The 57,671-nt window shown below is 50.1% G+C and carries 47 protein-coding genes and 6 pseudogenes (1 of these 53 only partly in view); 10 read left to right on the top strand and 43 right to left on the bottom strand.

Annotated features, from left to right (window positions below; all coding sequences use genetic code 11):
- Positions 1-17: 17 nt before the first annotated feature.
- The 3 genes and pseudogenes from NYE74_RS33435 to NYE74_RS29080 form a co-directional block, all read left to right on the top strand.
- Positions 18-705: pseudogene (locus NYE74_RS33435) on the top strand (IS110 family transposase); the annotation flags it as partial.
- Position 706: 1 nt separating this feature from the next.
- Positions 707-943, top strand: a pseudogene (locus NYE74_RS29085) (winged helix-turn-helix domain-containing protein); the annotation flags it as partial.
- Positions 940-2,319, top strand: coding sequence for a sensor histidine kinase (locus NYE74_RS29080; RefSeq protein ID WP_341005396.1), 1,380 nt, complete (start codon positions 940-942; stop codon positions 2,317-2,319). The pseudogene NYE74_RS29085 and the gene NYE74_RS29080, both read left to right, overlap by 4 nt.
- Before the next feature lie 606 nt (positions 2,320-2,925).
- Here NYE74_RS29080 and NYE74_RS29075 read toward each other — a convergent pair.
- A complete protein-coding gene (locus NYE74_RS29075) occupies positions 2,926-3,846 on the bottom strand; it encodes a transposase (protein WP_341005395.1) in 921 nt (306 codons plus the stop codon).
- Positions 3,847-3,910: 64 nt separating this feature from the next.
- Positions 3,911-8,242, bottom strand: coding sequence for an RCC1 domain-containing protein (locus NYE74_RS29070; protein ID WP_341005394.1), 4,332 nt, complete (start codon positions 8,240-8,242; stop codon positions 3,911-3,913).
- Positions 8,243-8,526: 284 nt separating this feature from the next.
- On the opposite strand from NYE74_RS29070, the gene NYE74_RS29065 reads away from it, so the two are divergent.
- Positions 8,527-9,153, top strand: a complete 627-nt coding sequence (locus NYE74_RS29065) for a TetR/AcrR family transcriptional regulator (protein ID WP_051985475.1) — start codon at positions 8,527-8,529, stop codon at positions 9,151-9,153.
- A 331-nt stretch (positions 9,154-9,484) separates the two neighbouring features.
- Here NYE74_RS29065 and NYE74_RS29060 read toward each other — a convergent pair whose 3' ends face one another.
- The 18 genes from NYE74_RS29060 to NYE74_RS28975 form a co-directional block, all read right to left on the bottom strand.
- Complete coding sequence (locus NYE74_RS29060; protein WP_341005393.1) at positions 9,485-12,733, bottom strand: S-layer homology domain-containing protein; 3,249 nt, start codon at positions 12,731-12,733, stop codon at positions 9,485-9,487.
- Entirely contained in the window at positions 12,734-17,509 is a 4,776-nt protein-coding gene (locus NYE74_RS29055; RefSeq protein WP_341005392.1) for an RCC1 domain-containing protein, read from the bottom strand. It abuts the gene before it with no gap.
- Between the two features lie 212 nt (positions 17,510-17,721).
- The gene (locus NYE74_RS29050; protein WP_341005391.1) at positions 17,722-20,283 is read right to left on the bottom strand and encodes a LuxR C-terminal-related transcriptional regulator; all 2,562 of its coding nucleotides are present in this window, start codon (positions 20,281-20,283) and stop codon (positions 17,722-17,724) included.
- Positions 20,284-20,478: 195 nt separating this feature from the next.
- Positions 20,479-20,697 (bottom strand): hypothetical protein, encoded by a 219-nt coding sequence (locus NYE74_RS29045; protein WP_341005390.1) that lies wholly within the window; start codon positions 20,695-20,697, stop codon positions 20,479-20,481.
- 7 nt (positions 20,698-20,704) lie between these two features.
- Positions 20,705-21,796 carry a GerAB/ArcD/ProY family transporter gene (locus tag NYE74_RS29040; protein ID WP_341005389.1) on the bottom strand — a complete coding sequence of 364 codons (1,092 nt, stop codon included), beginning with the start codon at positions 21,794-21,796 and terminating at the stop codon, positions 20,705-20,707.
- A complete protein-coding gene (locus NYE74_RS29035) occupies positions 21,793-22,977 on the bottom strand; it encodes a Ger(x)C family spore germination protein (protein ID WP_124331894.1) in 1,185 nt (394 codons plus the stop codon). Before NYE74_RS29035 ends, NYE74_RS29040 begins: the two co-directional genes overlap by 4 nt.
- A gap of 15 nt (positions 22,978-22,992) precedes the next feature.
- Positions 22,993-24,459, bottom strand: a complete 1,467-nt coding sequence (locus tag NYE74_RS29030; protein WP_124331895.1) for a spore germination protein — start codon at positions 24,457-24,459, stop codon at positions 22,993-22,995.
- A 320-nt stretch (positions 24,460-24,779) separates the two neighbouring features.
- Positions 24,780-25,064, bottom strand: coding sequence for a type II toxin-antitoxin system HicB family antitoxin (locus NYE74_RS29025; protein ID WP_213509925.1), 285 nt, complete (start codon positions 25,062-25,064; stop codon positions 24,780-24,782).
- 39 nt (positions 25,065-25,103) lie between these two features.
- A complete protein-coding gene (locus NYE74_RS29020; RefSeq protein WP_227872737.1) occupies positions 25,104-25,253 on the bottom strand; it encodes a type II toxin-antitoxin system HicA family toxin in 150 nt (49 codons plus the stop codon).
- A 432-nt stretch (positions 25,254-25,685) separates the two neighbouring features.
- Entirely contained in the window at positions 25,686-26,087 is a 402-nt protein-coding gene (locus NYE74_RS29015) for an Rrf2 family transcriptional regulator (RefSeq protein WP_036623450.1), read from the bottom strand.
- A gap of 122 nt (positions 26,088-26,209) precedes the next feature.
- Complete coding sequence (locus NYE74_RS29010; RefSeq protein ID WP_036628256.1) at positions 26,210-27,595, bottom strand: DHA2 family efflux MFS transporter permease subunit; 1,386 nt, start codon at positions 27,593-27,595, stop codon at positions 26,210-26,212.
- Positions 27,596-27,673: 78 nt separating this feature from the next.
- Complete coding sequence (locus NYE74_RS29005; protein ID WP_036628257.1) at positions 27,674-28,582, bottom strand: class I SAM-dependent methyltransferase; 909 nt, start codon at positions 28,580-28,582, stop codon at positions 27,674-27,676.
- A 110-nt stretch (positions 28,583-28,692) separates the two neighbouring features.
- Positions 28,693-29,595 carry an NAD(P)/FAD-dependent oxidoreductase gene (locus tag NYE74_RS29000; RefSeq protein WP_036623451.1) on the bottom strand — a complete coding sequence of 301 codons (903 nt, stop codon included), beginning with the start codon at positions 29,593-29,595 and terminating at the stop codon, positions 28,693-28,695.
- A 24-nt stretch (positions 29,596-29,619) separates the two neighbouring features.
- Complete coding sequence (trxA, locus tag NYE74_RS28995; protein WP_036623452.1) at positions 29,620-29,934, bottom strand: thioredoxin; 315 nt, start codon at positions 29,932-29,934, stop codon at positions 29,620-29,622.
- A gap of 345 nt (positions 29,935-30,279) precedes the next feature.
- Complete coding sequence (locus tag NYE74_RS28990; protein ID WP_051985478.1) at positions 30,280-31,050, bottom strand: DJ-1/PfpI family protein; 771 nt, start codon at positions 31,048-31,050, stop codon at positions 30,280-30,282.
- On the bottom strand, positions 31,047-31,691 hold the full coding sequence (locus NYE74_RS28985; RefSeq protein WP_036623456.1) for a DUF2306 domain-containing protein: 645 nt from the start codon (positions 31,689-31,691) through the stop codon (positions 31,047-31,049). Before NYE74_RS28985 ends, NYE74_RS28990 begins: the two co-directional genes overlap by 4 nt.
- 43 nt (positions 31,692-31,734) lie before the next feature.
- Positions 31,735-32,766 carry a DJ-1/PfpI family protein gene (locus tag NYE74_RS28980; protein WP_124331896.1) on the bottom strand — a complete coding sequence of 344 codons (1,032 nt, stop codon included), beginning with the start codon at positions 32,764-32,766 and terminating at the stop codon, positions 31,735-31,737.
- A gap of 68 nt (positions 32,767-32,834) precedes the next feature.
- Positions 32,835-33,050, bottom strand: a complete 216-nt coding sequence (locus tag NYE74_RS28975) for a hypothetical protein (RefSeq protein ID WP_115311194.1) — start codon at positions 33,048-33,050, stop codon at positions 32,835-32,837.
- Between the two features lie 211 nt (positions 33,051-33,261).
- Here NYE74_RS28975 and NYE74_RS28970 point away from each other — a divergent pair, with 211 nt between their 5' ends.
- The 4 genes from NYE74_RS28970 (at position 33,262) to NYE74_RS28955 (ending at position 37,536) form a co-directional block, all read left to right on the top strand.
- Complete coding sequence (locus NYE74_RS28970) at positions 33,262-33,948, top strand: response regulator transcription factor (protein ID WP_036628261.1); 687 nt, start codon at positions 33,262-33,264, stop codon at positions 33,946-33,948.
- A 1-nt stretch (position 33,949) separates the two neighbouring features.
- Positions 33,950-35,284, top strand: coding sequence for a sensor histidine kinase (locus NYE74_RS28965; protein WP_036623462.1), 1,335 nt, complete (start codon positions 33,950-33,952; stop codon positions 35,282-35,284).
- 330 nt (positions 35,285-35,614) lie between these two features.
- Positions 35,615-36,427, top strand: a complete 813-nt coding sequence (locus NYE74_RS28960) for a CPBP family intramembrane glutamic endopeptidase (protein WP_036623465.1) — start codon at positions 35,615-35,617, stop codon at positions 36,425-36,427.
- 707 nt (positions 36,428-37,134) lie between these two features.
- A complete protein-coding gene (locus NYE74_RS28955; protein ID WP_036623467.1) occupies positions 37,135-37,536 on the top strand; it encodes a hypothetical protein in 402 nt (133 codons plus the stop codon).
- A gap of 64 nt (positions 37,537-37,600) precedes the next feature.
- Here NYE74_RS28955 and NYE74_RS28950 read toward each other — a convergent pair whose 3' ends face one another.
- The 5 genes and pseudogenes from NYE74_RS28950 to NYE74_RS28935 form a co-directional block, all read right to left on the bottom strand.
- Positions 37,601-37,777, bottom strand: coding sequence for a WYL domain-containing protein (locus tag NYE74_RS28950; protein WP_240534143.1), 177 nt, complete (start codon positions 37,775-37,777; stop codon positions 37,601-37,603).
- Positions 37,778-37,829: 52 nt separating this feature from the next.
- A complete protein-coding gene (gene map / locus NYE74_RS28945; RefSeq protein WP_036623469.1) occupies positions 37,830-38,576 on the bottom strand; it encodes a type I methionyl aminopeptidase in 747 nt (248 codons plus the stop codon).
- 7 nt (positions 38,577-38,583) lie between these two features.
- Positions 38,584-39,168: a TetR/AcrR family transcriptional regulator gene (locus NYE74_RS28940; protein WP_036623471.1), complete on the bottom strand. Its 585-nt coding sequence runs from the start codon at positions 39,166-39,168 to the stop codon at positions 38,584-38,586.
- 248 nt (positions 39,169-39,416) lie between these two features.
- Positions 39,417-39,539, bottom strand: a pseudogene (locus tag NYE74_RS33430) (DJ-1/PfpI family protein); the annotation flags it as partial.
- Positions 39,540-39,752: 213 nt separating this feature from the next.
- Positions 39,753-40,175: pseudogene (locus NYE74_RS28935) on the bottom strand (transposase); the annotation flags it as partial.
- Positions 40,176-40,569: 394 nt separating this feature from the next.
- Here NYE74_RS28935 and NYE74_RS28930 point away from each other — a divergent pair.
- A pseudogene (locus NYE74_RS28930) lies at positions 40,570-41,927 on the top strand (IS4 family transposase).
- Positions 41,928-42,386: 459 nt separating this feature from the next.
- On the opposite strand, the gene NYE74_RS28925 reads toward NYE74_RS28930, so the two are convergent.
- The 7 genes and pseudogenes from NYE74_RS28925 to NYE74_RS28900 all read right to left on the bottom strand — a co-directional run bounded on the left by NYE74_RS28925 (position 42,387) and on the right by NYE74_RS28900 (position 49,488).
- Positions 42,387-44,567, bottom strand: a complete 2,181-nt coding sequence (locus NYE74_RS28925; protein WP_213509926.1) for a C40 family peptidase — start codon at positions 44,565-44,567, stop codon at positions 42,387-42,389.
- A 25-nt stretch (positions 44,568-44,592) separates the two neighbouring features.
- Positions 44,593-44,988 (bottom strand): annotated as a pseudogene (locus NYE74_RS33425) (DUF6075 family protein).
- 134 nt (positions 44,989-45,122) lie between these two features.
- Entirely contained in the window at positions 45,123-45,542 is a 420-nt protein-coding gene (locus NYE74_RS28920; RefSeq protein ID WP_036623475.1) for an RNA polymerase sigma factor, read from the bottom strand.
- Between the two features lie 679 nt (positions 45,543-46,221).
- Positions 46,222-48,552, bottom strand: coding sequence for a VirB4-like conjugal transfer ATPase, CD1110 family (locus tag NYE74_RS28915; protein WP_036623477.1), 2,331 nt, complete (start codon positions 48,550-48,552; stop codon positions 46,222-46,224).
- On the bottom strand, positions 48,545-48,907 hold the full coding sequence (locus NYE74_RS28910; protein WP_010274537.1) for a PrgI family protein: 363 nt from the start codon (positions 48,905-48,907) through the stop codon (positions 48,545-48,547). Before NYE74_RS28910 ends, NYE74_RS28915 begins: the two co-directional genes overlap by 8 nt.
- A 29-nt stretch (positions 48,908-48,936) precedes the next feature.
- Positions 48,937-49,278 carry a hypothetical protein gene (locus NYE74_RS28905; RefSeq protein ID WP_036623481.1) on the bottom strand — a complete coding sequence of 114 codons (342 nt, stop codon included), beginning with the start codon at positions 49,276-49,278 and terminating at the stop codon, positions 48,937-48,939.
- A gap of 24 nt (positions 49,279-49,302) precedes the next feature.
- Positions 49,303-49,488, bottom strand: coding sequence for an aspartyl-phosphate phosphatase Spo0E family protein (locus tag NYE74_RS28900; protein ID WP_124331897.1), 186 nt, complete (start codon positions 49,486-49,488; stop codon positions 49,303-49,305).
- A gap of 170 nt (positions 49,489-49,658) precedes the next feature.
- Between NYE74_RS28900 and NYE74_RS28895 the strand changes: the two genes are divergently transcribed.
- Positions 49,659-49,991, top strand: coding sequence for a helix-turn-helix domain-containing protein (locus NYE74_RS28895; RefSeq protein WP_036623484.1), 333 nt, complete (start codon positions 49,659-49,661; stop codon positions 49,989-49,991).
- Positions 49,992-50,032: 41 nt separating this feature from the next.
- Here NYE74_RS28895 and NYE74_RS28890 read toward each other — a convergent pair whose 3' ends face one another.
- The 11 genes from NYE74_RS28890 to NYE74_RS28840 all read right to left on the bottom strand — a co-directional run.
- Positions 50,033-50,872: a hypothetical protein gene (locus NYE74_RS28890; RefSeq protein ID WP_227872721.1), complete on the bottom strand. Its 840-nt coding sequence runs from the start codon at positions 50,870-50,872 to the stop codon at positions 50,033-50,035.
- A gap of 66 nt (positions 50,873-50,938) precedes the next feature.
- Positions 50,939-51,223, bottom strand: a complete 285-nt coding sequence (locus NYE74_RS28885; protein WP_445323427.1) for a glutamyl-tRNA amidotransferase — start codon at positions 51,221-51,223, stop codon at positions 50,939-50,941.
- Positions 51,223-52,878, bottom strand: a complete 1,656-nt coding sequence (locus NYE74_RS28880) for a VirD4-like conjugal transfer protein, CD1115 family (protein WP_227872722.1) — start codon at positions 52,876-52,878, stop codon at positions 51,223-51,225. The genes NYE74_RS28885 and NYE74_RS28880 overlap by 1 nt, the downstream gene beginning before the upstream one ends.
- Before the next feature lie 100 nt (positions 52,879-52,978).
- Positions 52,979-53,170: a hypothetical protein gene (locus NYE74_RS28875; RefSeq protein ID WP_007130974.1), complete on the bottom strand. Its 192-nt coding sequence runs from the start codon at positions 53,168-53,170 to the stop codon at positions 52,979-52,981.
- A 21-nt stretch (positions 53,171-53,191) separates the two neighbouring features.
- Complete coding sequence (locus NYE74_RS28870; RefSeq protein ID WP_316560495.1) at positions 53,192-54,097, bottom strand: hypothetical protein; 906 nt, start codon at positions 54,095-54,097, stop codon at positions 53,192-53,194.
- A complete protein-coding gene (locus NYE74_RS28865; RefSeq protein WP_040739002.1) occupies positions 54,094-54,969 on the bottom strand; it encodes a PcfB family protein in 876 nt (291 codons plus the stop codon). Before NYE74_RS28865 ends, NYE74_RS28870 begins: the two co-directional genes overlap by 4 nt.
- Complete coding sequence (locus tag NYE74_RS28860) at positions 54,878-56,284, bottom strand: relaxase/mobilization nuclease domain-containing protein (RefSeq protein WP_036623496.1); 1,407 nt, start codon at positions 56,282-56,284, stop codon at positions 54,878-54,880. Before NYE74_RS28860 ends, NYE74_RS28865 begins: the two co-directional genes overlap by 92 nt.
- A 15-nt stretch (positions 56,285-56,299) precedes the next feature.
- Positions 56,300-56,656 carry a plasmid mobilization protein gene (locus NYE74_RS28855; protein WP_036623498.1) on the bottom strand — a complete coding sequence of 119 codons (357 nt, stop codon included), beginning with the start codon at positions 56,654-56,656 and terminating at the stop codon, positions 56,300-56,302.
- Positions 56,657-56,920: 264 nt separating this feature from the next.
- Positions 56,921-57,238: a type II toxin-antitoxin system RelE/ParE family toxin gene (locus tag NYE74_RS28850; protein WP_124331898.1), complete on the bottom strand. Its 318-nt coding sequence runs from the start codon at positions 57,236-57,238 to the stop codon at positions 56,921-56,923.
- Positions 57,216-57,506: a type II toxin-antitoxin system Phd/YefM family antitoxin gene (locus NYE74_RS28845; protein ID WP_036623502.1), complete on the bottom strand. Its 291-nt coding sequence runs from the start codon at positions 57,504-57,506 to the stop codon at positions 57,216-57,218. Before NYE74_RS28845 ends, NYE74_RS28850 begins: the two co-directional genes overlap by 23 nt.
- Before the next feature lie 163 nt (positions 57,507-57,669).
- Positions 57,670-57,671, bottom strand: a 2-nt sliver of a protein-coding gene (locus NYE74_RS28840) for a DUF3991 and TOPRIM domain-containing protein (protein ID WP_124331899.1). Its footprint extends 949 nt past the window's final position; a 2-nt sliver of its 951-nt coding sequence is all that appears in the window; the start codon falls outside the window, past its right edge — the gene reads right to left on this strand; only part of the stop codon is in view: it crosses the right edge, with 2 bases visible at positions 57,670-57,671.

Raw genomic sequence — 57,671 nt, 5'->3', positions numbered from 1 at the left:
GAAAGGAGGAATTTTACTTGAAGCTTTTTGTCGGTATTGACGTGAGCTCGCAAGAGCTCGAAGCGTGTTCCATGAACGCTGACGGTGACAAGCTTGAGACACTCACCGTCAAAAACAATTTGAATGGCGCCTCGCACTTGCGTGACCAAATCGTCGCTGCAGCGGACAAGTTGGCCGTCACCGAGATTCACATCGGCTTGGAAGCCACTTCCGTCTACAGCTGGCACCCTGCCATGTACCTGCATCAGGATCCAGCGCTTCGAGAGCGCAAGGCCAAGGTGTTCACCTTGAACCCCAAGCTCATCAGCAAGTTCAGAGAAGCCTATGCGGATATGGACAAGACCGACTGGCTCGACGCCTGGATCATTGCGGATCGCCTCGCTTCGGCCGCCTGACGACCACCATCGTCATGCAGGAGCAGTATGTCGCCCTTCAACGCCTCACGCGCATTCGTTTCCACTTGATCCACAACTTGGCTCGCGAGAAGCAGTACTTCTTGCAGAACCTGTTCTACAAGTGCAATGCGTTTACAACCGAGGTCGACAGCTCCGTGTTTGGCCATGCGCTCATGGAGATGCTCTCCGAGAAGTTCAGCCTCGATGACATCACCGAGATGGACGTGGCCGATCTGGCCGACTATCTGCGGACAAGGGACGCAATCGTTTCCCCGATCCCGAGCGGGTCGCCCGCATTCTGGGACAAGCAGGAAATCGACTTGACGTTTAAGGAATTCGCGCTGCTGCAAGTGTTCGCCGAGCATCCGAACCGGGCTTTTACCCGCGAAGAGCTGCTCGTTCTCGTTTGGGGCGACGATTACTTCGGCAGCGACCGCGCCGTCGATCACCTGATTAAGCGGCTGCGCAAAAAAATCGAGCCGTTGCCGATCGAAGCGGTATGGGGACACGGCTATCGGCTGCGGACGGAAGGGGGAGAACAAGGATGAAGCTGGTTCATCAAATAAATCTGGCCTTCAGCCTGCTTCTGGTCATCGTGTTGGGGGCGACTGCGATTCTGATTCACTACGTGCTGCTGGATCATCTGATCGGCGCCCAGAAGCGCGAGATGCACACGCTCAGCGCCAGCATAGCTGCGTCGCTGCAGACGCAGGGCATCCTGACGGATGCAGGCCCAATCAACAGCGCGGGCGACATCTCTGCGCTTCAGGGAACGGCAGTGCCCCTGACCCAGGGAGTACAGGCGATTGTGTCCGACCCGAACGGCAACGTGCTGTCGGGCACGCTTCCGGGGCAGTCGGAATTGGCAATCGGCGGCGGCATTTCCCTCACCCCCGCTTCGCCGATCAGCAGCGAAACGTTGGAGGCGCTGCAGAGCGGTAAGGACAGACGTTACATCGTAGATGTCAGTTCTGTTCCTCAAGGCACATTGACGCTCGTCACGCCGATGAGCAAGGTGAGCGAACTGGAGCAGGCGCTGTTCGGACGGCTACTGATCGTGCTCGGCGTTGGCGGCGTGCTCGTGCTTCTTCTCAGCCTGATCATCACGAGAAGGCTCATCCGTCCGCTGATAAAACTGCGAGAGGAACTAAAGAAGGTGAAGGAGCGCCGCTTCGCCGATGTCAGTGTCGTGCGGGCCGGAGGCGAAATCGGCGCCGTCGCCCGGACGGTGTATGATCTGGCAGGAGAACTGGATCGCTATATCCGCGTGCAGAAGCAGTTTTTTCAGAATGCTTCCCACGAATTGAAAACGCCGCTGATGTCGATCGCCGGATATGCGGAAGGCATCCGCGACGGCGTATTCGAAGGCGACGGCATGCGCAAGGGGCTGGACATCATTATCGGCGAGAGCGGCCGGCTCAAAAAAATCGTCTCGGAGATGACCTTGCTGGCGAAGCTGGATAGCGAGGCGGACATTTTCCGTCCGGCATCGGTTCGGATAAAGGAGCTGCTCGACGATACGGTCGAGCGCGTCAATCCACTGCTGACGACCAGAGGGCTGCGGCTGGAGCTGCGGTATGAGGACGAAGCGGCCGAACGCGGCGCCGTCCGGGCCGATCGCGACAAGCTGCTGCAAGCGCTGTTGAACGTGCTCGCGAACGCAGCGAGGTACGCCAGACAGACAGTCGAGGTGGGTGTTGGCATGAAGAACGGTACGATTGTCATTACGATCGCCGATGACGGGGACGGCATTCCGAAGGAGCTACTGCCACATCTGTTCCACCGATTCGTCAAAGGCAAGGACGGAGAAAACGGGTTGGGACTGGCCATTTCGCGCGCGATCGTGGAACGGTGCGGCGGCCGGATCGAAGCCAGCAACCGTGCGGAAGGGGGCGCATTGTTCGCGCTCCGTCTTCCCGCATGAACGCCTATCGCAGACGCCAAGCTTCGATCCCTTCGCCCTCCGTTCGGCGGCTTTCTCCGCTCGCCGTCTTTTGTCAGCCTGCCGCATCCCCTCCGGGGCATCCGCACGGTCAACAGCAGACTTCCCGCGGCGACTGCCGCCGTCCCGAACAGCAGCGGCGTCACCAGCACGCTGAAGCCGGCAATCGACAACATGACGAGACCGCTTTGCTGCGGGTCCATCTGCTGCACGCGCTGCAAATAAGACGGAATGCCTAACATAATCGAATAGAAGGCAGTATTCATTTTTTGCGATGTACATTTTTTGAATCGCATTTTCAAGATATACGTGCTAAAGTCGGCAATCAAGGAAATTTAAAACAAAATTATCAGGGTCATGAGCATGTGAACAAGACATATGGCGAAAAAAGAATGCACGTACCCCGTTATTTACAGCATAAGCGCGTTGGATTGTTGTTTCACTCATGTTCTCCACATCTGGATCACGAATTACGAGGCTACGCTGGACACCAGGCCGCGCATCTTCTCCGCCTGATTCTCTTTGATGCGTCCGAGCACCATTGCCAACAGGACACAAAGAGCCAGTCCACACCGTATCTTCATTTTTTCATGCCTCGGATCGTAGCAGTTCAAATCCGAACGACACGTCAAGCCGGCTGTTGACGCGCTCCACCGACGTGCGCTTGTTATATTCTTTTTCCCATTTATAGCTGGCGCGATCGATCGGCGTAAAAATTCGGCGATCTTCGGAAAGCGGTATTCTAATGCCTTGCGCTACAGGACATTTCGTCTCACCCGCGCAGGTGATGCCCATTTGCTTCGCCGGGCAAAGCTTCTTCAACCTATCGCGGTCTTTCTCAAAGCCGCCATTGCTCATTTCTCGCTGTTTCCCCGTTTCCGGGCACACACAAGAAACCATACCTTTATAGTCGTACACCACACTGTCTCTGCCGGTCAGCAGTCGCGTCCGCTCCCCATCTCGCCACATATTACGAATATCGATAACCGGTTTAATCTTTTCCTCGTCCCACAGTTTAACCACAAGTTTCGAATCATCGTAACCGCGATCCGCCGCCAGCGTTTCCGCTGCTTTCAAGAGTTCAGGCTGCTTCTTTTTCATCTGCGCAAGCAACGCATGCCCTTCCGTGATGTCCGAAGCCGACGCTTTCGTCACCTTGAATGTCACCGGCAGCTCATAGGTCGCATCGACCACCAGATGCAGCTTGTATCCGAACCATTTTATGATTTTCTCCCACGGCTTCCCGTCTTTATGAACGTCGCTGTACTTCTTCTTTCCATAGTCGGCATCTGTATCCCGTCGACCATCCAACTTCTCATTGGTGTTTGTAGCTGTCGCGAAAGATTCGATCGCTTTACTGTCCATTGCCAAATGCCTGCTGAAATCCGGCAGCACCTTACGAATTTGTTCTACCAGTGTCTCGAACATTCCGTCGATTAACGTTTCATATGTCATCAAGTTCTTTAGAAATCGCGTGTACACCCACGGCGGCGGCACTTGGTTATCCAAACCACAAAGCTCCCGAAGTTGCCCATTACGCGCCAGTTCAAGGCACCTGGATCGTCGCACGATCCTACGGATTTATAAATTGCATCGCCTGCAGCGTCCGCTTCAACAGGGCGGCGCTTTGCGCGCGGGTCACATGTTCCCGGGGGCCGAACGTCGTCTCACTCAAGCCGCGGATAATGGAAGCTCCGGTCAGCCGATCCACCGCGGCGTCCGCCCATGGCGCGATGTCTGCCGAGTCGTCAAACGTTTTTGGCGTCCCGTCCGCAACAGGCGCAGATCCGGCGTACTCCATTGCCCTTACGATCATGACCGCCGTCTGTTCGCGGGTAATGGGTTCCATCGGTCGGAACGTCCCGTCCTGGAAGCCATCGATCAGCTGCGCCTCATGAGCCGCCCGGACGGCTCCCGCATACCATGCACCAGGAGCCACGTCCCGGAAAGGCGCCGCTCCGTTCGGTTCATCGTCCAGCCCTAGGGCTCGCACGAGCATGGCGGCAAATTCGGCGCGGCTGACAGAATCGTCCGGCACAAACAGGCCTTGCCCTCTCCCCTCAATAAGCAGCTTGTTCGCCATCAGGACGATATCCTCTTGCGCCCAATGTCCGTTCACATCCGCAAACGAATGATCCGTTTCAATCACCGCATAAGCTCCATCGTAAGGCGATCGGATCGTCACCAAACCGTTGTTCGAGAAAATGGACGGGACGAATCGTATGCGCCCGTTTTCGTCGATGCGCACGGCCGTCGCTTGGTACGGATTGGCGGGCTCGGGCAGATGAGCCGTCAAGGTTGCGTATGTTCGGCCCCAATTCATGCTGCTGCCGTCATTGGCCTCCAGCGAATAAACGACCGGATGAGGGAGCAGCGGCTCCCCATCGACACTCGCAATTGCTCCGTTCGAGGTATCACTGACGGAACCGACTGCCGCGGCGATCCCGAAGGTTACCGTCGCCTCTTTTGGAATGCCCTGCAGGACGTGGAGCGGAAGGCGCTGCCCATTTCCGTTGACGCTCCATTCCAACCAGGCGTCCTGACGAAGTTCCACCGCATGCAGCAGTGAGGCGGCCGGAAGGTCCATTTTGACCGCCTCTCCGATGTCTTGTGCTTCGATCCGAATATAGTACGACTGATCTGCCAACGCTTCGGACAATTGCCCCACCGTCGGGAAAATCCGAGTTATACGTTGCCCGTCGGACGACTCATACAAGGCGTCGACCCGTTTGACCAGGCCGTTGATTTTGATGATCACCTGATGGAGCGCCGCAGACCCGCCTCCCGTTCCCGAGTTCCCCGAATATCCGGAATCACCAGAGCCATCAGAGCCACTAGATCCGCCGGATCCAGCAGGAGCAGTGACCGTCACCGTGCGTGTCACTTCTGCGGCGGCGTTGCCGGACGGATCCGTCACATTGTAACGGAGTCTATATGTACCTGCTTTGTGGGTATCTACGGCTCCACTCACGACAATAAGAGGGGAGACATCCCCGTAATAGGCATCGGTCGCCTGTGCGCCGGGATCGGCAAACGCTGCGCCAACCGGCACGCTCATCGCGGGATCGCCGAGCAACGTGAGAACGGGAGGCTGCGTATCTTGCACATAGACCGTGCGCGTCACGGTCGCGGCCGCGTTGCCCGCGGTATCTGAAACGTCATAAGAGAGTGTATAAGTGCCGAGTGTCGACGGATCCACCGCTCCGGTCACCTGAATCGAGGCGGTCAGATCGCCATCCTGCACATCGTACGCTGTTGCGCCGGGATCGGCAAACGGACTGTTCGCTTCCACCGTCATCGGATTCGGCCCGATCAAATCAATCGCCGGTTCGTCTCCGTCGTACACGTACACGTCACGGGTCACCGTGGCGGTATTCCCGGCGCGGTCCGCAGCCGTATATTGAACGGTGTAATTTCCGAGGCGCGCCGTATCCACGGTGCCCGAGATCACGATACTTGAGGTCGGAATCGCGCCGTCGATCACATCAAGCGCAGACGCGCCCGGTTCCGCATACGTCCCGCCTTGCGGGATATGCATCGGATTGCTGCCGTTCAGCGTGATGACCGGCGCCGTGTGGTCCAGCACGAACACGTCTGATACCGTGTAAGTGACATTCCCAACCAGATCCTGCGCGCGGATATGCAAATACCAGTTGCCGTCTCCGCTTGTCTGCCTTAGCGTGTCGCCGTTCGCAAAGACGTTCCAGCCGTCCGCGGGAGGGGCCGTGCTTTGCGACCACGCGTATTGCAGCGAGGCCGCGTCAACACCACTCCCCGAATCATTCACAGTCACGATGCTTTCCGCCGTTTTCGCAGGCGTCGCATTGCCGTTCGCGACGAACTGAACGTCGGGAGGCGTATCGTCCCGCAGCACGGTGATCGTATACGTCCGAGGCGGCTTCAAATACGGTTCAACCCGAACAGGAATGACCGTCGACGCTCCCGGGACGTTGACCGTTGCCGCAGTCCCGCTGGCATGCGGCTGGTTATTGACATATAACTCGGCGTGAGCCGCATCCGCCAGCGTTGCCGTCACCTGTACGCTCGATACAGAGGAATCGATGTAATAGGTATAAGCGGTGACCGTAGGGGAAAATGCGGGATTCAGACCTCCGCCCTGCACGGTCAGTCCGCTCAGACGGTCATCGCCCGGTATGTTCAACAGACCAAAGTTACTAGATCCCCAGGCGACGACCGTGCCATCCGATTTCAGCGCCATCGAATTCCGCATGCCCGCCGCAATCCCCGTCACCCCGTCAAGAACGGCCGGAACGTTCGCCTGGCTGAAATTGTTATCGCCCCAACCGACGATGGTGCCGTCCGCTTTCAGTGCCAGCGAATGAAACTCTCCCGCCGCGATCGCCGCCACCCCGTTAAGCCCTGCCGGCACGTTCGCCTGGCCGAGGAAATTCTCGCCCCAGGCGACGACGGTGCCGTCCGCATTCAGCGCCAAAGAATGTCTCTCCCCCGCCGCGATTGCCACCACCCCGTCAAGACCGGCCGGCACGTTCCTCTGTCCATAGGAATTCGATCCCCAGGAGACGATGGTGCCGTCCGACTTTAGAGCCAGCGAATGATGCATGCCCGCCGCGATTGCCACTACCCCGTCAAGACCGGCCGGAACGCTCGACTGATCAGAGTTATTATATCCCCAGGCGACGACGGTGCCGTCCGCTTTCAGCGCCAGCGAATGCCACCCATTCGCCGCGATCGCCGTCACCCCGTCAAGACCGGCCGGCACGTTCCTCTGCCCCCGGCTGTTATCTCCCCAGACAACGACGGTGCCGTCCGCTTTCAGCGCCAGCGAATGATCCACCCCAGCCGCGATCGCCGTCACCCCGTCAAGACCGGCCGGAACGCTCGACTGACCAGAGTTATTATATCCCCAGGCGACGACGGCGCCGTCCGACTTTAAAGCCAGCGAATGAGAGTATCCCGCTGCGATCCCGACTGCCTTGACAGGCATAGCAGTCCTAGCAGGCACGTTCGACTGACCATAGCTATTATATCCCCAAGCGACGATAGTTCCATCTGACTTTAAAGCCAATGAATGCTGATCTCCCGCTGCGATCGCCGCCACCCCGTCAAGTTCGGTCGGCACGTTCGATTGACCATAGGCATTGCGTCCCCAGGCGACGACGGATCCGTCCGATTTCAGCGCCAGCGAATGATACCCGCCCGCCGCGATGGCCGTCACCCCGTCAAGCCCGGCCGGCACGCTCGTCTGACCATTAACATTCGATCCCCAGACGACGACGGTGCCGTCAGATTTCAGCGCCAGCGAATGATTCATTCCCGCCGCGATGGCTACAACCCCGTCAAGCCCGGCCGGCACGTTCAATTGACCAGTGTTATTACGTCCCCAGGCAACAATGGATCCGTCCGACTTTAAAGCCAGTGAATGATGAGATCCCGCCGCGATTGCCACAACCCCGTCGAGCCCGATCGGCACATTCAATTGACCATCGGTATTCGATCCCCAGACGACGACGGTGCCGTCCGCTCTAAGCGCCAGCGAATGATCCAATCCGGCCGCGATGGCTACAACCCCGTCAAGCCCGGCCGGCACGTTCGACTGACCAGAGTTATTATATCCCCAGGCAACAATGGATCCGTCCGACTTTAAAGCCAGTGAATGATAATATCCCGCGGCAATTGACGTCACGCCGTCAAGCCCGGCCGGCACGTTCAACTGACCAAAGTTATTATATCCCCAGGCGACGACAGTGCCGTTAGATTTCAGCGCGAGTGAATGCCCGAGTCCCCCCGAGACTTTCACATACGGGCTTCCCTTGCCCGCTTGCGCCGCGTGCGCCGCCCCGACACCGTAGGGTATCGCCGAAATCAACAGCAACATGAAAGATAGAATAAGGGAAATGAGCTTTCGACTTTTAAAAAATAACATAATAGACACCCCGCATTCTGTATACCGGTTAGCTTGTATCATTCTTCCGGATTTTTCTGGTCCATTCCCTGCGTCGCATCAATCCAGCATAACGGTTTTGAAGCAGACTCCGCGTGCCGTCGGGAACAGAAATCATACTGTACGGTTCAGTTTGATTATCACTATAAATGGGGTTACACTTTCTGTCAAGACGACGACAGCATTCGAGCCGCATTGACCTGACTTGTGCGATGTGGAATAATTTGAACAAGCAAAACAAAGCAGGGAGGAGTGATCTGGACCCTATGGCAAATCTGTCGCCGCGGGAAGCGGCAAAGCGCAAACAAATTTTGACGGCTGCCCGCAGCCTGTTCCTGACCCGGGGATACGCCGGAACGAGCATGGATCTCGTCACCCTGGAAGCCGGTATATCCAAGCAGACGCTGTATCGCTATTACGCCACCAAAGAAGCGCTGTTCTCCGACCTGCTGAGCCAGGTGATCCACGAGCTTACGGAGGAGAAGCAGCCGTCGCTGGCGAGCTTGCCCCTGCCCGAAAACCGGGAACAGCTCTTCGATATTCTGCTGATGATGGCCCGGGTCATCGCCATAAAGCTGAGCGACCCGCTGTATCTATCGATTCTTCGCATTGTTTTCGCGGAATCGGTCCGCTTCCCCGAGCTCGGGGAGCTGCTCCTTGATTCCTTTCCTAAAAGCACCGGAATATTGACGGACCTGCTGAAGAAGTGCAAGGAAACGGGGTTGGTGAAGCTGGAAGACGGAGATGTGGAAATGTCGATGCGAATGTTCATTGGGCCGATGATCGGCCATGCCTTCTTCGTTGGACTGCTCGGCGGCGCTTCCGCGCCAGAGCCTATGCCGGAGGAGGATCTGAAGCGGCTGTGCCGAATTTATGCGGAGTCTGTTACTTGATTCGTTGCGCGGGGAAGCATCTCCTGCGCTTCTCTCGATCGCTTCCTCCGCTTCTCAATTTCAACGGGGATCGCATGATGATGGTACGGATGTATCGGATGTATCATACATGCTCCGGCCGTAGTAAATAACATCAATAAAATCGTACGATCTTGCGGTTTTCTGTTGTTGGATGACCATAGCTTCAACTACCTTGGCTATGATGGAGTACGAGGAATAGCCTGAGATAGTTCAGCAGAGCGTTCATTGAAGTGCCTGACATACATAATAGCCGCACTCACCAATAAGATGCCTTGGTGGGCGCGGCTCCTGTCAACCATGAATACCAATGTTATGTTTGTTGATCTAACAATCTTAACAGGCTGACCACTGCTTCTGCACGCGTCACTGGCTCATTCGGTGCAAAATAGTTGTTACTCCGGCCGATCAGGATGCCGTGCGAATGAAGCGTTTCAACAGCTTGTTTCGCCCAATCGGCAATCAGATGATCATCGGCAAAGCTCGTTCGTTCCGTTACCGGCAAGTCTTCATCGATCATTCGTGCAAGCACCGCCGCCATCTCCACGCGGGACATCAGTCGCTGTGGCCGAAAGCTGCCATCTGCAAAACCTTTCACGATGTTTGCCTCAGTCGCTATAGCGATAGCCCGTTTGGCCCATTCTCCGATTTGCTCCCGGTCGCTGTACGAAAGGGAATGGTTGTCCTTGTTCTCTCCGTTAAGCTGCAACGCGTTGATCACCATAACGATAAATTCCTCTCGCGTAACGGAACGATCAGGGCGAAAGGTTCCATCCGGATATCCGTTGATGAACCCCAGTTCCACAGCGCGTCGAATCGCGCTTTCTGCCCAATGCCCGGCAATATCAGAAAATGGCATCGACGATTCATGAGCAGCCGTCTCTCGAATCACGGTCAGCGTATATCGCTTCTCGGTACCGTCTTCCGCACGAACGACAAACGTGAACTCATTGTTGCCGCTTGCCAGCTTCTTGCTGATCGGCGCCGAGCGTGACAAACGTACACCATCAACGTACACTTCGGCCGCATCGTGCGCTGCTTGAGCAGTAAATACCATTTCCTCTGCATCTGTAAATACGGTGTAATCATACACATCAGGAACAAACGAAGGTTGTAAAGTTAACATCCGACCGTTTGCCACTATTTCCAGTGATGAAAGCGTGGCATCGTTGGAAACACGATCCGTACGGGAAGACGATGATGACGATGATCTTCGCTTGCGCTCGTCCAGCACGATCACACTTACCTTCGCCTTGATATTCAGCGGATTGTTCACCCACTCAGTCAATTGCAAGGTGCCTATAAATTCATAACGACCAGCCACCTTGCCATTGTATTCAGGGTGAACTTCATTCCAGCTCACTTGCACCTCAATCGTGCGAAGATCGTCCAACGTAACATACACCGAATCGGGTACGGAAACATCCTGCAACTTCGTGTTATAAGGCACATATATCGTATCTGGCCTTTGAATTTCCGCAATCGTTAGCAGGCGCTCAATGTATAAAGAATAAGTGCGCTCCTCCTGTTCATTTTCTGATATGACTTGGATATAAATCGAATTGTCACCAATCTCGAGCACCGCTTCTTGCCCGCCAATCACCTCATACGATGCCGATGAGTCGTAAGTCGAAGCTGTTACTGTCACGCGATCCATTGAATAAGGTACCGTCAAATAATAAGTAAACAGATCCGGATTGAAATTTTCTAAAATTTTACCATTGATTCGAATCTCAGACAACTTGGCATTCGACCCCGGCAAAACACGAACCTGCAGCTTTACCTTCAATTTATCCGGGTTCAGATAATATTCGGGCAATTGCAAGCTTCCAGATATCCAATATGTCCCGGATTGATCCGGATTGTAATCAGAATTCTCTATTTCCCAATTGACTCCCACATCCGGCTCCAATGTCTCGTTGTGCAGTTGTAAAGAAACCTCGGTTGGCAAATATTGCGCTAGTTGCTCGCTCGTGATATGCTTGCTTACTTCAAGCGTATTGAGATCATTCACCGCTTTTACCACAGCATACGGCGTTGCGCTAACCGGTTCTGACAACTGGCTTCTGCTATTCCCTTCGGTAACGGCTTGCACAGCAAACCAATATGTTGTCCCTGCCTTTAACTCATCGGCCAGCCATGATGTGTCCTTAAGCGGCTCGTCATTTAATGGCTTCCAGTTCGATAAATCCTTCGTATCCGGCGGCTCTGATCCTGTAGCCATATAGATTGCGTAAGCGGAGGCATCAGAAACCGCCTCCCACTCAAGCTGCACAGACCCTTCTCCAGCATTTGCCGTTACGTTAGTCGGAGCATCTATATCAACCTGCCCGATCGCATATAAATGTCCATCGTAAGAGCCCACATAAATCGTACCATCGGCACCGATGGCCGCTGATGAAGTAATCGAACCTTCAGCCTGAAATGACCAACGCAAATTGCCCGCTGAATCTATCGCGTACAAATTGCTGTCGTGAGTTCCGACATAAAGGATGCCATTGGCATCGACAATCGGCGTAGCATAAGTAACATATCCAAATTCCGCTGACCATTCGGGGCTAACGTCATCCGCCGCTTGTTGCGGCGCAAATGCATAGAGCGCCAAACCAGTCTTTAAATAGATCGTACCGTCAGCTCCGATAACCGGAGTGCTGTAGATAGAATCTTTTGCATCAAACCTCCATTGTAATTGACCCGACGAATCCAGTACATATAAATTCCCATCCTCTGAACCCAGGTAGATCGTCCCATCAGTTCCGATTGCCGGTGTCGCTCTGATCCCGCTGCCCGTTTCAGTTTCAAAGGTCCATTTCGGCTTGACATCATCCGCATCTTGCTCCGGTTCAAATGCATAGAGAATACCGTCGGAATCCGCCACATAGATCTTGCCATCAGCTGCAATTACCGGGGACGACCTGATCATCGGCCAAAATGCTGATATTTTGTATGCCCACTTTTCCCTTCCCGTGTCTCCATCGTCGGAAATTGCATGAAAAGTACCGCCCTGGGTTGCGACATAAATCGTCCCGTCCGCCCCGATGGCTGGTGAAGGGGACACGAAAACCGGTGACCCCATTTTCAAATCCCATTTCAAAGTACCGTCTGGATGAATCGCATATAAATAACTGTCATCCCCCCCGACATAGATCGTCCCGTCGGCTCCGATGGATGGCGACGAATAAATGCCGGGGTTGCCAAAATCACTGCCATGGATCGCAAATTTCCATTTCTGCTCGCCACTCGCCGTCAACGCATACAAATGCCCGTCGTCTGAGCCGACATAAATTGTACCGTCTGCAGCGATCGCCGGTGATGAACGTACACGACCTTCAGTTTTAAATGACCATTTCATATCAAACGCTTCGCTGCCGGAAAACCTCGACTGTCTCGTCCAGTTAAACGCCGTCGGTTGAATCGCTTCCAGGTCATATTTCCCTTGCTCATATCCAGAGCCTTGTTTAAACGGCTCAACTGCAGATACTTCAACGCCGCCATCGACAAGCATAATGGCCATACAACAAAAAATAGCGAATAACAGATTGAATGTTTTCTTTTTCTCCATTTATATTTCCCACCTATCCAACATTCTGACCAGCATTACAACCGCTTCTGCGCGGCTGGCCTTTTCGTCCGGTACGAAACGGTTTGCGCCGCGGCCATCGACAATGCCAAGTTTGCGGATGGCTTCAACCGCCCCTTTCGCCCACTGCGGAATCGCTTCATCATCGGCAAAACCGGTTGACGCATTATCGTTAAGCTGCTGCTTTAACGCCCGAGCGATCATCATCGCCATCTCCGCACGGGTAATCTGCGCATTTGGCCGGAAGCTGCCATCGCTGTATCCGATCACGATGCCCGCTTGTGCGGCCTGCGCAACGGCTTGCCTGGCCCATCTGCCAATCTGGTCATGATCCGTGAATGTTAGCGCAGCACCGGTACCTTCCAGTTTCATCGCGCCTGCCAGCATCACAGTAAACTCGGCGCGAGTGACCGGGTTATTCGGCTTGAAGGTGCCATCCGGATAACCGCTGACGATCCCTTTCGCTGTGGCGCGCTTGATGTAGTCCTCCGCCCAGTGTCCGGCGATGTCTGTAAATGCAATAACCGGTTCGGTTGTCTTTGGCATTTCACGATATACGGTCAGCGTATAGGTTTTCTTCGTGCCGTCTTCTGCTTGTACCGTGAGCACAATTTTATTGTCGCCTTCCTCCAGATCGACCTGAATTCTATCCGCAACCACCTTGTCCTTCCATACCACTTTCGCCGCGGAGTGGGCTTCTTTGATCACCATCTCAATTCGTTCGCTTTCTGTACGAGCGGTATATTCCGTTGTTTCCGACGCAAATGAGGGACTGAGCTTCAACTGTTTGCCCCCCGCCCATACTTGCAGATCCGCAAGATCCGCATTGTTGGATAACATACGACCGCCCCCGCCACCACCGGAACCTCTGTTACCTCCTGGTGCTCTTGGTGTCGCTGTCGCTGCGTTGGAGAAATCGCTGGCTCCTTCTGCAGAGACAGCCTTCACTGCGAATACATACGTTGTTCCGTTCGTCAATCCGGTGACGATATAGGAGTTCGCTGGAACATTCGATTGAATGAGCTTCCAGTTCGCCGGATCGACCGGAGCTGATGTGCCTTCCGCTTGGTAAACCGCATAAGTCACGCTGCCTGTTCCCGTGACAGCCTCCCACTTTAATGTAACGGAACGATCAGCCGACGAAGCTGTTAAATTCGCCGGTGCAGGTATCGTTGCAATCGTATATTGCTCTTCCATTACATCACTGTCGAGCATACCGTCCTTCGCGGCAATTGCCTTGAGCGTCATCTCTGTTGTCACTTCGATGGGCACGGAATATTCGGTGCTGCTGCTCGCTGGTTCGCTGCCGTCCGTCGTGTAGTAGATTGTTGCTCCCTCGGTCGCCGTGCTCAATGTCACCCTTGTGCCAGACGGAACCGCACCGCCCGCAGGACTTGCCGCCGGCTTCGATACTTGCTCTGGCTGTTCTGCTTGTAAGAGACGCTTCACATGAAGGGTATAGGTGGCTTGCTCTTGTTGATCCTCTGCCGTTACCAGGATGTCAATTCGATTTGAGCCGACCTGCAGCGGTTGTACTCCGCCACGCACAACCTCGCCGACGACTTCATAGTTCGCAGCCGGATCGTAAAGTGCCGCTGTTACGGTCACTTGCTCCGTTGCATAAGGAACCACAACATCGTAGGTATAAATATCCGGATCAAAATGTGCCAACGGTTCTCCGTTCAGAGTAATGCCGCTCAGGCTCGCATTCGTATTCGGCCATACATGAACAGCGATTTTGGCTTGCAACTGTTGTGGATTGCGAACATATCCCGGCAATTGCAACTCCCCTGTAATCTCGTACGTTCCGGCTTGATCCGGGTTATAATCGGCATGCTTCAGATCCCATTTCACATCTGCATCCATCGTGCCAGGCAAGCTCGATAATTGAATTGGAATATGTTCGGGAAGGTATGCCTCCAGCATTTCTGGTGCAACTCCCTTGCCAACCCCGATCGCAACGGGAGATGCGACAGCCGCAACCGTTGTATACGGCGTTTCGGATGTTGGATCCGAATAGCCGCTTTCGCTCTCATCCTTCACGGTCGTTACAGCAAACCAATACAACTTTCCGGCAGTCAAATCGTCGACCGTATAGGACGTTCCTGTTACCGGTCCCTCATCATTGTCAACCATCCATCGGTCGACAACGGGAGTCGTACCTTCGTCAGCTTCTTGCCTATAGACGTTATAGCCATCGACCGCATCGGTTGCCGTCCAACTTAGCTCCACTTCCCCGTCTCCCGCTGTCGCCTGCAGGCCGGTTGGGGGGGCTTCAACGATAAGCGCCAGGGAATGGTAATCGCCACCCGCAATCAACTGAATGTCTGACAAGCCCTCGATTTTCTTTGGCGTGGGTTGATCTTCCGTATCGCCATGCCCTAATTGGCCATACCTACCATATCCAAACGAATACACATCTCCTGACTTCGTTAAAGCAAGGGAATGATTCCCCCCGGCAGCGATCGCCTGAACGTCCGACAAGCTCTCGATTTTCTTTGGCGTGGATTGATCTTCCGTATTGCCATGTCCTAATCGGCCATACATACCGCGTCCAAACGAGTACACGTCTCCTGACTTCGTTAAAGCAAGGGACTGATCTTCCCCGGCAGCTATCGCCTGAATGTCCGCCAAACCCTCGATTTTCTTTGGCGTGAGTTGATTTTCCTTATCGCCATGCCCTAATTGGCCATACATACCGCGTCCAAACGAGTACACGTCTCCTGACTTCGTTAAGGCAAGGGAATGATTATCCCCGGCAGCTATCGCCTGAATGTCCGACAAACCCTCGATTTTCTTTGGCGTGATGAGTTGACTATCCGTATTGCCATGTCCTAATTGGCCATACCTACCATATCCAAACGAATACACATCTCCTGACACCGTTAAAGCAAGGGAATGATTCCCCCCGGCAGCTATCGCCTGAATGTCTGACAAGCTCTCGATTTTCTTTGGCGTGTATTGATCTTCCGTATCGCCATGTCCTAATTGACCATACCTCCCCCTTCCAAACGAGTACACGTCTCCTGACTTCGTTAAAGCAAGGGAATGGAAATCGCCAGCCGCAATCGCTTGAATGTCTGACAAACCTTCGATTTTCTTTGGCTTGGGTTGATTTTCCGTATTGCCATGTCCTAATCGGCCATACATACCGCGTCCAAACGAGTATACGTCTCCTGACTTCGTTAAAGCAAGGGAATGTTTACTCCCGGCAGCGATCGCCTGAACGTCCGACAAGCTCTCGATTTTCTTTGGCTCGAGTTGATTTTTCTTATCACCATGTCCTAATTGGCCATAATCATCAAGTCCGAACGAAAATACGCCGGGGACAGGTGTGCTCTCGCTCACCGTTACGCTGAGCGTTGCATCGCTTCCTGCACTGAACGTAAAGACCAATTTAGTCGTACCGATCGGCAGGTTAACCAGGTATTCTTTTGTAATGGTGACGATATTGTCAGTTACGTTGTAATCCGTGCCTTTCAATAACGATGTTGTACCATTCGTAATATCTATGAGCGTATTGCCATTCAACTCCATCGTGACAGTGATATCACGTTGATTCAGGATGTTCTTGTCGAACGACGCCTCGTCCGGATCAATGGTGCTGTCTTGCTCTTCAACGGCAAGCGCTAGGGAATGATTGGCCCCGGCAGCTATCGCTTGAATGTCCGTCAAACCTTCGATTTTCTTTGGCTCGAGTTGATTGGCCGTATCGCCATGCCCTAATCCAGACGTACCGTTTCCAAACGAGTATACGTCGCCTGACTTCGTTAAAGCAAGGGAATGGAAATCGCCTGCCGCAATCGCCTGAATGTCCTTCAATCCCTCGATTTTCTTCGGCGTGAGTTGATCATCCGTATCGCCATGGCCTAATTGGCCAGTATTACCCCTTCCGAACGAGTACACCTCTCCGGACTTCGTTAAAGCAAGGGAATGGAAATCGCCAGCCGCAATCGCCTGAATGTCCGACAAATCCTCGATTTTCTTCGGCTCGAGTTGACTATCCGTATCGCCATGTCCTAATTGGCCATACCTACCATATCCAAACGAATACACATCTCCTGACACCGTTAAAGCAAGGGAATGATTCCCCCCGGCAGCTATCGCCTGAATGTCTGACAAGCTCTCGATTTTCTTTGGCGTGTATTGATCTTCCGTATCGCCATGTCCTAATTGACCATACCTCCCCCTTCCAAACGAGTACACGTCTCCTGACTTCGTTAAAGCAAGGGAATGGAAATCGCCAGCCGCAATCGCCTGAATGTCCGACAAACCCTCGATTTTCTTTGGCGTGGATTGATCTTCCGTATTGCCCTGTCCTAATCCAGACGTACCGTTTCCAAACGAGTATACGTCTCCTGACTTCGTTAAAGCAAGGGAATGGAAATCGCCAGCCGCAATCGCTTGAATGTCTGACAAACCTTCGATTTTCTTTGGCTTGGGTTGATTTTCCGTATTGCCATGTCCTAATCGGCCATACATACCGCGTCCAAACGAGTATACGTCTCCTGACTTCGTTAAAGCAAGGGAATGATTAGCCCCGGCAGCGATCGCCTGAATGTCCGACAAACCTTCGATTTTCTTTGGCGCGAGTTGATTGGCCGTATCGCCATGTCCTAATTTGCCATACATACCCATTCCGAACGAAAATACGCTGACCAAGTTTGCATTTGTCTCTGATTCTTTAGCAGACACGTTGCCATAGGGGACTGAAATCAGAAACGACTGGATGAGCAGCAAAGCGATGCACAGCTTCACCAAGCCGTTCCCCCTAGTGCTTGTATATGATGGTTTCATGCTTTTTCCCCATGGATTCATCTCTTACAAATCCTCCTTCAAGTTAATCTCTGCATAGCTTCACCCCATCTATTGTATATTCTTCCAATCCCATTGTGATCAACCCTGCCCGGCACAAAAGATCAAAAAGGTTGAGCAGGGAAGTGGAGATACTTTATTAAAAAAGGAACGAGTCAGAACAACTGCAGTGTTCTGGCACGTTCCAACGCTTGTAATCGATTTTTGGATTGCAATTTGCCATAGATGTTGTTAATGTGGGTTTTTATGGTTGCTAGGGAAACATTCAGTTTGAACGCTATTTCTTTATTAGACATTCCCGTTTCCATCAACCGAAGCACGCTTTGTTCTCTGGCTGTTAAAACAACCACCGTTCCTTCATGGGGAGTACCGGCTTCCCTTTCGACTTGCGGAATCAGTCTTCGCAGCCGTTTCACATAGGATAAAGACACCTTATGGCTGGGGCGGCGATGCTGTTTTTGACGCAGTTGGATATATTGATCCAATAATTGGCCAAAAGCTGCCCCTTCGTCAACAAAGGTTCGGATATACCCTTCCGGCCGCGCCAATGCCAGCGCTTCTTCCAGTACGTCCATGGAGTCCGAAATCCTTCCTTGTAAGGACAGGATCATACTCTTATGAACGAGCAGACGAATTCGGTCGCTTTGCCGTCCTTCTTCTATTGACAGCTGGAGCAGTCGTTCCGTCAATGCTGCGGCTTCTTCCATTTTTCCTTGCTCCGCCAATATAGAAGCGAGTAAATCATATTCCTTGATCATGGATAGCGGAATTTCATCACGGAATCGGAGGCCGCTCTTTCTCAGCCATTGTTTCACCGGTTTCTCGTCTCTTTGCATCCGGCCCAGCATGGCTCGAAACAAGGCGATTTTCCCGGACAAACGGGAATTCTCCATCTTGGACGTGAGTTGGGCTAACTCGCGTAATATATGATTTGACGTCTCCTCGTCTCCTTGTACAGCGGCAATACGGGCGAGCCATAGCGCCGCGATGGTCGTCAGGCTTCGATGATTATACAATCTTCCAATCTCATAAGCTTGACGCATCACCTTCTCCGCATCGACCAAACGATTTCGTTCGTACTGCATTTTGCCTAAGTCGATATAGAGATGAGCGACAAAATAAATATTTCGGGTTTCGGACCAAATCGAAAGCAGAGGAGTCAGTACCTGTTCCGCCAGTTGAAGGCTGTCATCCGACACGTAGATGTCAAACACCGGATGATAACCGTCCCGGTCGCTCCCGAACCCGATCAAAAATTCGCCTTCCGCATGTTTCTCGACATATTCCTTTGAAAATTGAACGGCATATTCAAATTCACGATCCATAAACGTGCGAAATGCGGCCAGAAAAGCAAGTCCGGCATGTAATGTTTCGGTTGCCGAAGAAGGAAGGGAAGCGGTGTTCTCTTCCAGCCAGCGAACCGCTTGCCAATACCCGTCTGTGGCCGCTTCGACATGCCCGGACATGTATTGGGAGGCAAGCTTTGTCAACAGCATCATCGGCCTGGCAAATAACAGCGTGTCGGGAATTGCGCTCAACCACGTGCAAAGCGTCGTCCATTCATTGGTCATCAGCTCCGGTGTCATCTCCTCTATCAATGATAGCGCATGTTCATAATCGGCAGCCGCAAGGTAATGATCTACCGCTTCATGCGGATAACCGTTCTCTTCCAACCATTTTCCCGCTGTCATGTGAAGTGTTTGCCATTGCCGCGGCTCGCGCATTTTCAACTGCGCCGTCAAAAATTGCCGGAATAAATGATGATACCTGTACCACTCCCGCCACTCGTCCAAAGCTACAAGAAACAAGCTTTCCTTGTCTAATTGTTGCAGATACGCATGACTTTCGGCTATACCGGTTACCGCTTGACAAAGTTCGCCCTTCATCCGGTCCAAAATGGAAGTATAGAGTAAAAATTGCTGCATCGTTGCGGATTGTCGAGAGAACACCTCATCAAAGAAGTAATCCGATATATCGCGCTCCGTTCCCGCCATCTTCCGGATTCGGGATACAGGATCGGCATGTTCCTGCAATGACAAGACCGCCAGTCGCATCGCCACTGCCCAACCCTCTGTCTTTTTTTGTACGGTCGCCACATCTTCATTGGATAATTGTATACCACCGCACTTCGCAAAAAATTCAGTCGTTTCGTCCGGCACAAACCGGAGATCGCTCGCCTCCAACGAGATCAGCCTATTTTCTGCTCGTAGTCTGGAAAGAGGAAGCGCTGGAGAATTTCGGCTTGCAAGATAGAGATGGACATGTAGTGGTAAACGTTCCAGCAGATAAGTGACGCCCTGCAAGATGGACGTTTTTTCGATATGATGAAAGTCATCCCATACGAGCACCATCGTGTGTGAAATGCGATGTAGCCCGTTGATGAGCGCAGCAATCAGCGACACACCCGATGGATCTTCTGCGGCATGACGAAGGACGTCCTGTTGGTCAAAAGACGGATAAGCTTGTTTTAACGCTGCAATGGTATGTGCCCAAAAACGCATGCGATCATTATCCCCTTGATCGAGTGAGACCCAGGCGACAGGCTTTTCCAGCGTCATCGCCCATTCACCGAGCAAGGTGGTTTTGCCATACCCGGCTGGTGCTGTGATCAAAGTAAGTGTGCGCTCCAAACCTTCATGTAAACGATGAATGAGGCGTGAACGCACGACCAGCTCGCTTCGTGATTGGGGAATATGAAGTTTCGTGGCTATGATCATGGTTTGACCCCTCCCTTTGACTATAAGCATCAGGAATGAACATTTTCCTTACCATTTTACCAAAAATCTTTTATTTTGGCGGGGCTATCCCTGGTTACACAACGCGGAAAAGTTATGATGTTGACTATTCACAAGGATTGGCGGATCATAGTAGTACAGAACCGGGAAGAACCCGCGAAACTGCCCCTTCTGCGTTCATATCATCGTCGTTAAAATGGATTTTAACATTTCAATCATTCTTTCAATAAAGATCGTAATGATAAAAGGACGATGATTCGCGATGCAAATCCATAATCCGTAGCCAGTAACAGATACAGCCCCAAAAACGGCTGCATCCCGATAAAGTTTCTTTCGAAGCAATCCCAACATCGGCAAACCGATCAAAGGCGCCAGCAGGATGTGAAGCATCAACATGTTCAATTCATCCTCCTTTTCGCTTCTCGAACGAGCGTCTGACCCATGTTGTCACCAGCAACAAAAAGGGGATCAGCAGAACAAAGAAACTGTCATAGATGAATGTATATTTTTCATCCCATTCCTCGTTCTGGATCGGGTTTTCATAAATAGACAAGGCGGTCGCCGACAACAAAATGGTCAAACCCAGAAAGTGAGGCCACCGGGTTTTGGGACGGAAAACTTGACGCAGCGTTTCGGAAGCTCCGTAAACGAGTACCAACAGCTTGATAAAAATCAGAATCAGTAAAATAACGGAGATAATGGAATGGATGTTGACGATCACCTCTCCGATGGAAATTTCCTGCACGGTCGTATACACTGGAAAGGTAAGTTGTGACGCCCTCTCCACTCCTAATAAACCGATAATCATAAACAAGGTCATGCTAAGAGAAAGGGAAGCGGTCATCAACCCAAGCAAAAAGGGGCGTGTTGCCCCCTGTTTGACCAGCGGAAACAATATCGTGAGCGCAATAGTTTCCATATAGGGAAAGCCCAAAAAGGAATGGTATTGCAGGATGGCTCCCAGGTCGGAATGGAAAGCTGGCTGAAGTCTTCCCCAATCCCAGTTCACCATTGCCAGCAACAGAACAAACCAGAACGGGAAGAACAAAAACGGAGTGATGATTTGATTTAATCGTCCGATGGCTTCCGTCCCCTGAGCGACCGTGTAAAAGGCGACAAGCAAAAACATGACGTGAAAAACGGTTTTCGGCGTCTCCGGCATGATGGTTCCATTTAAAAAATCGCTTAAATTTCGAAGAGCCCATCCAGCCAAAATACAGAAATAAAGAAAATACAGGACGGAAACAAGCGTTCCCAGAGAACGTCCCCAAGCTTCCAGCGGGATTTGCACCAGACTTTTGCCCGGGTAATATCGGAAAAGAAAAATCCAGAACAGACCGACGAGTATGCCAAAACTTCCTGCCCACAAGGGCATGAGCCAGGCATCCTGTCCCGCCTGTACGACCAGCCGCCCGATCAGCACGAAAAGGGTGGTTCCGAGGATATAATTGATTGTCAGCAGATAAAACTGGAATCGGGAAATCATTGGCTTCATCCTGTTCCTCCATAAGGTTGACTCATGCTTCCCGTTCGGAGCAGCCGGGTATTTGCACGAATCTCAATTTGCGCATTTTTCGCCGCTTGGTCGATATCCGGATGATTTGGCGTTTGTTTGCGCAACAAGTCGTTGATGCTTAACAGATCCCAGCCACGCTCCCTTATCATTTGATAGAAAGCAAGCGACTCGTCTGCTATGATCTGATTCAGTCTGTTTTCAAGTCTCTCCACCTCGTTCCGAGACTTCGGGACGAACTCGATTGTATAGGCAGTGGAAAGTTCGAGGTCCAAGCGGATCCGAACGACAGGTTGATCGGATTTCCAGAAGACCTCACGTTTTATGCGAACCAGTCTCAATTCCACGGATACCTGTTTTCCTTCCACCTGAAACTGTCGCACGTGGCGACCTCGATCGCCATTTAGCAAATGGTACCAGACCAGCTGCGTATCATTCAGTTTGCCCGCCATGCGATAATCACGGAAAACCGCCCCGCCTCGGATGATAAAGTTGTTTTGATTGGCGTCGATATCCGCCGACCTTTCCCCGCTGTTGGAAGAAGGTGCCTCTGTCATTCCGGTGATCAACGGTAATACGATCGTATCCAACTTTTCCATCCGTTCAATCACATCACTGACCTTGATCTGTTTTCCCACTAGGAGCGAATTCCGGATCAGCAGGTCGACCCTGGAATCGATTGTGTCAGACGGCACCCGCTCCAGGGGAGTTAATGTTCTCATGACCTGAGATAACGGTCCGTCGACGATCAGCATCGGGACCGACGAGCGGCCGTTGGGTTGCATTTCGATAAAGTTGACAATATCGCGCATGTCTTGTTTGGCGGCCCGCTGGGAAACGAGCAGCACCTTGCAGTGGGCCATAAATAACTTGCGCGGCAACATTTTGTAAATCGTAGATTTGATTTCTCCAAAAGACGATCCACTGATTTCGTAAGTGTATACAGGGGCTTGTTCGCCTCCCGACGTACCTTTGGCGGAAGTGCCGCTGAGCGGGTTGATGATCTGGTAATACACGGTTATTTTGTCGCTCTCCGGATCGCTGTCCACCCCCATCATACTGACCAGCGCCAGTTCGTTCATTTCCGTTCTGTCCCAGCAAGCCGTAAGCAGGGCGGTAAACATCATCAGGATGAACAGACCCGCTGCATACCGGTTGGTCATGTTTGATCCTCCAAATTACCTTTTTCTCTTCATATTCCGAATATATCCGGGCAGACCGTTCGGATTCAGCCAGGGCCGGGGCAGCCGCACCAACACATCTTTCCAATCGGTTCCTATGTACGGGGAAGCGGGAGTGAAGTAAGGAACGCCAAAGGACTTAAGCGACACCAGATGGGCAACCAGAAACAGGGCACCGCATAAAATGCCGAAAAGGCCCATAAAGCCGGCCAACAGCACGAACGAAAAACGAAGCAGGCGTTGTGACATGCCAAAGCTGTAAACCGGAACGACAAAATTGGTGATGCCGGTTATGGCAACGACAATGACAATCGCGGCGGAAATGAGACCGGCTTCCACCGCCGCCTGCCCCAGTACAATCGCCCCCACGATCGAAAGCGCCTGTCCGACCGCCCGCGGCATGCGCAGCCCCGCCTCCCGGATAATTTCAAACACGACTTCCATTAACAACACTTCGAAGATGGCGGGAAAGGGGACCCCTTCCCGCTGGGCGGACAAACTGATCAGGAGTTGGGTCGGGATCAGTTCCTGTTGGAACGTCGTGGCCGCGACATACAAGGAAGGGACGAACACGGCCGTAAAAAAGGAAATCAACCGAATCCAGCGAATAAACGTGGCGATGTCCGCTCGCTGATAATAATCTTCAGGAGAACTGAAAAACTCGAAAAACGTCATGGGGGCAAGCAGGACGTTGGGCGTTCCGTCCACCATCACGGCCACTTTACCATCCAGCAACTGGGCAGCTACCATATCAGGGCGTTCGGTGTTGGTAAGCGTCGGAAAAGGAGACCAAATCCGGTCCTGGATGAATTCCTCCACATAAGCGCTTTCCAGCACACTGTCCGTCCGGATGGCTGACAATCTGCCGCGCACTTCCCGGACCAGCGATTCCGGGGCGAGGTTCTCCATGTACACCATAAGCAAAGTCGTCCCGGTTTGATTGCCGATGTTCATTTTATCAAACCGGAGGAATGGGTTGCGGATTCGTTTGCGGACAAGCCCCACATTGGTCAGAATGCTTTCCGTAAACCCTTCGTGCGGGCCGCGAATGGTCGATTCCGTCTTCGGTTCTTCAACGGAGCGTTGTTTGGGTTCAGTCACATTGATGAGACAAACGCGCTCCCTTGCAAAATCGGTTAGTGCGCAATGGCCTGCAAGGAGAGCTTGTACGGCATGTTCCCGCAACTGTTCATATGGATCGAAAAAGGAAAATTCACGCAAAAAACCGCTCTCGGCGGAACGAGACGCTTCCCCTTCGGAAAACGTATGTTCCGTGAACGATTTCAAAATGTATTCGTCAATCGATTTTTTATTGACCATCGATTCCAGATACAGGCACTGCACGGTTTGTTCCCCTTGGGCAAACAAGGATCGGCAGACCAAGTCTGGAGGGAACCCGAGGGCTGATTGAATGTCTCCGAAAAAATCATTCTTAATCAATAGATTTTGTTTTTTTCCTGCCATCGACGAACCTCCAGATTCTCACATCTCATCATTATCATTGTTTCCTATTGGGTGGATTCTTATTCCATTGGCAGTTATGCTGTTGCAAATTATCGTGAGGTGAAATCCATACGAGACATTCAAGAAAACGTCCAAGCCGGGAAAGGTTGCGCCGGGAGTGCGAATGTGACTGTGTAGGAAGCACTTCGCATCGTTCACGCGATCAATGCCCAATTCCTGCATCAGCTTGGATTGCAGTGCCTGTGAAAAGTTAATGCCCTTCTCCAGCGCGGCGGCGTTCAGCCAAGCCGGAAGCGTGACCGTCCGATTGACAGAACGGTTCACTTGCGCCTGCGGATAGATGGCATATAGACATCAATCAGCACAGCGCGTTCGTTCGCTTGCGTGGTTTGAATCTGGGAAAGCGGCGTTGGAGCGGGAATAGGTTCGCCATCTTCTTCCAGCCCGTACAGGACAATGCCGAGCAGTTCCCGCGCGGACAAAAGCGCATCGTGATCGTCCGTTCCGCTTGTCGCGCAATCCAGATCAGGGAAAACAACAGCGATTTCCTTGCCGGGGTCATAAGTGAAAACGGCAGGGTAGAAATATCGCTCCGGCTTCTTCATGTCGGATACCTCCTTTGAATGGTCGGGAGGGAGCCGGGGCTATTCAAACTTTAACCCCGACCGCCGTTCAATGCTTTTGAGCGTAGGAACGGGAATGTCTTTGTCAGGATGTTTGACGGTTGTTCGTCCCTTTTGGGTTGGGTGCTTGAACTGGTGATGACTTCCCGAGAAAAATCCACGGTAACAAATACTATTATATTTGTCAATTGAGAACGCAAACTAATCCGCCTTTTTAAGGTATCTTCCAAGTCTTGAACCAGTAACGATATTGTCCGAACGTCGGCAATTTATCCTGCGGAGGAAGAATAGGGACGAGTGCTTTCCCGTCTAATACTTTATTTTTCAGTCCATCATCCCGATTCCTGACCCATCATTTCACGAATTAAACCAGACCCTCCAGGCTCCTGCATTCGACAAGTTTCCGAATATGCAAAAGAAGAGCTCTCGATTCACCATTAAGGTATATCGAGAGCTCTTCTTCGCGACATCGATGCGGTCGAGAGGACAATGGTATCAATCTAACGCAGCACAATCTTGTTCAATGCCGTTTGTATATCTTCCTTTCATGCTTTTCCCAAACGGTTTAATAAAATAAACCATTCTCATAAAAACAGTTTTTCTTCAAAGAACTACCGTCATTTTCTTAGCAATCTCAGATAATTTTTGGTTTTTTAAAAAGTCCTCCATTTTCTCTTCAGCCGATACCATCACCTTCTGAACTAAACACTCTGATCCATGATTCATTTCACAGTCGAATAAGGAGGCGGAGCCTTCAATGGCATGAATCACGTCGAGAAACGAGATTTCTTCCCAATTCCGTTTTAAGCGATATCCACCATTGGCTCCTGAAGTCGATTCAATCATTCCTGCCTTGACCAGCTTGGTAAGGATTTTGGATAAATACGTTGGAGAAACCTCTTGTCTCTCCGCCAATTGCTGTACGCCGATAAGTTTGTTCGGCGGGAATGCGGCAAGAAAGAGCATCGTATGAAGAGCATAGTTTGTCGCTTTAGAAAATTTCATAACGTGATGTTCACCTCAATTATGGACTTTATGTGCCCATAATAACTTTTTATATTGGCTTATGTCAAATATCGCCTCCCTTATTACTCCTTTATTCGTTGTAACTGGCAACACTCCAAGACCTACGATTCCACTGAACCTTTACCATATGGAACAAAGAAAGTAAGAAGAAAACCACTCGCTGCAACGAGGGCTAGTGACCAAAACGCGGCTTGAATTCCTTGATGCATATTGATCGGAAAAGAGAATGAGCTGTAATCTGCGGTAATTGTCACCAGGGTGATGAGCAGTGCCCCGCCCATTGACATGCCCAATGTACGTATGGCCGTGGTCATCGGCGAAGCGTAATTCATCATCGAATTCGGCAAGCTCGCCATGGCAAAAGCAGTAATTGGGGTCATCATAAAACCGACCCCGGTCATAAGCAACGCATATAACCCTACCAACAGACCATACGGAGCGTGAATCGATAGCGCTATCGTTAATAGAGCCGTTACGGCGGCTATCCCGAAGAAGCCGATCCGAATCAAATAGCGACCGCCATAACGGTCGTAGATTTTACCCGATACCACTCCGGACACCCCCATCAGCAATGCACCTGGGAGCAGCATTAGCCCCGATTCTCTAGGCAGTAGTCCCCTGACATTTTGTGCATATATCGGGAGCAGCAGTTCCACCCCGGCCATCACAATGAACAGGACTACGCCTATAATCGATGCATAAGTAAATCTCGGGTAACGAAATACGTTGAAATCAAGCAAAGGGACGGCCAGTTTGAATTGGCGCTTCACAAACAGAAACGACAGTGCGAATCCCACGATAAGGAAGGTCAGCGCAAGCTGAATCCCTTTTCCCTGATCGCTAAGGATACTAAATCCATACAACAGACTGCCGAAGCCCAAACTTGAATAAAGAATCGATCTCCAGTCCAATTTCGCTTTATGCGTATCCCAAACGTTTTCCAAGCAATAATAGGCGACAAACAGGTTCGCGATCGCTATGGGCGCCACCCCATAGAATAAGATTCTCCAAGAATGATGTTGAATCACGAAGCCGGAAATCGTCGGCCCCAGTGCAGGGGCGAGTCCCACAATGAGACTGGCCAGTCCCATCGCTGCCCCGAGTTTTTCCTTTGGGAACACTAGGATAATCGTATTCAGGAACACCGGTACCAGCAATCCGGCGCCAATCCCCTGAATAATTCGTCCGCTTAGGATCAATGTGAAGTCGACGGAGAAGCCGGCAATTAGCGTCCCTGTCGTAAAGGCCCCAGCGGATGCGAAAAACAGGGTTCGCGTCGAGTATTTTCCGATCAGGAATCCCGTCACAGGGATGACAATTCCAGAAACCAGAAGATAGACGGTGATCAGCCATTGCGCCCGATTGACCTGGATTCCAAGGTCAAGCATCATTTGTGGCAAAGCCGTGTTCAGCATGGTTTGCATGAGTTGTGCCAAAAAATTCGCGACGATTAGAGATGCGACAATGATTACAGGTTTTCTTTTCATAACGTTCCTCAATTTACTACAGACACTCCAGTTTGTAGATATTACAGATATTTTTTGTCCATTATATAGTTAAAGAAATTACTTATGGGAAAATTCTTGGACACCGGTGTACATGCTCTGATCCTTCAACTGAATAAGCACCTTGCCAAAACGCCCACCCTGCTGGATGACAACCTTATCCGTCGGATAGGTCCGTTCCAAATAATTGGCTATGATTTTCCTGTTCTGGTCGTCCGCAGGCAAACCGAAGATTCTCAGCCATTCCATCACCTCCTGGAGCGCCGTGTCTCTAGGTACCTCTGTAGATTTCATTTCCCGGGTTACGAGCGACTGATAGGAATACCCTTTGAGATACAGTAAATGGAGCAAATAAGCCATTTCCAAATGTTCCGTTTTCATGGGCTGATCAGTGACCAAAGGCCAAATCTCTTTTACCAGACTGTGCTCCCTGGAGCCGACAGACAGGCTGATATAGCAATACTGTCGTGCGCAGCTCAGCACTTTCTCCACACTCTCCCAGTCGGCAATAACCGGGCACATGGAGACAAATACGAAATCAAAGGCTTTTTCCCACCCCTTTGCTTGAATATCAATGTCTTCAAAAGGCTCAGCCACAATCTCTACATTCCCGTTCTTTAATCCCGTTATATTACTTTTCAAGAGCTCAACTAATGGAAGACTAGGCTCCACAGAAGTAACACTAGCCCCTCTCTCCGCAAACGGCACTGTAAATCCGCCTGAGGCCGCTCCAATGTCTAATATGGAGGTATCTTTAAATGTCACACCCTGACTTTCCAGCCAATTCATTATCCGTTTTGTTCTTCGCCTGCCTTCTTCGCTAAACGCCTGCTCGTTAAATGACTTTGCCCTATGGTCAAAAGTATGTGCTGGATCAATTCCAACTTTTTTCATTTTGCTAATCGCTGTATCTGGATCCTTCTTCCAAGCTGCTTCCCAAACGGCATCATTAAAAAAATCGTTCGTCATCATCCTCTTCATCCCTTTCTGTTTGATGCAGTCATTACACTTATGACTTTTGAAAAAAGTCCTTCTCTCTAAGAAACTTTTCCCCAAGAGAAGGACATGTCCACTTAGAGCTAAACGAAATCCTCTTCGGTCAGCTCCATGTTGATGCCAATCGCCGCTTTGCTTCCGCCTGCTGCGGCATAAATCAACTGGGAAGGCATGACGTAAGCTGCATCCCCGGCGGCATACACACCTGGAACCGAGCTTTTGCCCCACTCATTTGTGGCGATACCGCCAAACTCATTTACCTCATAACCAAGCGAACCCTGAAAAGACGCCTTCGGTTTCCATTCCGGTGTAATGAATCCTCCCGTTCTCTCGATTCGCGTGCCATCTGCAAATTCCACCTGCCGCAATTTCCCCTCATGACCGATAAACATCGTTACTGCTTGTTCAACCACTTCGATGTTTCTGGATTTCAACAGTTGTTTTTGATCGTTGTCCAGAACCGCATGCCCATTTGTACAAACCACAAGATCTTTACTCCAGGTATAGAGCAGCTTGGCCATATGAAACACTCCAGAGTTCTCGGAAACAACAATTAGCGGCTGATCTCGAAGCTCCCAACCATCGCAGTAGGGACAACTGAACAAACTTGTTCCATAACAATCACGCAAACCTGGAATATCCGGGAAAATCTCCCTAAGTCCAGTGGTGATCAGTAATTTGCGTGCTTCAATCCGTTTTCCGGTTGACGCCACGGCGACGAACCTGTGATCAGTCCGGTGAATCTCGGTTACCTCCCAAGGTAAAAGTTCAACGGAGGGATACCCCAGAACCTCCTCATATGCAATACGCCTAAACTCGGCGGGTGTCACACCGTCTCTTGTTATAAATCCATGAGAGGCATGTGTAACCGCATTTCGGGGCTGGCTGTTATCAAATAACGCAACACTGCGTCTGGCCCGCCCAAGTACCAGAGCCGCATTGAGTCCTGCCGGGCCTCCGCCGATAATAGCACAATCATAAATCAAAAGAATCTCCCCTTTTTTGTTGATTTATTTGGAGCCAACAAGCTGCTGCAGTTCACCTTTCGACAATATGCCTATTTCTTTATATAGAGGCTGTCCATCTTTGAATATAATGGTTGTCGGGATGCTCATAATCTGAAATTGTGAAGAGGTTACCGGATTTTCGTCTACATTAACTTTAACGACTTTAATGGAATCATTTGCTTCCCTTTCAAACTCCTCTAATACAGGTGCAAACATTCTGCATGGACCGCACCAAGCGGCCCAAAAATTCACTACTGTTATACCTTCCGTTTGCACCATCTCATTAAAAGTAGAATCTTTCGCATGTTGAATAGCCATCGTGATCTTCCTTTCGATTAAATATACTATGGATATATAATATCTTTAATTTGTCATAAGATGGGTCTAGTAATCTTGTCCGGCGTTGTTGCCAGTAAATGGAACATCACCTCAAACGCATAATCAGTGGCTTGTGAGTTTTCATAGCACTCCTCCATTCGAATTAAAGACTTCACGTATCTATGATAACTTTGTTTTGGATAAGATGCAAGTCAGTCCCAAGAAAATTTAGCCAAACCCAGGCCAGTTGTATTCTTTTGGCCTGTGATCGAGCCAACAACAGCGGACAGGCCAGGGTGTTTTGCATCATCCTAGTCTGCCGCTGTTGCTCTTATCGGATCGGTATTAGTTTTCGTCAAAATGGATCGGCGCAATGCCTTCCGCTCGCCACACCGTGCCTCTTTTCTCGTACTCGAATAACTGTTCTACAGCATTTGCGATTTGAGGACCTAACTCACGATCAACCAAATACAAGGCCACATCAAGACCCGAAGTCACGCCTCCCCCGCTTACGAAGCGAGGACCATCTTCAACGACTCTTGCTTCAATCGGAATTGCACCGAGAGCTCCTAACGCTTCCATGCCTATTTGATTGGTAACCGCATGTCTATCTTTCAACAAACCTCCCATCGCAGGCAGCAGTGTACCACCGCATACTGTAGCTACAATAACTTCCTCATTGTTAAAAGCTTGTTTCAATTTCTCCGACAAGCCCGTCATCATGGCCTTCTTTAAAATATTCGGAATGGTATCTTCCGAATTTCCTGCTGGCTTGCCCGAAGCCCCGGGCACCAAAATGATTCCAGGACGCTTGGGGTCTAATGCAGCTTGCGCTTCGAGAGCCGGCCCGTTCAGACCGCTCGGGACAGAACGCTTGCCTTCCGCGGAAACCAATTCCACAGTAACTGCTCCGTTTGAGTACATTCCCGCAGCAGCAAATACTTCGTATGGTGCTAATGCGTCCAGCAGATCGAAACCATCGAACAAGACGATTTGAACATGCATCCTTTTGTCTTTGAATGGATCATTATTTTTTTTTGAATTCGCACTTGCTGCAGAGGTAACTAGACATAGAACTAGTACAAACGACATGAGTACTCCTATAATTTTTTTCATCCTACCACTGCCTTTCTGGATCGATTGATATTTCTGATAATGATGTTAGGAATGATCAACAGCAGCACAATAGAGCCGTAAACCCCTATTGTATAGCTGGTAGCGTAGTTGAGACCAAATCCCTGATAAAAAAGGGAGGTGATGAGATGAATTGTCATGTTCGTAAAACAAAAGGCGTAACTTCGGATCATCCAGTTCCGGTGCCGAATGATGCGTTTCTTTTTGATTTGTACAAGCGCCGTAATGGTGATAAACAGCCATATTAGATTAAGAGCGTTGAACCCCATACTGCTTATTTTTCCTCCGGTAGCATAAGGAGCCATATATCCGGAAGTAATCACGACAAGAAGGACGGATACTAAATAAACGTAGCCGTTTATACGGTGGAACTTGCGGCTTTTTTCAAGGACGCGGTTGGAGAAGTTGAGCAACCCTGTCGCCATGGCGATGCAGGCAAACGCAACATGAACGTGCATAACGTTGATCCAGACCGGAAGATTAAGTTCGCGCTTCAGGCCGATTTTATGGCTTATAAACGCCTTTGCTTCGGGATCGATAATAAAATTGGCCACCAAAGCGTAAAGGATAAATAGAATACTGATGCAGGCCAATAAGCCGTATGATATTTTCCACTCCTTCATGCGATCCATCCCCTCATTTTAATTGCCAAATCGCATTTATGGGTTAGGTAACACGCTTGCCTGTTAATTTGGATGCAGGCAGTATGCCGGCCCTGGCGAATCCAATCATGTCATCTCCACGCACGGTAACTTCGAATTTTAGATTTAACCGCATAGGTTTCGTGACGCGCAGCGACCAGGTGAGCTTATTGTCCTGAAGTAAGGGATTTATAAACTCGACCGTCTCATCCCCTTGTGTAGCCTGGCCTTGGACCAACCCATTCCTTATGGAAATGGAGAGCTTGACCTCCAGTTTTCCAACAGGCGTAGCAATTGTTGTATCCCAATCCCCGTCGAAGTCAGATTCTCCGGGTAATTTTATATCCGGGGTATCATAAATCATCCCCATATTGTTCGTCGCGTTCGTTTCTTCGTCGGTCTCTGCCTTGTGAGAGCCAGGCGCCCTTCCTTCTTCCCGCCAGACCGTTCCTCTCCGTTCGTATTCGAACAGTTGCTCTACCGCGTGCGCGATGCGCGGTCCAAGCTCGCGTTCCACCAGATACAGCGCTACATCGAGTCCCGAAGTAACGCCGCCACCAGTGACCAGGTTGCCGCTATCCACTACGCGTGCAGGAACGGGAATGGCTCCGGTTGCTCCAAGTACATCCATGCCCAGATGATGCGTTACCGCTGGTCTGCCCTCCAAGAGCCCTCCCATGGCCAGTAACAGGGAACCGCCGCAAACCGTGGCAACGATGATGTCATTTTGCCCGAGTGCTTGCTCAATCATTTCAACCAATTCGGTATTCAGTGCCCGCGACAGAATGGCTGGGGGCGAATTCGGCCCATCTCCTTCGACGTCGCCCGACGCGCCAGGTACAAGAATGATGCCTGTTCGTTCCGGGTTCAGTCTGCCACTCGCTTCAATTTTTAACCCGTTGATGCCGCTGGTGACGGATCTCGGCCCTTCAGCGGTAACGAATTCTACGCTTAACGCGTGTTCAGCATACATTGTCGCGGCACAAAAAACTTCGTAAGGTGCAATGGCATCCAGAAGGTCAAAGCCATCAAAAAGCACGACTTGAACCGTTAACATCCATAAACCTCCTCATATTCAAAGTCAATAGATTGATCCTCGAACCTGCGGATCGTATCAGGGAAAAGTTATTTTGTCAGAAGATCCTTCAGCCTGTGATATTCCTTCTCGTCGATTTCACCACTCGCCATCCGACCTTTTAGAATCAATGCGATGTCACGGTCTTTTGGATTGGAATCTCTGTAGCGATGACGAATCAGATAAATTCGAATTGCGACAAAAGAAAAAAGCGTAAGACAAAATAGAGCACCGAATGGAAAAAATGAGAAACTTCCGTATTCCAAGTTTGTCAACCTCCTTCATCCGTTTTTGCGTAGAACGGGCCCTAACTCGCGATATTTGCTGTCCGACTCGGCAAGAAGTATCGTAACAAACGAGTATCTCAAATGAAGTTGTATAAAGGTCACAAAACAATAAACAAATCATCACAAATTAGGTGGTTCTGTTTGTTGCATGGGGTTAAATGATAAACTAGTTTTCAAAGGTGGGATATTCATGAGTGAAATCAGTACCATACTGGTTGTAGACGATGATCAAAGCATTGTTGAACTATTGAGCGACTTTTTAGAGTATGAAAATTATCGCGTTATAACCGCTTGCGATTCTGTTCAAGCTTGGACATTGTTTGAGCAGAATTCCATTCATTGTATTGTTCTTGACATCATGATGCCGGGTCAAAACGGGTTTGAGTTATGTCGCCGGATTCGGGAGAAGAGTAACGTTCCGATCCTTTTCTTGAGCGCACGCAGCGACGATGTGGACAAGATTCGCGGCCTGACGCTCGGCGGCGATGATTATATTGTCAAAACCGCTTCACCCGGTGAAATTGTAGCCAGGATAAAAGCTGTACTACGACGTTCTGTTTCCCAACTGCAAATGAGTGAGAGAATCTTGGATTTTGGCCGCATCAAGCTAAATCTATCCACAAGAGAAGTATTCGTGGATGGGAAGAGTGTAGTGCTCACCCCGAGGGAATATGAATTATTGCGATTATTTGCCGAACACCCCAGGCATGTTTTTTCATATGAACAGATACTTTCGAAATTTTGGAATGGGGTAGGTGACAGGCATACGATTCGGGTGCACATCGGTCGACTTCGCGAGAAAATTGAATCCGATCCGAACCATCCTCAATACCTAGTCAACGTATGGGGAATAGGGTATCGCTTCGAGGGAGGTTAAGATGAGAACACTTCGTATTCGTTCGTTTACTATACTGCTTTTCTTCTTCTTAATGTTAGTGCCGTGGATCTTTTATGTGACAACACACTTCATAGAGACAAAAACGCTCAGCTTCGCAAAAAACGGAGCTCAAGCCGAGATTCTGCAAGGACAATGGATCGAGAAGATCGTACAGCTGATCGAAACCAATTCGAACAAATGGAGGGATCCGAATTGGCAAAACCAATTGCATCATGAGTTGCAACAAGCGAAAATGGAAGCGGCTATTCTATCTGCATCAGATCAAGAAATTTACCGTTCTAATCCACAGAGCCATGGCATATTGCCTTCTACCGAACGGTTCTCCATTATAGAGGACGGGCATTTGCTCGGAAAGGTCATTATTTATCTTCCGAAGTCAAATGCGGCTAAGTTCATTTCGATATTTACCGGGCTATTGTTAGCTTTTTTTATTGTCGGTGTTGAAATGCGAAGGTTTCTTCTTAAGCCTCTCGAAAAGATGAGCTTTGCAGCCAGAAAAGTCGCTGCAGGAGATTGGGACGTAGAGTTGCCTGGATCCTATATCACCGAAATCTCTGAGGTACGCGATGCATTCGAAATGATGGTGAATGGAATGCAAAAAGCTTTTCAAAAACAAGCGGAATTGGAAGAAGAGCGCCGATTCGTCATTACAGCTGTCGCTCATGATTTGCGTACCCCATTGTTCGCTTTACGAGGTTACTTGGATGGTCTGGAACAAGGCATTGCCCAATCCCCGGATAAAATAACCAAATATTTGGCCGTTTGTAAGGAAAAATCGGCGCAATTGGACCGGTTGGTAGAGGACCTGTTCACATTTACAAAGATGGAGCATGTGCAGATGGATCTTCATCATCAGAAGATTGATATTAAATTCATCATCCTGAAATCGATTGACAGTTTAAGTCCGCTAGCTCGCCAAAAGAACCTCTCGATTTCGACCCATATTGAAGACGACTGCTTCATTAACGGTGATGTGCATTTATTGGAACGAGCGATGAACAATTTGTTGGATAATGCCGTCAGACACACACCCTCGTATGGTGAAATTGTTGTTCAATGTTATAAAGAAGGTAACAAAATAAAGTTTATGATCCGTGATACCGGCCCGGGCTTCTCCTCGGAAGAACTACATCGAGTTTTTGAACCTCTATATCGTGGTGAAGCATCTAGAAATCGTTCAACTGGAGGTAGCGGATTAGGGCTGACCATTTCACAACGAATTGTAAGGCTTCACGGAGGTGAGCTCTCCGCAGGCAACCATTCGGAAGGCGGAGCGCTGCTAACGGGTTGGATACCTGTAACTAACCCAGGCTAAAATCGAAGAACGAACGTTACTGGACAATTTTCCTGATCACAATAAGGAAACATCCCCTGAAGTTCTTTGCTTTGTGGGATAGCGCCAGCAGATAAAAGGCATACCTCAAATACCCTGATTGAAAAGCCATGATACCAAAAGAATTACAATTAGCCATGGAGCCTCCGTCTTGGACGCAGTTTCCGCTCATGTTATGATAACTTAATCAACACAAATCATTTCCGAAAGGTTGAGATTTTCCTGCCATCGGTAACGACCATTGCAATGAAGCTCTTGGGAAAAGATCCTGAGAGCTTTTCATTGTAGATGAACAGAAAAGGAGAAATAAACATGATTCGGAAATCAGCATTGATTGTGTATCTGATCATTTCTTTCGGTTGGACATGGGGGTGTTGGATTTCAGCTTATCGGTGGAGCAGATCGACAGACCATTTTTTACGAACGGATATGACGATTTTTCATCTTGCCGGAAATTTTTCCATTGTTCAACTGTTATTCGCACTAGGCGTGTTCGGTCCTTTGCTCGGATTCCTTGCGGTCCGTACCCGAGAGGGAGTTATACTGTTCAGACGTCCGGGTCGAGCTGATATCCGTTTCGCATTATCTATTCCGATCGTGATCGCAATTCCGATGTTCGTACTCAGCATCCTGCTCAGCAGTTTGGCGGATGCAACATGGCAAGCGGTTGCGTTATCCGTAATCGGATATTTCATTTCAAATGTGCTGACAAGCGGAACCGAGGAGTTTGGTTGGCGCGGATATCTGTATCCTTATTTGAAGACAAGGGAACAAGATTTCTGGCACGCTGCATGGAAGGGGGGCTTCATCTGGGCATTATGGCACTATCCGTTGCTCTTTATTTTGTATGTGGACGCGGGGCTGGCTGTTCTTGTGCCTTCTCTGATTGGATTTACAGCGTCCATCGTCGCCATGAACTATATCACCAATTTTATCTTTGAACGATCAGGCTCCATCCTGCTTGTGATGGTGTTGCATGCCTTGAACAATACGGTCAGTTTTACTTTGATCAGTCTGTACCCGGAAACACCGTTCACGATTGTGAGCAGTCTGATGGCGTGGGCGGTTGTCGGATACTTGGAGAAAACATGGACAACTGGCGGCTGGCCGAGGACGAGTGAATGAACAGATCAATGTAGTGGTAATCTGGCAAGATAACTACTGCATGATATCCCGTTTCAGTCATTCGGCGTCCATTTAGCCGTACAGTGGTGAGAGCCACTACCCGCTGCTCGTGTCTGCGATCAGCCAGTTCGCTATCGACTGACGCGACAGTTTCACCCCTGACCGCATAAACAGTTGTTCCTGACGATAACGGTGCAGCACCCCACGTATTTCTGATTCACCACAATCGATGGCGAGGTCGAGTGCCCAGACACCATGGGCACAGGTATGAGACAGGTGAGGATTGGCGCGTATCGTTTAAGCAGGGCATGCTGAACATTTCGCTTTTTAGCCGTGCACGACGGGTCTAGCGTGCAGCAGCGCGATGATGACGATAAAGCTCCTGGATGACCAGCAGTTCTTTGACAGACCTCGTGTCAGCCGAGTTGTCGCCGCTCGCTTTCGTTGACGAGAGCTGGGCGGCGATTTCTTACGCTTGGATAATTTCGCAGAGCTCATTTTTTCTTGAGCAGTGTGTGAACGAATACTGGTAAGCAGTTTTAATTAGTCGAATATAAAAATAAAACCCGGATAAATCTTTGATCGTCTCGATCTGTCCCATCTTGAGCATCTCCCCGTCCCCATAACCTTTCGCTTCTCTCTATGAATAGGATACAGGAGTCTTCTGTTGCGGTCTATTCCCCCACGATTTATTGGGGGATTTCTGCTTGTTTTTTCCGGGGATTTCACTTTGCTCTTTCGGGGTACTTTTAGTCTACATTACACACTCGATTAGCCGGCTGCCCGAAGCGTTGGATCTTCCTGTCGAACCGCGCTTGCACACGAGTTATCTGCCGCAGGAGATGATTCGTTTTATTGGTCGTACATGGGAGGGGGCGCCTCTTGAGGAGCATCATCTTATTGAATTTTCCCGTTTTTACTACAAAGAGTGGCTTGAGCGGTTGAATCGGCAAAAACCGCGAATTGAACAAACGAAAAAGGCCTTTCGTGACTCCTCCCTTCAGATGGATGAGATCGACCAAGAGGTAAAACGTTTGGATAACAAGTGGGAGCACCTTCATTCGTCTGTTGAAGAAAAAAGGGAAACCTTTAAAAAGGTTATGAAATGAAGCAAATTGAACTGCAGATGATCGGAGAAGCCGGATCTTGACGGGAGATCAGCTGGGGTTCCAATCACGTGCACGATTCATCGTATAACGGGCACATGGTTTGCGCTTCCGCCCGGACCGCGTCCCTCATCTCGGCGGGCATGAGCGCTTTCGCTTGTCTTCCATAACCGAGCACAATGGAGCAAGCGGAGTCGAGCGTATGGAACTCGACCTCCTCCTCGACCCATCCATTGGCAGGCAAAGCTGTGGCAGCCTCCGCAGCCGACCATCCCGTTGGTCGACTACTAATCATTCTATTGCGCCGTCAGGATTTGTGGACCTTCAGCCGTGATGGCGATCGTATGCTCGTATTGGGCGGCAAGCTTACGGTCCAGCGTCCGCGCGGTCCAGCCGTCCGGATCGATTGTCATGTAATAGGTGCCTTCGGTGATCATGGGCTCGATCGTGAACACCATGCCTTCCTTGATGCGGGGGCCTTTGCCGGGATTGCCGATATGCACATAAGTCGGCTCCTCGTGCAGGTCACGACCGATGCCATGGGCGAGAAGGTCGCGCACGACGCCGAAGCCGTGCGACTCCGCATGCCGCTGGATCGCGCTTGTCACGTCACCGAGCCGATTGCCGGGCTGCGCCTGCGCGATGCCGAGGTCAAGGCATTCCTTCGTGACGCGCATCAGCTTCTCGGCCGTAGGCGAGATCTTCCCGACCGCATAGCTCCAGGCCGAATCGCCGAGCCAGCCGTCGAGCTCCGCAACCGTGTCGATCGTCACGATATCGCCTTCCTCAAGTGGCTTATCGCTAGGAAATCCATGCGCGATCACGTCGTTGACGGAGGCGCACGTCGCATATGGATAGCCCTTGTAGCCCTTCTCGTATGGCTTGGCGCCATGCTTCAAAATAATGTCCTCGAATATGCGATCAATCTCGTTCGTCGTGATGCCCGGTTTGATGAGCGGGGCGATCGTGCGATGGCATTCGGCCACCACTTGGCATGCCTTGCGGATGGCCTCAATTTCATGCTTGCTTTTTAGGATAATCATGTTCGTATCAGGACTCCTTCGTAATAGCTTGCATTGCGAGCTGGGCGATTCGATCGACGTCCAACTCGGAAGCGCCCGTATAGTAGCGTAGCCCGCTGCAGCCGACCAGCACGACAAGCATATGGTCGACGCTGTCGTCTTCGCGCCGGGCGATCGATTGAAGCGGGACGTACAAGCGTTCCATGAATCGTCTCTTGACGGGGTGCCGATCCTTCTCAGGCAAGCCTGCATAATGTTCCGCCGCCATTTTGTAGACGAGATATGCGCGGGCATCCGACTGCCACAGCCGGAGCAACGCCTTGCAATACGTCAACAGTTGACTATCATTCGGGCTTCCGCCTCTGATATTCGCCCATTCTGCCAGGGCTTGCTCGCATCGCTCGAAGCCGCTATCCAGCACATCTTCGATTAATAAATGTCGGTTGGGGTAATAATGGTATACCGTGCCGTAACCGAGTTTGGCCTCGCGGGCGACGTCGCGAATATCAAAGCTGCCTCCCGTGCGGAAGTAGGCGTGCGCGGCGGCGTCCAGGATCTGTTCTCTGCGCTGCATGCGGATCAGCTCATTTTGTTCTTTGGTACGGGGGCACATGGACGAATGAACCTCCTTGTTTAGACCTGCAAATTTGTCGATGAAAATATAATAAAGCATGGGGCGAGGAGATGCAAATATTCAGGCGACAGTAGCAGCATTAAGTTCCTCACGGATAACGATCGTTGAACTTTGCTCAGCTGCGAATCTCGAAAAGCGAGCCCCATGTAGAGAAAGGGAGCTCGCTTTTTTAAACGATGATTTTGTCTTTCGTTGTGTCATAAAAGCGAGGCAGCAAGTTGTACAGATTAGGGCGATTTTGGACTCATATTAAAGTCGACCGGCGCAATGCCTTCCGCTCGCCACACCGTGCCTCTTTTCTCGTACTCGAATAACTGTTCTACAGCATTCGCGATTTGGGGCCCTGATTCGGGTTTGCTGAACGATTTTTATCCCGCGCTTCATTCAGCAAATTCAGATCGGTCGGATACGCCACATCCGCCGGGGCGCAGGTGGCGTCCACCAACAGTGTCCCTTGATTCGGTTGTTCTGGCGTTTCCGACGCCGCGGTGGAATCGATGGCCTCATCGGTCTCAAGTTCGGACGCTTCCGGTGGCGCCGCCGATCACGTTGCTTGGATCGTTGTCATCGTCTCTCATTTCCTTCGCGCCCTCGGTGGCGATGATCTCGTTCAGCTCGGCCAGCACGTCCGTCAGACGTTTGCGGAAATGCGTCATCATGGAATGGTGGAACGGCGGCTTCATGACAAATCCGGGCAAACCGATGAAGTATTGCATATAGGGATTCTCGCTGATCGACGCCAGGGTTTCTCTATCGGTCAACTGCATGCGCTCCTGAATGATCAGCGCGCCGAGCCCATCCGCAGGCTGATCGTTTGCTGACCGCGGAAGGTGTCTTTGACCGTATTTCTGTTCAGCCGCCGCCCACGACACCAACTGAGCCAACTGAACCCAGCGATTCCCTTCATCCAGTTTTCCGCCGAAGGGAAGAAAGAAATCGCCAGGCAGGATCAATTGATTGTCGAGGTGTGCTGTCGTCTTGAACATTTTCATCGCTCCTTCTGCAAGGATTTTGGGCTGTTTTCCGAAGATTCCTTTGCATATGATTTCGACATACAAATCCCGAATCCCTTGTGCTTACTCGACCGAACCCCATAATACTGGAGGTACTCTTCTTTTTCAAAGTTCAATATAATTCATTACAGGAATAGCTCCTAACATTTTTTGTTTTAACAAAAGAGTAAGCGATTACAGTAGGCAACGGAGTTCCTTGATTTTCTTTTATGTTACATAACTCAACTTTTGCACCTAGAAAATCAATGTAAAACCAGTTGTAGAACGGTCTTACGGTCTGTTGAATAGCCAGCTTGCCAAAATAGAAAAACACCACTTCGTTTGGTAAAGTGAGAGTGTCAAGCCATCACTACCAGACAGAACCATCATGATAGACCATCAGCCCGATCTGAATCAACTGCCAAACGAATTAAAGCCTGCTTTTCAAGAACTGAAAGTGATGAAACATCTTCAACAAGCCGGATTCCGTAAGCGATTTGGCTTTAGCTGTGCTCGGCTATTCCAACTCGTCTTTGTCCTTCTGTTTCACCAGAAGAATTGGTTTCGACTGCTCGAGAGCAGCAAGGGCGACTCCTTTCCCGGCAAGGATGCCGTCTATCGTTTCCTCAACCATGCAGGCTTTGCCTGGCGTCGTTTTCTGACGTCGCTCAGCGTCGCGACGGTGCAGAAGGTCAGCGTGCTTACGTCGGCAGATCGGACACCGTCTTCATCGTCGACGATTCCATGTTCGAACGCAACCGCAGCAAAGCCGTTGAGTTGCTGGCCAGGTTCAAAGATCATGCCACCGGCGCTTATTACAAGGGATTTCGTATGCTCACCATGGGATGGTCCGACGGCCATACCTTCCTGCCGCTGGACTTCGCGCTGCTCAGTTCCGGCAAATCTGCCATTAACGGCATGAACGAGAAGATCGACAAACGGACGAACGGGTATAAGCGACGTCAAGAAGCACTCCTGTCGGCTCCGCAGGTGATTGTATCGATGTTGGATCGCGCGCTTGCCGCCGGAGCCACGGCCTCCTATGTCTTGATGGACAGTTGGTTCACGCACGCGCCCCTCATTGGCGAGATCGCCTCCCGCGGGCTCGACGTGATCGGCATGGTCAAGAACGACAATAAGCGTTTCCTTGTTCAAGGCCGGAAGCTGTCGCTCAAAGAACTATACACCGCAGCGTCTCCGGTGCAAAGCAAGAAACGAGGCATCCTTCGTTCGATTCGAACCGAGCTTGCCTCCGGCATACCGGTTCACGTGGTATTCGTCCGTCATCGCACGAAGAAGAACGAATGGCTCGCGGTGCTGACGACGGATCTTTCCCTCTCCGTGGAGGACGTGATCCGTATTTACGGGATCCGCTGGGGCATCGAGGTCTTCTTCAAGTGCACCAAGTCGCTGCTTCGTTTGCAGAAGGAGTTTCAAGGCCGCTCCTATGATTTACTGATCAGCCATACGACGATTGTATTCTCCCGCTATATTTTGCTGGCCTGGCAGCATCGGCAAAGTACGGATGCTCGCTCGTTCGGCGGTCTGTTTTATGTGTTGTGCGACGAAGTTGGCACATTGGACTGGGCCATCGCCTTGCAGCAACTGCTCGATCTGATCAACGAAATCACTACGAAAGCAGGAAAAAAGCTTTCGGCTCTGATTCAACGTCAACTCCAGCAATGGATTGCAACTTTACCCAGCTACATCAAGGCCTGTTTGCCCATTTCATGCTGCGAAAGTTGAGTTACATAACCCTTCCCTCCCATTAAATTTCATAGCTATCAGAAAAAGATACTGAAGCAATATCATGTTGTCTACTATATGATGACGATTGAAATCAGAATATGTAACAGAAGAGATCAAAATTATTATGTTACTATCTTTTCTGATTCTTATGAAGTCGCTTTTTGCGGATTGGATGCCCGTTACAGAACAAACATTGTCATTAGTTTTGAAAAAGAATATTACGTTACCTCGGGCAACACCTACAGAGTGGTGACAACAGCCACTATCAAAGAGAGGAACAGAATTTTAGAAACCGCAACTAGCACCTCGGCCCAAGTAAAATACTAACTATTTATTTGAACCATTAGAAATAGACAATAGTAGCGGTAGAGACAATAATCGTTTATAATGAAATTATAATCCGAAAGCATCGGTCAAAGTAACCTCGGGAGAGTTTTCCCCGGGGTTACTTTGTTTTTAGCTATAAACATTTTGTACGTTCATTTGAAACGGCCGCCCATACAGCACCTGTTGATCGGCGTCAAACAAATTCCGGTAAACCACTTGTCCGCGAGTGGATGAAGCATCGACGACCTTGCCGTTTCCGGCATAGATGCCAACATGGGTAATGTCCATAAACCGACCATTGCTGGCATAGCTCCAAAAGACCAAATCGCCCGGAGCCAAATCTTCAAAACGGATTGTCCACCCGTTATCGACACAATGTCTGGCTTGTTCAGCCGCCGTCCGCGGCAACTGAATGCTCAACTGCCGGTACACCCATTGAACAAGATAACTGCAATCTGTATAGCGGTCTTGCCCGGCCAAAACTTGACTGTATGGATCGCCCAAGCGAGTCAATGCCAAGCGGACAGCTTCACCGCCCCATTCCCCTTTCGGCAGATCGTGATAAACGATTTCAAGCTGCTCAGTCGTTAACCCAACATCCATATCTTTACCGAGAAGCGCGAACATGAGCGGGCGGAACTCCGCCGACAACATTTCATGCATGATCTCTCTTTGTTCGATTGTAAAGTCGTAGATGTCGGCCTGCTGCCCAGCAGTATGACTGGCAACTGTAATGTGCAATACCGATTCATACCAGGTTATCGTTTCCTTACTCGTGCTCCCATCTTCATGTTCCACCGTAATCGTTTCCCTGTGTTCAATCGTTTCCACGTAAGAGTCCAGTTGATTCATGTCCCAAAAGACGGAGCGAATCACATCCACCCGAGTGGCGTCCAGTGTGGCTACGTCCATGCCGTTTTCGCTGTCCATTACGGTACGAACCGCAAAGACCGCGATGACGTCCATCCAGTTATCGATGCGAGTATTATCAGCGCTTCCGAGATAATGGATTTCTACACGATCCACTGAGCCTGCATCCCGACGTATGTCCTCCAGTCGGACAGCAAATTCGTTGTCGATGTCTTGTACGATGTCAGAAAGCGGCAATACATCGCTATCCGTATTATCACTGGAGACAAAGATGCCAAAAGGAGATGATACAACCGCAGCAACAGCCATCATGATGCATAGCAAGATGATCACCGTACCGCTAACACCTAAAAGAGCGATCATGCCTTTGGCGAGTACCGCAGTCATTTTCTCCGCTACACGAATCATGCGAATGTTCCATCTGGCAACAGCTTGCAGCCGCTGCTTTGAACGGTGCATGGTCATCAATCGAAAGGCTGCTTTTTGCGCTTCCCTGGCTTTATGTTTCATCCTATCTGTTGGATTATGGACCTGTCCTTTTTCTTGGCTAGACTGATGAATCGGTTTTACTGAATGGGAAAGCACCTTGATGACTTTGCCGCCCGTTTTGACACGCCCGGATACACCTGCATGCGGCTTCACCAGCTTATGAGCGGAAGAACGAACGGGGGCGGGATTTCGTTTCCTCCCGATTGTCATTTCGCCGGGTTGTAGACTCGAACGTTTGTCACGAGAACGCACGGTAGTCTTGAATAGGGTGTTCGTGGTCGTGACACGCTTCTCGACAGGTTTTGACATCGGGTTTGACTGGGTTTCACTTTTAGCTTGAGCTTGGGGTTGTTGAGCTTGTTTCCGACTGACAATCCTGGCCCGCACCATTCGATGAATATAGCGTTGCTTCCCTATCACTGTTTCGGAAAACAAAGGATATTTCCCGCCAACAGGCTTCCGCAAACGCAATGGACGCTTGGTTTGGGAAAATGAATGTACAGCCTGACGATTATCTCTTCCTTGTATGGCACCTGTTGAATGGGCGGACAGCGCTTGTTGTTTATCGGAAACAACCGAACGTTTGCTCACTTGAATGCCGCTTCGCTTACGTGAACGCCGACCGCTCGCCGTTTCCCCCGATTGCTGAGGCATGGTTTCTTTCTCCTTCGCCGTCCCTATCAAGCGCTCCCGTTTTTTCCGAAGAAGACGAATTGCTCCTTTGCTCACACCTGGAATGATGCGCATCCCCTTGCGCAGCGTGGTTTTTGCCGCCCTCACGGATTGATTTTGCGCGTACACCACAGAGGAACCTGTAGATTCCGAATCATGGCGATTAGATGACTTATGTTTGGAACGTACATCGACAGACTTTGCTTTTGCCATCAAGTTGGAGAAGCGATCCAGCTTCTTAATGTTCTTCACCCGTGTCCTTGTCTTTATATCCTTCATCAAAGTTGCCCTCCTGGCATATCCATTAACGGGTTGGACCGTTCATACGTTGGGGAACCCGGTCATGGCTCCTGCAATATTCCGGATAACGCAAGCGAATCGCCTCAAAGAAATAAGGCGCATAACGACAATCAAACAACTCGTGCGGCGTGGAATCCCGTTCCTGCTGTTCTTCTGCCCATCCGTTCCACAGATTAAAGGCCAAGCGGCTTGCTCGAAGGGAAGTACCTGTTTGCTAGGAAGCCTTTAAACCTTTCGGTCGGATGCTGTCGTTTGAAAAGTCAAACAAGTCCTGAACATGCGTCCTCGTTTCTCGCGTCAAGCCTAACGTGTAAAACAACGCACGATGATAGACATCTTGGCGATAAAAACGGCTCAGCATATCGCTGTAAAACTTTTCGTGTTCTACATCACGAAACATACCGGGAAACATAACTTTGGCACTCCTTTCATAGTAGGCGACGATTAGTCATATAACCGCCAATCGTCGCCTTGAACATCACCCTCTAATAGCCCTTTCATTTTGGGAATAAAATCGGACCCTATGATTCAAAATCACTTATTCCCGAGAATTTGCTTCAACTTCTTCAGCCCGCTTTCGATGGACTTGCGTACAGCCTTTTCATCCACCTGCTCTACACGAGCGATAGCGACCTTACTCATCCCTAAAAAATAATGTGAGTAAATACGTCGAAACGACTTTTTCGGTAATCGACACATCGCTGCGTAAAGCTCTCTTCGAAAGGCCATTTCTTCATACTCTGTTTCAGTAGAACGAGAAGGAAACAGAATATCGTTTTCGATGCCATCGTTTCGATCCAGAGAGTAATATGCCCGATGACGATGAGCGCGCAATTTATAAGCGCTTTCAAGCAACTCGAAACGTCGCATCTCCTGTACGATCTCCTCATCCACCTTGATCCAGACATCCGTTTGATAGAAAGGATACATATCGCGAAGATTGATTTTTTTCACTCTCATCCCTCTCCCTTGTTTTGATTGCCAAGCAAGCCAAAACAAGGAGGAGGCGAACGGCAGCCTGTGTCGCCTTTAAACTTAATGCGTAATAAAGGAAAACAAAAAAGACCCTTCGAAAGTACACACAAAGGGTTCGAATATTGATCCACTGAACGTGCAACACCATTCCGCAAGCATGGCAATCCTGTCAGCGGCACATCTTCAATGAGCCTGATAGCGAATTTAGTTAGGGCCTGTTCTCTGGCAGCACGAGCTGCACGCGACTTGATATTAACCAACAATATCAACTCCCGCTCTCATGGCAACACCATGATGAGAAGCAAGCCCTGTTGTTCAGTTATGTATGCAGATTAGGTGCTACCATCCGTATTTTGAAAGACCGATAATGAAACAACTCCTCTCAATGGGAAACAGACTAACCCGACAGTCGTAGGACTAGAGTAATTTAAATAGTCTTGTAGTCGTGCGCTAGCGATAGAATAGTAAAATATACCTTTACTCTTCATATTAAGCCCTGGTCAATTCTTTTTCTGCACGCCGGAATGACTTCCATCTCCAATTAACCATCACTCAATTAGCCAGCAAGTACCACTTGTCTCAGACGGCTGTGACCAGTCGAATCTACATACCTTGGCAAGCAGCTGATGAAGCATCTCATCAGCCGCTTGCCAAGGGTTTACAGCGATTCTCCCGGCTTCGTGGTCATCAAACGGTAAAGTTTTGTATGCCGTGGAAAGCTATCTGTAAATGGCACGAGAGAACTGCCGACCTTTAACAGCCCATTCCCGGCATCGACGTTTGTAATATAAGAAAGCTGGAGATCCGAAATATTAAGCAGTTCCGCCAACTCCTTGCGATCCGTACTGGCCTGATTCAGCATCACGATAAATTCGCTATTGGCCAGCATCGTTCGGGCCGTATGACTTTGCAACAAATCATCCACGTTTTGCGTAATCCCCGTACAAAAAGCGCCATACTTTCGGACACGTTTCCATAACGTGAACAAAAAGTTGGCGCTGTACTCGTGTTGGAAAAGCAGATAAATTTCATCGATGAAGATAAACGTGTTTTTCCCCTTGGCGCGATTTTGTGTAATTCGATTCAGAATGCTGTCCAATACAACCAGCATGCCAATCGGCAACAGTTGCTTGCCCAAATCCAAAATATCATAGCAGATCAGCCGGTTATGAACGTTGACGTTAGTCGGCTGGGCGAACGTATTCAAGCTGCCAGCGGTAAACAGTTCAATCGCCAGCGCGATGTCCTGCGCCTCCGGCTCGGATTGCTTGAGCAGTTCCGCTCGAAAATCCTGTAAGGTAGGCGGTTGCCCTTTGTAATTGCTTTGCAGATATTTTCGATACACACTGGCCGTGCAACGGTCAATAATCGACTTTTCCTTCGCTCCCAACTGATAACCGCCGATCAGTTGCTCGCATAACGAAAGAACAAATTCGGATTTTAAAATGATCGGATTTGCTCCGTCACCGTATTGCCGGTTTATATCCATCGCATTGATATGATTAGGTGACGTGGCCGAGATATGAATGGTCTCTCCGCCTAGCGCTTCTACTAGGGCGGAATATTCACGTTCCGGGTCAATCAGAATAATGTCATCGCCGCTGGCCAGTATTTGATTGACGATTTCTCTTTTTGCCGTAAAGCTTTTTCCGGAGCCCGATACCCCCAAAATAAAGCTGTTTCCATTGAGCAACTGCTTGCGATTGGCAATGAGCATATTTTTACTGATGACGTTTTGTCCGTAGTAAATACCGCCTTCATGCATGATTTCCTGCGCCCGAAACGGGATAAACACCGCTGTGCTTTCTGTCGTCAACGTTCTCAAAGCATGTACTTTCCGTAAACCATAAGGCAACACGGTATTTAGACCGTCCATCTGCTGGTACATAAGAGGCGAGAATTGACACAGATGTTTGCGGGCCGTCGTCAATATCGCTTCGGTATCGTTGTCGAGTTGCTCCTTGCTTTCAGCCACATGCACCATCGTCAATAAGCCAAACATCATGCGTTGGTCGCGAGTCGTCAGGTCATCCAGAAATTCCTTGCTCTCTTTTCGCTGCTGCTCCATGTCATACGGGATAACGGCGGAGAAGTTGTTGTTATTGTTTTGCCGCCGCTGCCAGTTCGTAATATTCGTCTCTACGCCCAACAAACGGTTTTCGATTTCGCGAACCGCCTCATCCGTTGGTATCGGAATGATGTCAAGGGACAGAAATAGGTTGCGGTGCAGGTCGCAAAGCTCGGATACCATACTGTCCTTGATATAGCTGGCATACTCACGCAGGAAGATGACCCGACCATAAAGCTTCCCCATCCGAAAATGATCCTTTTCAAACTCAAACGTATCCGGACAAATATAATCTTTGAAATCATGTCCTTTGCGCATCGTTTCCGACAAGTCGAAACGAAAGTCCGTTTCCTCTCCCTGGCGGAAGAAATGGTGAAAAATACGCAGCCGCTCAGTGGCGTTCAGTTCCGTACATTTGGAGCCGAGACGAGAAAAATGGGCGATCAGATCGGTCCCAACTCGAGAAAAATAATGCCGGGCTTCTTCGATATTGGGTTTGGCAATGGATATCGTTATATACTTCTCTTGAATCGTACCGTTGGCCCCAACGGATTTTTCCAGCAGCATCTGATTATACTCTTGTCGATATTCGTCCAGCTCATCTTGCTGAAGCGGAATGAAGACCGAACTTTCAAAATCCGCTCGATTCAGCCTCCGGTTATGGATGGTGATTTTCGTTGTCGCCCCGCTATCAAAGGAATTGAGCAATTCGGAATACGACAGGAACATCGCTTCCTTATCTTCGCGGGAGGCGACGGAATAATTGATGTCCTCGAAGCGATACGTCTTGGAAAACTTGTTGCCAACTAAAAAAATCCCGTCCGCCCAAATAGAGCGAATCGGGATCACTTGTTGTACGCCTTTCGGTATAACAAATCGTTCCTTATCCTGCTTGATGATACGACTTAACGTCTTAATCATGGCGCTTCATTCCTTTTTCATACTGCTCTATGGTCTTGCTTAACGCCGCCGCATACGTGTTCGTCGAGTGGAAGACTAAGCGCCGCGGCATTAAAAATTCCGATTTGATATACGCCCATAGCAATTGCTCGGCATTCATACCGTGGTACCGGATAAAGCCCAGGGCTGCGAAGGGGGCCGCACCTAAGACGCATACCCAACTGAGTGTCTCAATGCCGAAACGACTGCGCATCATAAAGTACAGCGCTATCGCCACACCTACGGCCAAAACAGAAAAAAAGAACTGTCGCAAGGACAGTCCAAAAAAGATGCTTTCCGTATATTCCCGGATCTCCCGGTTGATTTTCACTTCCACATGTCATCCCTCCCAATTGCTTCCTGTTCTTACGGCTTCGCCTTCGCTTGGCCCTTTTCGTGACTGAATGTAACCGGCGTTTCATGTGGCGGCAAAGCGGAATGATTCAGTAAAGCAGTGGCAAGTTGTATGCCATCTGTCAATCCCTGCATGTACAGCCGTTCATTCATCATGGCTTGCTTGAGAATATACTTGTCCTCCCAGTCTTCAAACTCAGGTGTTTGAGCCATGATCAGCCCCGAAAATATAGTGTGAAACGCCTCATCTTCTTCATCCCTAATTTTTTTCAGCTCTGGATGATGTTCGATTTGTGCCGAAACCTCATCCAATCGCCTTTGAATGGCTCCTCGGAACCACGTTGGAAATCCCATGACCTTGCCCCTTTCATCCCTCTTTTACCGTATCGGTTGCCTATCCTTGGCCTTCATTCGTTGATATTGCACCATCAACTCGTCTACCCTCCTACTCTGTTCCTGAACCTCTTGATTGTCGGATAAAGGAATCGATTGCATCAACGACTTTTCGCCAAGCTCGTTTAATTTTTGCCTCTCTTTCTCCAGTTTTCTTACTAGATCATCCACTCATTTGCACTCCTCTTCCTCATTCTGTGTGCAACTCTATCATGAAGCATTAGCATGTTGTCATCGGAAAAACTACCCTGATAGTACTTTTTAAACTCATTTCAGTCAATTATGTGCTCCTCCATAATAGGAGTTATAAACTGAACCTGATTGTAAAGGGGTGACCAATGATGAGTGTGTACGATAGAAAGAAGGTAGGTCAGCGCATTCGGAAACAGCGAGAAGCTTTGGATATCTCGCGAGAACAAATGGCCGAGTATATTGGGAGAGTCCCCAGATTCTGTGCCGATATTGAACGCGGACAAGCCGGCATGTCCATTGAAACCATGCTTCGTATTTGTACCCTGCTGAAACTATCCCCAAATGAGTTGTTGCTGGAGCAAGAGACAAATAGCAAAAGCAATGATACCGAACTGATTTTAGCTGCACTAAACCAATGTACTGAAAAGCAACGAAACGATGCCCTGGCGCTTTTGAGGCTCTTTTTGGCAGCCATCCGGTAATACTCCCCGAACTGCCTTCCCTCCCGTCAGCATGCCTTCGATTACAGCCCCATCATCTCCCGCACGATCCGATCCGCCATTTTCACCATGCCGACGAGAACCAGCATGTTGAAAATCAGTTCGCCAATGTACGTCCAGACCATGGTCACCGCCTGTGCGCCTTCGTTCACGACCGATGGCGCGGTAGCAAATGCCGAAAAAACAATGCAAGCCAGCACAATGATCGCCCCTTCTAAACAAACGGCGGCATATCCCTTTAAAAAGGACCTGCCGATGGATTGGGTCGGCTCCCCAGCAAACGATGAGAGGGGGACAGGAGCAATGGCTGTGTAAATATAGAGACGAAAAAAACGGCCGTAAACAGAGAGAATCATAATAAACGATAAAACGGTGATGAACAGGCTGCCTAGCAGCGTTACCACCCACAGCGGAATGCTTTGCCAGAAGCCCACATCTTGAATCGCTTGGACAATCGTATCCGGCAGTGTCATCATGTCCGATGAACCAAATCCCGACCGGCCAATCATGGCGGCAATGATGCCCTGTACAATCGAAAATAGCGCCATCATCAATTCCAGACCATACGTGACCGCCGCCTTGGCCAAAATAAATCGAACAAATAACTTCACGGCAACCTCCGGTCGTTTCATTTCCGCAAAGTTACCGGTCGTTTTCATCACGCCAATCACAAAAAACAATACCAGCAAGGCCAATCCCGTAGCTTGCAACGCACCGTGAATATCTAAGATGACGCGCCATATACCACCGCCTTTAAAATCCGCCGGCGACTCGGTGACCAACTCCCAAATCTCCGACATTTTATCATTCCAGGTCTCTAATGCATTTTCGAGATTGTCGATGATCCAACTGTTCTTAGACACATTCACCCTCCCCCCAGATTCGGGGAACAAACCGCTGGCTTATTCCCCGAATGCGAATACCCGTACTTATCCGGCAATCAGGTTGAGAATTTCCTTCGTAAAGGTAATGACCACGCCACCGGCGAGTGTTAAGAACCCGTTAGCTCTTTGGGTAGGGTCGTGAGACTTGAAAGACAAACCAATCTGCACAATGCCAAAACCCAAAATAATCATGCCCACAGCCCGGATCAGGCCAAAAATAAAATCAGACAAATTATTCACGGTAGTCAATGCAGGTGTAGCAAAGCTCCCCACCAGCACGCAAACCATGTACAGCGTCATCCATCGTTTCCATCGATGTTTCACGTTCATCATTCCTTTCCTAAAAATAATGACTCCACTTCATCCTCTGCCAACAGCTCGTAATCTCCGTCTTCATGAAGCTGCACCGATAACCAGTCGATGGCATAATCCGTACCTCCATGCTGGAACGGCGAAGCCTGACCATCCGTTGTAAGCTCGATGTTCGGATGCCGCAGCAAATCATACTTGTCATCCTGTATCGGTCGTTCTCCACGAATAAAGAGCAGGGCATAGCGGTTATCCAACATCCGCACTTCGTCCGGGGTCAACAATTCTCTTCCCGAATGCTGGTAATTGATCGAATAGTTACCGCTGCGCCCCTTGCTCTCACCATAGGTGTTGGTGTCAATCGTTTCCTTGCCGAGCAGTTCCGACACATATTTGTGTGTGGATTGTTCATTGCCTCCCAAGTACAAAAACACATCGCAGTTGCCGACAATCGACTCCCAGGCATCCTTGTACAACGCTTTAAGTTGCGCCAGGTTTTGAAGGATAATCGACACCGAAATTTCCCGACTCCGCATGGTCGACAGCAGCTTGTCAAATTCATCTGGCAACGCCACATTGGCAAACTCGTCCATTACAAAATGAACATGCGTAGGCAGCCTCCCACCATGCCGGTAATCCGCTTCATACATGAGCGATTGAAAAAGCTGCGTGTACAGCATGCCGACGATGAAGTTAAAGCTGCTGTCGTTGTCGGGGATGACGGCAAACAAGGCAGTTTTTTTCGTACCCATGCGGGGCAAGTCCAATTCATCCACCGTACTCATGCCCGCGATGCTGGTCAGATTAAACTTCTCCAGCCGTACGCCAAGCCCGATCAAAATGGATTTGGCCGTTTTTCCGGCAGCCAATTTGAAAATGTTGTACTGTTTGACCGCCAAATGCTCCGGGTCGCGCATCTCCAACCGCTCGAACAACTCGTCCAGCGGACTCTGATAGGTCTCATCTTCCTCCCGCACTTCCGCCGCGGCGATCATTTCCATAATCATCGGAAAGTTTTGTTCCTCCGGCGGCGCTTCATAAAGCAAGTACAACATAAGCGCCTCCAGCAGCGCTGTTTCCGAACGCTCCCAGAAGGGATCGTTCGTGTTGCTGTTTTTGGGTGTCGTATTGCGAATCAGGTTGGTCACCAATTTCAAGACATCCTTGTCGTCCTGCAAATAGACAAACGGGTTATAGCCATGCGAACGATGCGGGTGAATCAGGTCCAGCACTTTGATGTCATAGCCTTTGGCTTTAAGCAGATGACCGGTGTCCCGCAATATTTCCCCCTTTGGGTCCAGAACGACATAAGAGGTCGAGGCTTGCATCACATTCGGCTTAGCATAGAACCGTGTTTTGCCCGCGCCGGAGCCGCCGACAACCAACACGTTCAGGTTCCGGCGATGCTTGCGGCCATCCAGACCGATTTTGACCCGCTGCGTCAAAATTTTGTTTTGTTCCGTCCGTCTGTCTCGATACTTGGCATTGACGGTTTTCGCTCGGCCCCAGCGGGCGCTGCCGTGCTCTTCCCGCCGACGATAATTCCGTGGTGTCGCCAAATAAACCCCAGCGCAAAGCCCATAGATCAGCGCAAAAATCAACAAGCAGCGGGGCGTATCGTCCACCCACTCTATGTTAAGCGGCTGGCGCATCGCCGTGCTGAGATGGACCAACATACTCGGCAATCCTTCTGACCATGCGGGAGCAACCAACAGTGCCAACCAGATGACGGGAATAAAAAAAGCCGCAAAGAGTATCAAATTACTCCTTGCGGCTTCATCGCGTTTCATAATGCCTCCAGCGCTTTTTATTTAGAAGTGGGGCATCAATCATTTTTAACAATAAATCATCCACGGCATCCGTCGGTCGTTTCTCACCGATTAAGTCATTTCGTAACGCATTCAGCGCATGGACGACTATCCCGTGCTCATAATGATTCAAAGACAAGATTCGTTCCTGTTTTTTCATAGCACTCCCTCCAGACAAAACTTAGCGAACCGGATCGTATCGTTTAGGCTGGCGCTGTTGTGACAGGTTCCGGTTCATTCTCTGGGATGTTTGTTGAAAAGCTTCCTTCATGAGCGTCAACTCGGCACGAACTTGCTGCGGTTCCAACCCGTTCCACTTCTCCGGCGCTCGATCAAAGCGGAAGGTGTCGGTTGCAACACCAAATTGCCTGCACAACATATAAGAAGCGGAGTAGGCAACAAACTCGTTATCTGAGCGGTTGTACCGTCCATCGCCACGATCCAGTTCAGCATGTGTCAGTTCTTGGGCAAGCGCTCGAAAAATATCGCCGGCCTCAAGCCCGCGACGAATGGTAATGTTTTTTGTATCTGGCTGATAGAACGCGTGCTTTACCGATGGCAACGCATCACCAATGCCAATCGGAACAGGGGCGAGGTCAATTAACGCTTTAATACGGGCGCGATCATCCGGGAATGCCGGTTCTTCCCGTTTCAACGCGGCGGTCGTTTGCGCAATATCAAACATCTTTTTCGGATTGTAGCTGATACCGGTGCTGCCATCCTGCTTTTGATAGGTTTCGTCCGGTTCCAGAATGTAAAACCCTGTTTCCTTTCGACGAATGAATACCCCTTGTTCCTTCCATGTGTCAAAATCGGCAATGCGAGTCGCGTTTGGCCGCTGCGCCAGAATCAGCAACGCATTGGCCACGCTATAGCGGTCAAAGCGGCTCTGGACATCCAAATATTGCTGGAACGCCTCACCGTTCTGCATCACCGACAAGGTGGTGGCATCAATCGTATCATATGTCCATTGCCGCAGCTCCTGTTTCTTTTGCACCCATGCTTCTTTATCGAAGGATGGTTCGGTTGTACGGAAAGAAGAGGCAGCCGCAGCATCCTGTCGGAATAAATCATCCAGTTCGCTCATTTGGCTTTCCCTCGCTTTCGTCCTTTTGCTTTGTTGGCTTGTTGTTTATCGGCGGCTATCCGCTCCTTTCGAGACGGCAACGGTTCCGCTTGTTCCCGCGGCTGTCTGTCTTTCTCCCATATCCTTTGCTGCCGGTTCTCTTCGCGTATTTCCCGCAATAATTGACGGACGGACACTCGCTCCGGCTCTTGACGAGAAGGTGGATCAGTATCCCTTGCGGTAACCTCGTTGCGCTCGAAGGTATTCTCGGACGGATGGGACGTTTCCGCCGGTTCCTTCTCCGCTGTTGAATGGTCGTCCTCCGATGGAGTCGGCTCCGGCAGTTCGGACTTTCCCATCAATTCATCCAACAAGTCGTCCGTATTCCTTTCTTCTGCGATTTCCTTCGACAGCTCTTGTTCCTGAACTTGCTCGTGACCTGGTTCATGTCCTTGTTCCACAGCAGGAGCTTCGGACATTCCATTGGATTTTTCAATTTCACTCTTAATTTTGGCGGTATCCACAGTGGCCAAGTGGAAACGCTCCACGATCCGATTGATTTTGGACGCATCCTCCGCCCGGACCATCACATCGCACATCCCGTCCACGTTCTTTTTGTCGCGCAAAGCACAGTACAACACGCCATACCGCTTGGCTTCCTTGCAGAAGGTTGCCAGGTCTTCGTTCTTGACCGCAAATACCTTTAATTCTTTCCCACTGCGCAGCAAACTCTCCAACCGGATGCTGCCCTTTGTTCGTTTTTGTCCTTGCAAGGCCGCAAACAAATATACCGCCAAATGCTTAGCGCCTTCGCCGGAAATCTTGGCCATGACTTCGATGCTTTTCAAGCTCATGTTGACAACCTGATTGGCGGCTTCCGTTTCGGTACTCATCGAAAATTTCCTCCTTTCGATCCTGTGCGCCACTTCTGTTTAACGTCTCTCGTAATTCTCCTGATCGCTCCAAAATGCCTTGAACCAGCTTCACCTCCTTTCGAAGCGAGGCAAGCCGTTTAGAACAAACAGCAATTTGCGTTTTGTATTGTTCTCGCTGGCCAGCATCCTTGCAGCGGCGAATTCGGTTGTACAACGACTTGCGCTTCAGGTGCAGGGATTGGATCTGTTCCTCCAACCTGTCACGGAAAGCGAGAAGCTCCTCTTGATGGGTGAGGCGATACTTGCATAGCAGCTTGGTTTGCTCCATCAATACCGACAAGTGTCTCAAATCCTCCCGAAGTCTAAAGGATGGCTTTTTGACAGGCTTTCGTTTTCTAGGAAGCACACCCATTTCAAACAAGTAGCGGATATATAAAGCTTGCAAGCCGCGCAATTTGCGACCAGACCGAACATGGCTCTTACACATGGCACGTCGTCTGCGGACATGGGATGGCCTTTCCCGTTCAGGTATTCGGTTTCGCAATATTCGCTGCTTGATCGCTTCCTCGGTATAGCCATCGCCTAGACTGCGCAAACGGACAAAGCGTGTCTTTCCAGGCGGCCGTATCGCCATATGTTTAACCGCCGTTTTTAGCTCATAACCTTGCTTTTGTAAATGGGCAAAAAACTGTGTCATCGTCATGGAAGATGCAATAGCCTGATCGATGTCCTGCCGGATTAGCCCTCTCCATGTTGGCTTTCGCTCACGTTCCGCTTTCCATTCTCCATAATGCTTGGCTTTGCTCGGTTCGGGATGCTCAATCACCGATAGCGCATGTTCCTGGCAAAGCCGGTCGGATGTCTGCCTCAGCAGAGCATAGGAAGCTTTGTTGTCGTAATACCGTTTCCCATCCACAAAGGAGACCGAGTTTAACACAAAGTGATTGTGCACATGCTGTTTATCCAAATGGGTCGATACGACGACTTCAAAGCGCTCCCCCCACAACTCCTGCGCTAACTTAACACCGATGGTATGAGCGATTTGCGGCGTTGTCTCCCCCGGCGCAAACGCTTGATAGGCGTGAAAGGCCAAAATGCCGTCCGTCTTAAAAAACCGCCGCTTCGTCCGCTGCATCTGCTCATAAGCCGTTAACGGATCGCAGTTGACACCGCTGACATATAGTTGCTTCTCCGTTTTGGCATCCGCCTGTGTATAAGCGAGTACCTGCTCCAAACCACCTTCGCTACGTTCTGCTGTCTTGTCAGGATTTGCGGCGTAATCCAGCACCCGCTTAAGCCTGTCGGTCACCCCCCAGATTGCGGTCGTTGCCACGTGAAATCCCCCCCCTTACGGCGGATGCACATTTGGATGCACTGGTGGTCTTCGTTCCGGTTCGGTTACAGCCTGTTGAATCTGCTGGACTGCGTGACGTAAGCGGTCGGCTTCCACCTGAAATGCAGCCCGTTCCAGATGTCCAGTCGTATGGGCCTTCACAGTGAGTTGATTCAGGTTATTCCCAATAGCGTTCAGTTCACGCATCATCGCGTAATAATCCAGGGGCGGTAGCGGTTTGGGAATATACCCATTGATCAATGCCCGAATGTACGCTTCCCGAGAAAGTCCCGTTTTTTTCACTTCTGTCATAAGGCGAGCATGCTCGCTTTCATTTAAGCGAACCAGAAAAGAGATTGGTCGTTTCCTCATTTGCATCACCCCTTTCCGAACATGAGCTTCCGACAGAAAATCTCATCGCCGCGGATCAAATCGAGCATCAAACAATTGCATCGTGCGAACGGGGTCTTAGGGGCTGTGCCACTAACAAGCGAATTTGGATATCCAAATTCAGTGCTTGCTGCAACACGAGACATCCGTCTCGCGTCGCCTTCAAGCACCTGCCGGGAAAAAGAGAGGACCCCAAAAACACAAAAAGACGCCGATTCGCTCAGCGTCTTCCTCAGAACTTTTTTGTTATCGCACCAACCAGCGGTAATCCTGGCGGCAGTCTACAATGAAATCGACATACACGATTTCATCCTGAATCTGATACAACACCAGATACCATTTTTCCACGAACATCTTGTGATACTTGTTTGACGGAATAAATTCAGCTTCCAGAAAAGGATAGCGTTCCGGCATTTTCGCCAAGGAACGTATCGCTTGCAGCAATTCGTTTTTCGTTTTTCGCGCCGCATCCGGATTTTTTTCCGCAAGGAATCGCACATGAACCGCCAGCATTTGGCGGGCGCGATCGGAAACGATGATCTTATAACGGGGCATCTTTTCCATGCTGAACCTCGTCTATAATGCCCTCCAGGTAAGCGTCCAGTTCATCCGGCGTCACACCAACACGGCCCGCCAAACGATCCTCTTGCACAGCGAGCAGTTCTTCGCGCAGCTTTAACATCTTCTCGCGACGGGAAAACGTCTCAATGTCCATCACGACGAGATCGCCTTCACCGTTCTTGGTCAGATACACCGGTTCCCCGGACGATTTGCATAGATCGGCGATTTCATTATAGTTTTGCCGGATACTGGCGGAAGGCTTGATAATCATCTTGGTCACTCCTTGATAGCTGTATATTGATTTTATTATACCTATTACATGCTATACAATCAATGCAGTTGCGCTTATCCTCAATCTATTCACATCTTATCCACATGCTGCGAAAATTTTCCGTAACCCATAAAAAAAGACACCAACCGTTCAGCGTCTACCGCT

The sequence above is a fragment of the Paenibacillus sp. FSL P4-0127 genome, assembly GCF_038007325.1.
In the GTDB taxonomy this organism is placed as follows: Bacteria; Bacillota; Bacilli; order Paenibacillales; family Paenibacillaceae; genus Fontibacillus; species Fontibacillus macerans.
Note: the sequence above shows the minus strand (reverse complement) of the source record. Positions and strands in the feature narration are given on the sequence as shown.

What these genes read in the sequence shown, in the direction of transcription:
- NYE74_RS29015 (WP_036623450.1), bottom strand. Translation starts at nt 26,087, where the DNA reads ATGAAATTTTCTAAAGCGACAAACTATGCTCTTCATACGATGCTCTTT.
- NYE74_RS28980 (WP_124331896.1), bottom strand. Translation starts at nt 32,766, where the DNA reads ATGTTAACGGTTCAAGTCGTGCTTTTTGATGGCTTTGACCTTCTGGAT.
- NYE74_RS28850 (WP_124331898.1), bottom strand. Translation starts at nt 57,238, where the DNA reads ATGGAAAAGATGCCCCGTTATAAGATCATCGTTTCCGATCGCGCCCGC.
- NYE74_RS28960 (WP_036623465.1), top strand. Translation starts at nt 35,615, where the DNA reads ATGATTCGGAAATCAGCATTGATTGTGTATCTGATCATTTCTTTCGGT.
- NYE74_RS28915 (WP_036623477.1), bottom strand. Translation starts at nt 48,552, where the DNA reads ATGATTAAGACGTTAAGTCGTATCATCAAGCAGGATAAGGAACGATTT.
- NYE74_RS28990 (WP_051985478.1), bottom strand. Translation starts at nt 31,050, where the DNA reads ATGAAAAAAATTATAGGAGTACTCATGTCGTTTGTACTAGTTCTATGT.
- NYE74_RS28845 (WP_036623502.1), bottom strand. Translation starts at nt 57,506, where the DNA reads ATGATTATCAAGCCTTCCGCCAGTATCCGGCAAAACTATAATGAAATC.
- NYE74_RS28855 (WP_036623498.1), bottom strand. Translation starts at nt 56,656, where the DNA reads ATGAGGAAACGACCAATCTCTTTTCTGGTTCGCTTAAATGAAAGCGAG.
- map (WP_036623469.1), bottom strand. Translation starts at nt 38,576, where the DNA reads ATGATTATCCTAAAAAGCAAGCATGAAATTGAGGCCATCCGCAAGGCA.
- NYE74_RS29010 (WP_036628256.1), bottom strand. Translation starts at nt 27,595, where the DNA reads ATGAAAAGAAAACCTGTAATCATTGTCGCATCTCTAATCGTCGCGAAT.
- NYE74_RS29050 (WP_341005391.1), bottom strand. Translation starts at nt 20,283, where the DNA reads ATGATCATAGCCACGAAACTTCATATTCCCCAATCACGAAGCGAGCTG.
- NYE74_RS29045 (WP_341005390.1), bottom strand. Translation starts at nt 20,697, where the DNA reads ATGTTGATGCTTCACATCCTGCTGGCGCCTTTGATCGGTTTGCCGATG.
- NYE74_RS28870 (WP_316560495.1), bottom strand. Translation starts at nt 54,097, where the DNA reads ATGAGCGAACTGGATGATTTATTCCGACAGGATGCTGCGGCTGCCTCT.
- NYE74_RS29035 (WP_124331894.1), bottom strand. Translation starts at nt 22,977, where the DNA reads ATGACCAACCGGTATGCAGCGGGTCTGTTCATCCTGATGATGTTTACC.
- NYE74_RS29025 (WP_213509925.1), bottom strand. Translation starts at nt 25,064, where the DNA reads ATGAAGAAGCCGGAGCGATATTTCTACCCTGCCGTTTTCACTTATGAC.
- NYE74_RS29080 (WP_341005396.1), top strand. Translation starts at nt 940, where the DNA reads ATGAAGCTGGTTCATCAAATAAATCTGGCCTTCAGCCTGCTTCTGGTC.
- NYE74_RS28875 (WP_007130974.1), bottom strand. Translation starts at nt 53,170, where the DNA reads ATGAAAAAACAGGAACGAATCTTGTCTTTGAATCATTATGAGCACGGG.
- NYE74_RS29040 (WP_341005389.1), bottom strand. Translation starts at nt 21,796, where the DNA reads ATGAAGCCAATGATTTCCCGATTCCAGTTTTATCTGCTGACAATCAAT.
- NYE74_RS28940 (WP_036623471.1), bottom strand. Translation starts at nt 39,168, where the DNA reads ATGTGCCCCCGTACCAAAGAACAAAATGAGCTGATCCGCATGCAGCGC.
- NYE74_RS28925 (WP_213509926.1), bottom strand. Translation starts at nt 44,567, where the DNA reads ATGAAGGATATAAAGACAAGGACACGGGTGAAGAACATTAAGAAGCTG.
- NYE74_RS28865 (WP_040739002.1), bottom strand. Translation starts at nt 54,969, where the DNA reads ATGAGTACCGAAACGGAAGCCGCCAATCAGGTTGTCAACATGAGCTTG.
- NYE74_RS29005 (WP_036628257.1), bottom strand. Translation starts at nt 28,582, where the DNA reads ATGACGAACGATTTTTTTAATGATGCCGTTTGGGAAGCAGCTTGGAAG.
- NYE74_RS28895 (WP_036623484.1), top strand. Translation starts at nt 49,659, where the DNA reads ATGAGTGTGTACGATAGAAAGAAGGTAGGTCAGCGCATTCGGAAACAG.
- NYE74_RS29065 (WP_051985475.1), top strand. Translation starts at nt 8,527, where the DNA reads ATGGCAAATCTGTCGCCGCGGGAAGCGGCAAAGCGCAAACAAATTTTG.
- NYE74_RS29070 (WP_341005394.1), bottom strand. Translation starts at nt 8,242, where the DNA reads ATGTTATTTTTTAAAAGTCGAAAGCTCATTTCCCTTATTCTATCTTTC.
- NYE74_RS28885 (WP_445323427.1), bottom strand. Translation starts at nt 51,223, where the DNA reads ATGAACGTGAAACATCGATGGAAACGATGGATGACGCTGTACATGGTT.
- NYE74_RS28880 (WP_227872722.1), bottom strand. Translation starts at nt 52,878, where the DNA reads ATGTTGGTCCATCTCAGCACGGCGATGCGCCAGCCGCTTAACATAGAG.
- NYE74_RS28985 (WP_036623456.1), bottom strand. Translation starts at nt 31,691, where the DNA reads ATGAAGGAGTGGAAAATATCATACGGCTTATTGGCCTGCATCAGTATT.
- NYE74_RS29060 (WP_341005393.1), bottom strand. Translation starts at nt 12,733, where the DNA reads ATGGAGAAAAAGAAAACATTCAATCTGTTATTCGCTATTTTTTGTTGT.
- NYE74_RS28970 (WP_036628261.1), top strand. Translation starts at nt 33,262, where the DNA reads ATGAGTGAAATCAGTACCATACTGGTTGTAGACGATGATCAAAGCATT.
- trxA (WP_036623452.1), bottom strand. Translation starts at nt 29,934, where the DNA reads ATGGCTATTCAACATGCGAAAGATTCTACTTTTAATGAGATGGTGCAA.
- NYE74_RS28905 (WP_036623481.1), bottom strand. Translation starts at nt 49,278, where the DNA reads ATGGGATTTCCAACGTGGTTCCGAGGAGCCATTCAAAGGCGATTGGAT.
- NYE74_RS28965 (WP_036623462.1), top strand. Translation starts at nt 33,950, where the DNA reads ATGAGAACACTTCGTATTCGTTCGTTTACTATACTGCTTTTCTTCTTC.
- NYE74_RS29030 (WP_124331895.1), bottom strand. Translation starts at nt 24,459, where the DNA reads ATGGCAGGAAAAAAACAAAATCTATTGATTAAGAATGATTTTTTCGGA.